This is a genomic window from Lysinibacillus sp. FSL K6-0075 (genome assembly GCF_038592945.1).
GTDB lineage: Bacteria > Bacillota > Bacilli > Bacillales_A > Planococcaceae > Lysinibacillus > Lysinibacillus fusiformis_F.
In genome coordinates this window covers 4,380,347-4,438,017 of record NZ_CP151947.1, presented here as the reverse complement: position 1 = coordinate 4,438,017, position 57,671 = coordinate 4,380,347, and the positions used below count along the sequence as shown (strand labels likewise).

The following is a 57,671-nucleotide window of genomic DNA, read 5'->3' as shown; positions in this document are numbered from 1 at the left end:
TGCGCTAGATATTACTCCGACGCGTGCATTAACATCCAAGAAAATTGCAGCTCTTATTTTACGTAATCCAAAGATTATTGGTTACCTATATGGCGCTGGTTCTGCTCGTGTGGCGAATTTAACAGATTTAAACGCTTTCTTTACACAGCAGGGCTTACCTACTATCGCTGTATATGAATCAAGTTCAAACACGAAATATCGTGAACAAAATGCAGATGGCACATACACAACAAAGAGTTACTTCCCAGACAATAAATTCGTAATGTTTGGTGATGGACCACTTGGTGAATCGTTGTACGGACCAACACCAGAAGAATCACGTCTTATCCGTAGTGGTTCTGATGTTGAAATGACTACCATCGGCAAGGTAATTGGAATGGTATATGAAGAAGGTAAAGATCCTGTTTCAACATGGGTGAAAGCAGCAGCTACAGCTATCCCTTCATTCCCAGAAGCACAAAACGTATTCCAAGCGCAACCAATTGCATAAGGAGGCTACTTGAAATGGCAAACATTAAAGTAAAAGTGAAAAACGGCGCTTTCCCTATACGTTACAAGGGAGAGCGTTATTTAGTTGGTGAAGAATTGACAATTGATGAAAAACATTTAAACGAATCAACAATGGAACGATTAGAAGAACCGAAGAAAGCTGCACAATCAACTAAAGCATCTGAAAGCGAGTGATTCGTATGTATTTAGATGCAGTAATGCGTTTATCTGCACTTGGAGTGGCCTTATCTAGCGCTCCAAGTAGTTCAGACGATATGCTATTAAAATTCGCTATCGATAAAGTTACTAGCCATATTAATAACCAAACCAATTTAACAATGATTCCAACAGGTTTAAATGAAATTGCTATTGATATGGTGGTAGGGGAGTTTTTACTAACTAAAAAAGCAATGGGCTTATTGGATATCGAAACACTTAATTTTGAAGTTGTTGCAAAGCAAGTACAGGATGGTGACACGAATGTAGTATTTGCTGTAGAAGCAAATAGAACACCAGAGGCTCAATTTGAAGCATTTATTTCGTATCTACACCATAGTAATACAGACTTTTTAAAGTATAGGGTACTCACGTGGTAAGCGCTCGTAGAAAGGCTGTAGAGTCGTTGTACAAAGGCTCGTGTACAGTGAAGGTATGGGGAGAAGTTACTGATCCTATTACTCATGTTACAAAACATGAAGAAGTGCCGTTATTCACTGACCAAAAGTGCAAGCTTTCATATGAAAAGCAAACATCAACAACGCCAGCTGGTGGTCCAGTATTGATAGCTCAAACAACTAAACTTTTCATTGCGCCAGAGTTGGATATACCAGCTGGTTCAAAAATCATAGTGACACAGCATGGTAAAACTGCTGAATATACAAGAAGTGGTGTGCCTGCTGTTTATACAGACCATCAAGAAATAATGCTTGAAGCATTCGAGAGGTATGCATAATGAGTGTTAATTATCAACAATTAAAAGCATTTGAGCGAAAGTTAGCCAAGCTTGCAAGAGGTGACTTTGAGAAGTTCTGTGAAGCAGCTGCAAAAGAGTTGGCAGCAAGGTTGTTAAGTAAGGTCATTAAAATAACTCCAGTAGCGAAAGTGGATGGTGGAACTTTACGGCGAGGCTGGACTATAGGACAAGTGAAAAAGAGTGGATCAATCTACGAAATTGAGGTTATCAATCCAGTAGAGTATGCACAATATGTCGAGTTTGGTCATCGTACCCGTAATCACCAAGGATGGGTAAATGGTCGATTCATGATGACTATAAGTGCTGATCAAGTGGAACAACAAGCTCCTGCAATTCTTGAACGAAAATTATTCAATATGTTAAAGGAGGTTTTCGATGGAGATTAATGATATTCAGAATGCAATATCCGTTAAGCTCCATGAAGCTTTCGGAACAGATTATAAAAAATATATCGATGAGGTACCGCAGGGGTTTGTAACTCCTGCTTTTTTCATTCAATTTTTAAACCTAGAGCATATCAGACAAATCGGTAAGCGATGGAAGGTGACTACACTTTTTAATGTGCAGTATTTCCCTGAAAAGAGCTTATCTGAGGCGTCTAATATGACTTTGAAGGTGCAACAAGCATTGAAAGAAATAACGCTGTTAAACGGCTCGCTGATGCTTGGTACAGGAGCGAACAGCGAAGTTGTTGACGGTATTGGACATAACTTTATTCATTTTAATTTCTTTCTACAGGAAGTTGAAGAAAAGATTTTCATGGGCTCATTAGAGCAATACATCAATAAACAAAGGGTGATTCCAAATGGCGACAAATAAGATACAGGAAAAAATTGAATCTGTAAAAAATGAAGATGTAAAAGAGGCTATAACAGCAACATTGCAAACCTTCACAAAAGAACAGCTAGTCAAAAGTAATAAATACGTACATCGGCGTGATGCTTTGAATGCGTTGTTGCAGGACAATAAATTGTACTCATTCACCGAGGTGGAGGGCATTTTAAAACAGTTTGAAGAAGGAGGGAAAGCTTAATGGCATTAGGTGGAGGCTTTTGGTTAACGCAAAATAAAAAGTTACCTGGTACGTATCAAAACTTTATTAGTAAAGCACGTGCGTTCCTAAATTTATCTGATCGAGGTTATGCTGCATTACCAATTGCTCTTGATTGGGGAGTAGACGATGCAGTAATGACAGTGACTAAGGAAGACATGCAGAAAGACTCTTTAAAAATCTTCGGCTACGATTACACTCATCCAAAGCTAAAAGGTATTAGAGATTTATTTAAAGGTGCTCTTACAGTATTCTTCTACAAACTAAACCTTGGTGGCTCAAAGGCAGCAAATGAATTTGCTACTGCTAAATTCAAAGGTATGCGAGGAAATGACATTACTATTGTTATTCAAGCCAATGTAGATGAACCATCAAAATGGGACGTTAAAACACTGATTGCTGGCACTTTAATTGATGAACAAAATGCTGTTTCAACTGCTGCTGAGTTAAAAAATAATGATTTCGTTGATTTTAAAAAGGATGCTACCCTAGCAGCAACAGCAGGGACAAAACTAACAGGCGGAAATAACGGAGCAACTGCATTAACAGCAGGAACACCTCACCAAATGGCATTAGATGAATTAGAGGCTTATGGTTTTAACACATTAGGCTGTTTATCAGAGGATTCCATTATCAAATCGTTATACATGGAGTATACAAAACGCATCCGTGATGAGGTTGGCGGTAAGTTCCAGTTAATCGGCCATAAACTAGGCAACGCAGACCATGAAGGTATTATTGATGTGCAAAACGATGCTATTGGAGAAGATGAGGAAGTTTTTGGTGCCGTTTATTGGGTTACGGGTGTGCAAGCTGGAGTGGCTGTTAATCAATCCAACACTAACCGCACGTATGATGGTGAGCATGTGCTTGATATGTCTGAAACAAAAACACAACCACAATTAACTCTATTGCTAAACGGGGGTAAATACGTTTTCCATCGCGTGGGTGATAACTTTAATGTATTAGAAGACGTAAATACATTTACATCATTCAGAACAGATAAGAATGAGGACTTCTCATATAACCAAACGATTCGAGTTCTAGATCAACTTGCAATCGATACAGCTCATCTATTCAATACTCGCTATCTTGGTAAAGTGCCAAATGATGCAGATGGCCGTATTTCATTGTGGAATGATATTGGTAAACATCGTGGAGAAATGCAGCGCATTCGAGCAATCCAAAATTACGATAAAGAAAAGCTATTGGTAGGTCAAGGTGAATCGAAACGAGCAGTTGTTGTACAAGAGGAAGTAATAAATACACTAACGATGTCACAACTTTACGTGACGACGATGGTAGCGTAAGGAGGAGAAGCAATTGGATAAAAACAAAGTATTAATTCCTTTAAATCTACAATATTTTGCTGATGCTACCATGCATGCTCGTGATGCCATTCATGGGGCGCAAGGTGTAGCTTGGGTAACGATAGATGGGAATCGTTTGAAGTTTGCACAGTTAATCAATCTAGAGGCACGATCCGAAAAAACAAAAACGAAAATACCTATCATGGGTCAAGTAGGGAAGGGGAATAAAGCCACTGGTCTAGAATATAGCGGTAGTGCTACATTCCACTTTAATACGTCTATTTTCCGAAAAATGCTGTTGCACTATCAAGAGACTGGCGAGGATACTTACTTTGACATCCAAGTAACTAATGAAGACGGTTCGTCTCAAGTTGGACGACAAACAACCATTTTAGTTGATTGTAATATTGATGGCGGTATAGTTGCGTTATTAGATGCAGATGCAGAGTATTTAGAGGATTCATTTGATTTCACATTTGAACGTTTCGAAATGCCAGAAGAATTTACAACTTTACCAGAAATGCAATAAAAAAGAGTTCACAATATGTGAGCTCTTTTAATTTTAATAAAAAGGATAAGGTGATTATAAATGACAAACTTAACTGCATTCTTTGCACACAATAAAAAGCAAAATGGAAATATTAAGCGAGCTGTTTCTAAAAGTTTTGTGGATGAACAAGGGAAACCTATTGAATGGGAGTTTGCGCCAGTTTCACCAGAGCGTGATGCTGAATTGAAATCAGATTCTACTAAGCGCTCCATGATCATGCAAGGTAAGCGAAAAGGGCAATATAACACAGACTTTGACCACTTTAAATATCAACGTTTATTAACAGTTGAATCTATTGTATTTCCAAATCTAAACGATAAAGAGTTACAAGATTCTTATAAAGCAATGGGTGCAGATGCACTACTTGGTAAGATGCTGACAATCGGAGAAATTGCAGATGCATCAGCTGCGGCACAAGAAGCCAACGGTTATGAAGCCGATTTGGAGGATATGGTTGAAGAAGTAAAAAACTAATTGAGGACGGTGATGGTGACGCTAATATCATGCATTGGTGGGTCCATAAAATGCGTCGCTTACCGTCAGAATATATGTCTCTATCGCTAGCAGATAAGGCTTGTATTATTGCTTCGCTACAGATCAAGATTGAAGAAGATAAAAAGCAAGAGCGTGAAGCAAAACGAGGTTCCAGAAAAGGAAAGAAGCGATAAGTAAATTTCTTGAACATGTCTAATTGGCATGTATAGAAACAAAATAATAGTTGTGATAATTTTATAGGTGCTGTAACATAAAGGTAATTACATTACTTTTTAAATGTGGAAGCACCACAAGACTACCGAGTGATCGGGGTTTTGTGGTGCTTTTTGTTTCAAAAAAATATAATTGACTAGTTAAGTTAATGTATGTTAAGGTTGATTTGAATAAATATGATTCTCATAGATATTCACTTACATCGAAACTACATACAAATTAGGGAAAACCCCAAATTTTTAGCTTGACTATCTTGATGGTCTGCTTAAATTTGGGGTTTTTTGTTTTTATAAAGGAGGAAATTATTATGAGCAATGATTTAGGGCTAGTGTGGGGTAATATGTTAAAACAATTAGATGTTAATGATTTGCAGTGGTTAAGTGATAGTGGTGCCTTTGATAAAAGGGACAATAAAGTGGTGCAGGATATGAACGAAATGTTATCGGTACATTTAGAAGAGATGAGAATTGGTGTGAATTGATGGAGATATTAATTGAAGAAACCTTCCTCAATATTGAGGAAGGTTATATTTCTTCACTATCGTCTTCCAATTGTTTCTTTTTCTGTTTCTTTAACATACGAAGGGCAAACTCCATGGTTTCTAATAAAGAATCTTTGTCTTCTTCTGACATTGGTTCGCCATTAAAAGTCAGGTTTTCATCACTTTTAAGTTTGGTTTGAAAAAGCTCTAATTGTTTGCTCATATCATGGGTATCTAAATGTGAATTTGCTTCTTGCATTTGATCCATATAGGATATGGGCTCGTTGGTTCTACCTAAAAGGTAGTCGATTGAAACATCAAAAAGTTGAGCGATGCTACTTAACGTGTCAATAGGAGGCATTTTTGTTCCGTTTTCATATGCTGTGTAAGTAGTTCTTGCAACACCTATTTTATTAGCGATAAATAATTGTGTATATTCAGGCTTTGTTTTTTTGATATTTTCGCGACACTTTTTTAAACGTTGTGCAAGTACATTCATTATATGCACATCCTTATATATTATTTTGCTACTTTTTATTGTATATGTTACCTAAAGGAACTTCTATATTTAACTATTTAATGTTCCTGAAAGTGTCATATTTTTAAAAATAGTATTGACATGTTCCTTCTAGGAACTTATTATTGAATTAACCAATGTTCCTAAAAGGAACTTGGTAGGAGGTGAGGTAATGAGAAGTTGGCTCAAAGAAATCAGGATGTCGCAAGGAATAAAACAGGAAGAAATAGCTGTTTCTGCTGAGATTTCGCGCGGGTATTACGCGAATATTGAACGAGGTGAAAAAACACCCTCAGTAGAAGTAGCGAAAAAAATTGCAGCATTTTTAAAATTTGAGTGGAGTAATTTCTTTTTAGACAAGAATTAAAAATAAAGGAGTGAAAAGATTGTTTGCGCAAAATTTAACTAAACTCAGAAAGGAAAGAAAAATCAGCCAATATAAATTAGCTGAATTAATAGGTTTTTCGAGAGGACGAATAGCTAATTATGAACAAGGGTCACGTGAACCTGATTTCGAAACACTAGATATTTTCGCTGATTTCTTTAATGTTTCATCAGATTGGCTATTAGGTCGAACTAACGAAAGAAATTTTCTATTGGAGGATGATCTTTAATGAATATCAATACAGAGAATTGGCTTGATTATGAAGTTCGTTTCGTGGAAATTGAAGGTGAGTGGTGGGGAATAGCTAAAGATATAGCAGACGCTCTTGGTTATAGCCAAACACAAGCTATGACAAAGCATTTGAAAAAGAAGTATCTCACATCATCCAAATTGGATGATATGAACCAAAAGGTGACATTGATTAGCGAACAAGGAATTTACAAAGCAGTAACTCGTTCACAAAGACCTGAAGCAGAAGCTTTTGAAGATTGGCTGTTTGAAGTAGTAAGAACACTTCGCCAAACGTCCGGTTTGGAAGGCTTTCAAATTTTCCGTATGTTGGACAAGGAACACCAAAAAGAAACAATGACTAAGTTACATCAATCTTTGCTTAAACCAACAAAGGTGAACTTTATAAAAGCTAACACAATCGCAAACAAGGCTGTTTCAAGTCGTCATGGACATCCGAAATCATTAAAGAAAAACCAGATGACACCTGAGATGCTGATTGAACGTGAGCCAATCCTAACAGATACAGTTGATCTAATGATAGCAAAAGAAAAATTCCAACTTGATTTGTCAGTCAGCAAGAAAGTGTATGAGAAATATGTACAATAAAAAAATCATGTTTTAAGCTGCAACTTAAAACATGACATAACTTTGAGCGACATCCACTCAAAAAACTAACTAGCTTAATTATACTCTAAAAGAGTAACTTTTAAAAGTGGATGTCCTCGAATTAGGAGGGCAAGGGCATGAATGAAAAAGAAAAAAGGTTACTAATGTTAATAAAAGATTTCTCGGAATGTATTGGGGTATCACCGCCAAAAACAACTGACGTTGGATATTGGTGGCAAGAGGCAGTAGAAAAAATGAGTGACTTTCAGTTATTAGACCTTAAAAACTATGGTCTCTTATCTAAAAGCAATCAGCCTTATCTTAAACGAATGAACCAGTTATTAATTAAACAAATTGAAAAAAGACAACTTTTAAGCACTCTCGTATGAGGGTGTTTTTTCAATGGAAGGAGTGATGTTTATGTAAAATGTATAGTGAAATCCCTTCATATTATGTATATTAATGGTATGGAGGGCATTTATGATTATGAAAACAATATTTCGTCTCATATCTACAATCTTGTGGTTTGTTGTGTTAATTGTTACTTCCGCAGGAGTTGCGATTGTAATACAAAATCAATTTAATATAGCAACAATAATAATCTTCTTGGTAATTATCAATATCCTAATAGGTCTTGCTCTTACATTGTGGAATAAATCAAATAAGTTTAATAATGCTCAACAAATTCAAATAGAGAACGCTGATGAATGTATATTTAATGACGTTGATGTTAATTACTCAATTCAAACTACAAATATGAGTACAAAAGAAGTACCACAAGAAATCTTGAGAGACATGAGAACGCACTACTCAAGTGTTCAATTAGAAAATGACATGAGAATTTTACAGGAATCTATTGATCTTATGAGAAACACAAAAAATATCGAAACGTTCTTAAGTCGTTCAGATTTAGCTCAACGAACATCTCTAACAATAGAGCAAGCAATAATAGCTGGAATCCGCGTTAAAGAAAAATTCCCTTTATCAAAGGATATTTTAAATCTAAAAATAGAATTATTACCTAAATTACTTGATGAATCATATTTGAAAATCCAACATGATGCTTCAAAACTAAAAACAGATAAAGGAAAACTAGGCAGATACCAAAAATATTTAGAACTACTAGAAAAACAAGAATACGAGCTCGATACTAGTGAGAATTATGAAGACATTATTCATGATATTAAACAAGAAATAAACCGACTTTCTCATTCAAACAAATAGATCATAGTAAAAATATGTGTATTTATGTATATTTGTGTAGGAGGTGGGTACTGATGATAGCACTCATAATTATTTTGTTGGTAATTATGTTTTTATTCGCATTAATAAAAGTTGGAATGTCAAAATCAACAGAATGTCATAAATGCAGTAAGAAATTTAAAATGCTTGGGAATAAAGTGAAATGTCCATTCTGTCATACTAAGTATTATAAACAACCTGATGGAACATATATCACAAAAGAGTAGCACTCAATTATGAGTGCTTTTTCTTATGCCTGAAAAGAGGTGTAGTTATGGCTACAATACGTACAGCAATTCAAATTGAAGATCGTTTAAGCCAACCCATTCGAGCTATGCATAATGCTATTTCAATGATGGTTAACCAAATGGAGCATATGAATGTAGCTTCTGGCGATATGTTCGATAGTTCTTCTATTGAGTTGATGCGAAGAAATTTAGCTAATGCAGCTAACTCAATGAATCAGATTGAACAAGAAATTCATGCAGCTAATAATGCGCAAGGTGGGCTAAACAATCGTATACGTGATGGTACAGATGCGATGAATGGTTTACTTAGTAAAGTAGTTGCTTTGATAGGCGCTTATTTGTCCCTACAGGGTTTAGGTAAAGTAATAAAGATTTCTGATGAATTAACCAATACTAAGGCCCGTGTACAATTACTAGTAGAAGAAATGCCAGTAATACCTGATCAATTAGCTAAAGTTGATTTCGGTCTCGGAGATATGAGCGATATAGAACTTGCGCAACAACTTATACACGATGCCGCACAACGATCATTTTCTTCATTTAAGGATACTGCTGACATGGTTTCAAGAATTGGTACTAATGCTCGTGATTCATTCGGTAGCATGGGTGAAGTAGTAGCATTTACAGAGCTTGTACAAAAGCAATTTGGTATTGCTGGAGCAAGTGCTGTTGAAGCAAGTAATGCAACAATACAGTTATCACAAGCATTAGCTAGTGGTGTGCTACGTGGTGATGAATTGAACTCGATCTTCGAACAAGCACCAAATCTAATTCGAACAATTGCTGATTATATGGGGGAACCTATAGGGGCGATTCGTGATTTAGCATCTGACGGAATGATTACATCCGACATTATAAAAAATGCAATGTTTGCAGCCACTGATGAAATCAATAAAAAGTTTGACAGTATGCCAGTAACTTGGTCACAAATGTGGACGTATTTTCAAAATGAAGCCTTGCGTGCATTTGGCCCAGTGTTACAAAAAATAAATGAGGTTGCAAATAGTGAGAGATTTAAAGAATTTGTTTCTAGTGCAACACAGGCTTTATATTTAATAGCTGGAGTTATAGGTATTGTGTTGAATGCAATTGCTTCAACAGGAGCCTTTATTTATGATAATTGGCAATGGGTTGCTCCTATTATCTTTGGAGTAGGAAGTGCATTACTTATTCTTGCAAGTTATATAATTTTAGTTCGAACAGCCATTTTGTTAAAAACAGCAGCTGTTTGGGCTTGGAATGCTGCGCTTGCTGCTAATCCAGTTGTATGGGTAGTAATAGCTATTATTGCTTTAATAGCGATAATTTACTTAGCTGTTGCTGCAATAAATCATTTTACAGGGTCATCTATCAGCGCAACAGGAATTATTGCTGGAGCATTTATGGTCCTTGGGTCCGCAATTTTCAATGTGATAGCTTATTTGTGGAATATGTGGGCTTCCTATGTGGAATTTTTTGTAAATGTTTGGAAAAATCCGATGTATTCAGTTAAAAGGTTGTTTTACAATCTAGCATCAAATGTTCTAGATTCGATTATTTCGATGACAAATGGTTGGGATAGTTTTGCGACTAATTTTGTAAATGTAATGGTCGATGCGGTGAATGGTGCTATCAGAGCTTGGAACTGGCTTGTTGATTTATTGCCATCTGATATTGCTGCAAAAATTGGTATTGGAAAAGGTAGCGAAATCGCTCATACAACGTCTATTACAAGTGATTTAAAAGGTCTCAAAGGCGCATTAGGAGATTGGGTTGGTGAAGCCCCTGCTGATTACTGGGAAGCTCCTAAAATGGAGATGAAATCTTTAGGTGATGCTTGGGACACAGGTTACAATTGGGGTGCCAATTTGTTTAATTCGAAAGAAGAACAAGGTGGCAATACCGATGCGCTTATGAAGTCGATTAACGATGCTCTTGGATTAGGTGACAAGTTGGACAAAGGTAACGAGGCAGGTAAGAAAACAGCCGATAACACGAAAAAAGCAGCTGATGGTATTAAAATGATGAATGAGGATTTAAAATATCTTCGTGATATTGCCGAGCGTGAAGCCATTAACCGATACACAACAGCAGAGATTAAAGTGGATATGAAGAATGAAAATCATATCAACAGTGAGTTAGATATTGATGGCGTTATCGATAAATTCGGAGAACGAGTAGAAGAAGTTGCCGAAATGCTAGCCGAAGGAGGGCCAACAGAAGATGTATAACTTTTTTGTAGATGGTGTACAGTTTCCTGTTGCCCCTGCTGAATTGTCTACGAAGATTAATGGTAGAAACGAAACGATTGTTCTAATGAACGAAGGCGAAGTCAACATAATAAAGAAAACTGGACTAACGGATATTGAGTTTGAGGTATTACTCCCAAACGTCAAATATCCGTTTTCTGTTTATCCGAATGGTTTTCAGCCAGCTACCTACTACCTAGAAAAACTAGAAAAGCTGAAAGTTGATGACAAGCCCTTTCAATTTATCGTAAACCGTATGATGCCTAACGGTAACTTGCTTTTTGACACCAACATGACCGTTTCAATTGAAGAATACGAGATTTTAGAATCTGCCGAAAATGGCTTTGATGTCAATGTACGAATCAAATTAAAACAGTATAAAGCTTATGGCAATAAAAAGATCAATTTGAAAGCTGCTACAAAAGCTAGTAGTTCAACAAGTGCTGCTAAGACTGCTACTAAAGCTGTCGTAGAGCAAAAACGGCCAACAACTGGGAAGGAAACGCCAAAAACTCATACCGTAAAAGATGGAGAAACACTATGGGCCATTGCCAAGAAGTATTTAGGTGATGGCTCGAAGTATACCGAGCTAGCAAAAATCAATAACATCAGTAATCCAAGCGTCATTAAAGCAGGGCAGGTGATCAAACTTGGCTAAATCAAAACTATATATCATGAGTAGAGGGCAACTATACGAATGTGCTGTAGAGGAAGGGATTGAGTGGGAAACACATCGAAAAGGTACACCAGGTAAGTTGACATTCAAAGTAGTTAAGGATGAAGTACTTAACTTCCATGAAGGTGACGCAGTACGCTTTGAATATGACGGTCATAAAATATTTTACGGTTTTGTCTTTACCAAGAAACGAACAAATAACAGGGTTATCACTGTTACCTGCTATGATCAGCTGCGCTACTTTAAAAATAAAGACACTTATGTATATTCCAAAAAAACGGCTGCTCAAGTACTTCAAATGATTGCGAAAGATTTTAGATTAAAGACAGGTACTGTAGATAATACCAAACATGTCATACCGTCTATGGTGGAAGATAATCAAGAACTGTTCACGATCATGGCTAACGCGCTAGCTGAAACGACTCTACACACTAAAAGTTTATATGTGCTCTATGATGATTTTGGAGCATTGAATTTACGTGAAGCTAGGACGCTTAAAACCGATTTACTGATTGATGAAAGCACAGGGGAATCGTTTGAATACACGACATCCATTGACGAAAATACGTACAACAAAATCAAGCTAATACGTGAAGATAAGAAAAAGGGTAAAAGGGAAATCTATATTGCTCAAGATAGCAGCAAAATCAACGAATGGGGCGTATTGCAACTAACTGAAAAATTAGGTGAAAAAGATAATGCTAAAGCAAAAGCTGATGGTATGTTACAGCTTTACAACCGCAAATCCCGTAAGCTACACATAAATAAAGTGTTTGGTGTTCCAACTGTACGAGGTGGCAGTCAAGTGGCTGTCCAGTTGTATGTTGGTGATTTGACTGTAGCTAATTTTATGATGGTTGAATCGGTGAAACATATTTTCAAAGAGAGTGATCACAGAATGGATTTGAAGTTAATAGGCGGTGATTTCATTGCGTAGTATGGAGGATATATTAAAAGAAATCCAGAAGCTAGTTTTGGGTGTTATAAATGCCCAAAAACTCTCTACAGTTGTATATGGCACTGTATTAAGCGTAAGTCCATTAGAGGTTCAAGTGGACCAAAAACTCACTTTAAAAGAGGAACATCTAAAGCTAACTCGTGCTGTGATGGATCATGAAGTAGAAATGACTGTAGACCATGTAACAGAAAATCGTGCTGGTGGTTCTGGTGATGATGCTTTCGCTTCACATAATCATCAATACAAGGGGCGAAAGAAGTTCCTTATTCATAATGGGTTGATGAAGGGTGACAAGGTGACTATGATTCGTGCTCATGGCGGCCAACAGTACTTAATAATTGATAAAGAGGTGGTTTAATGATTCCTCAAAATAATTTGGATGAAGAGTTAACAGCAGATTTCGAAGAAGTTGTTCAGCCTTCCAGGACTTACAAGTTAGATTTAGTACGGAAACGAATTGTGGGGTACGCTGATGGTCGAGAAGCTATTGAACAGGCTATCTATAAAGCGTTAAGTACAGAGCGCTATGATCATTTAATTTATACTTGGAACTATGGTGCTGAAATCGGAAAGCTATTTGGACAACCTATCCCTTTTGTATACAGTGAACTAAAAAGACTAATAACAGAAGCGTTAACACACGATGATCGAATCGACAGTGTTGATGCTTTTTCTTTTAGTCACATAAAGAATAAAGTGCATGTGCAATTTACAGCTCATACAATAGCAGGCGAAATTGAAATAACAAAAGAGGTGGTGGTTGCCTAATGTTTGAACATCAAAGCTTTGAAGCAATTGTTGAACGTATGTTAGAGCGAATCAGCAATGATGTAGACAAGCGTGAGGGAGCTATTATCTACGATACTGGCGCGATGACAGCGAAAGAGCTGCAAGAAATGTATATAGCGTTAGATAGTATTATTTTAGAGACATTTCCTGAAACAGCTTCTCGTCCAAATCTAATACGTCGTGCTGCAGAATATGGCGTCTATCCTTACGAGGCAACCAATGCCATATTAAAAGGTGTTTTCAGCAAAGATATTTCTATTGGGTCTCGTTTTTCTCTTGGTGAATTAGATTATATAGCCATCCAACGAATTGCTCCAGGTATTTATGAAATGCAATGTGAAACAACAGGTGTTATCGGTAATACACAGTTCGGTGCCTTGATTCCAATTGAATATATTGATGGTTTAGAAACTGCTAATCTTACCGAATTACTCATACCAGGTGAAGATGAAGAACCAACAGAAGATTTTCGTATACGTTTTTTCTTGACTCGAAAACAAATACCGTATGGTGGCAACCGGGACGATTATCTGCAAAAAGTTATGAGTATTCATGGAGTTGGTGGGGTGAAGCCTTATAGAGCACCTGCTGGCGGAGGAACAGTAGGAATAACTATCATTGACTCCGATTTTAATCCACCATCCCCTGCGCTGATTGAGGAGGCACAAACGATCATAGACCCTATTGTGAATAGTGGCGAAGGACTGGGATTAGCACCTTACGGACATCGGGTAACAGTAAGTGGAGTTGAGACTGTTGTTATAGACATTTACTTAAAACTAGTCATTTCTAACGTAACACCTGGACAACTCCAAAATGAAGTAGAAGAGATAATTGATGAATACTTTCTTTCGCTCAAGAAAGAATGGCAAAACGCTAATTTTTTAATCATAAGACAGTTACAAATCGAATCTAGATTACTAGATATTGTCGGAATAAGTGATGTGCTGGAATCAACAATTAATGGTCAAGACAGTAATTTCACTTTAACTCTCAATCAAGTGCCAATTTTAGGGGTGGTGACGTTAGATGCTTGATAATCGAGTCGCACGTAATTTACCAGATATATATGATGGCATTAAAGAAACAGATGAGCTTACAGAAACGATAACTGTTGAATTAGATGACTTAGATGTCGCCCAAAAACGAGTGGAAATCGAACAATTTATCATGACAGCCAGTGAAAAATTCATAAGAATGCGTGAGCGTGGTTATGACATACGTGCTGATCCATCAAGTGAATCATTAGACTTTCGCAGGCGACGCTTGATTGTAAGGCAATCTACAAGACTTCCAATTACACAACGTAAAGTGTGGGAAATCCTAGATAATTTAGTTGGTGTAGGTAATTGGGAAGAGTATTTAAACGTTGGAGATTGTAAAGCAACTTTTGTTTTTGAAGCTACTGATACGTCTGTAGACAAAGAAATCGACTACACACTCGATCGGGTAATACCACTGAATATGGAATTAAAAATAGCACGACGTTTGATCACCAATTTATATGTCCCTAGTTTCATGATGAGTGGTTCGGAAATTACCTTGCACCCAATGAATATTGAAGACGTATTACAACAAACGCGTAGCAACAGCCTCGTAGGCGTCAAAACTGCAACAGAAATAACATTAACACCTATGTAACGAAAGGAGAGGTATCGTGGCTCAATATGGAACAATTATAACGACTATCGGTTTGGCTCAAATAGCAAACGCACAGGTTACACAAAGTAAAGTTGGTCTTGAGTACGTTGCGTTAGGAGATGGGAATGGTGCTCACTACGTTCCAACGCAGAATCAAACAGCTTTGGTGAATGAGGTTTGGCGAGGACTTGTATCAAATGTAACGATTGATTCAAATAATGAGAATCGAATTATTATTGATGCAGTAATACCAGTAACAGCAGGCGGATTTACAATACGAGAAATTGGTGTATTTGACGATCAAAACCAACTTATTGCGGTAGGGCAATATCCTGAAAAATATAAGCCGCAATTGTCTGAAGGTATATCAGAAGAAACATTAATACATTTCGTCATCGAGACTAACAATGCAGATGTGGTGAAATTATCAGTTGATCCAACTATAGTTATCGCAAGTCGGAAATATGTTGACGATAAAATAGCAGAAAATCTATCAGACTTTGAATATCAAACACCGATAATCGTAGGCAATCAATTGAGACTTACAAGGAAATCTGGCACTCATCGATTGTTTATCAAAATTGCTAATGATTTGAGTGGACCACTCACAGTATCACTTAATGGCGGAGCATCATCAAAACCTTTAGTCGATATAGAAGGTCAACCTATCAATTTATTAGAAAAAGGATTTGCCGAGGTGGTGGAAGACACCTCTTTTTTTACATTACGTAGTCGGGGTATTTCCAGCACCGACTTGCAAGCGCTAATAAATATTGTAAACGAAGCCGAAGCCAATGAAAGTGACTTGAAAACACAATTTGCACAGACTGTGAATGGTATTAGTGGCGGTGATATTAACCTGCCAGACGATGCTACATGGACAACTATCTTAGCTGAAATATCAAATATAGATGTAGGAAAGAAGTACGCTAAAGTATCATTGATGTCTAGTTCCAGTACATTGATTTTTAATTTTTTAAATGGTGAAACTTTCCCTAGATATTACATTAAGATAACAGCTTTAGATTTTGAACCTACAACTATAGTAGTGTATAGGCAAGACAAAATAGTAACAACAGTGTTTGTTAAAGAGGCAAAAACTGAAAATGGTGGGTATAAACAAATAACAACAAATGGTGAAAATTACACTATCAGATTAACTGGTAATGCACATGTAAGTATGAACGATATTCAATTACCAGTAACAGGTCCATCCGAACAATACACAGTTTATATATATTCCTAATAAAGGGGGTTACTGTATGCCTTTAGATAACACAGCCAAATTAAGTGACATTATATCAGCCCTACAGGGTATTGAGGGTATTAATGCAAAGGCTGATTTAGCTAGTGTAGTTGGATCACCAGCTACGGCAAATGACACAATGGCTGCTATTAATGCAGTCATTCAGGAAGCTAAAAATGATTTAGCCGCAAAGATGCAGGACGGTTCAAGTGGAGCAGAGCCGTTGCAGTCACTAGTTGATAGGTTGTTTGTGGGAAAGAAGTGGGCGAGTGGGTCAAAAATTAAAGGTAGCTCCAATACTATTACAATTAATGGTTTGAGTTTTAAACCAACATTAATAATAGTTGAAGAAACCGATTCGAATAGAAAATTTGTTTATTCTGCTAACACAAAAACACCATATTATAATGATAGGTGGATTAGCCAAAACCAAACGATAGCAATGTCCAGCCCAGTCGTTGTGTCAAATGATGGTTTTTCGTTTAGTGATGCTGCATTAAACCAATCACTCGTATACTATTGGATTGTTTATGAATAAGAAAGGACTGAAATGAATGCAAATAGGACGAAAAATTTATTATGAAATTGCAACTGGTAATATTTTAGTTGACACAGGAGAAAGACAAGGCGGTGTTAGACCAACTACAGTTGATCAAGATGTAATGGCCTATAAAGAACTGTACAGCCGTGTTAGGGATTCATTTAGTGTAATTGAGTTGCCTTTCGGTGCTTATGCTCAAGATTTCGCTGAGTGCGATGGCTATCGCATTAACATTGAAACAAACCAGCTAGAGTTCAGTTATTCAGGCCCGAACAATCCAGAGGAACCTACTGAGCCAGTTTATCAGAAGCCATTAAGTGAGGAAGTACAGGAATTAAAAGTAGCACAAGCAGCAACGGACTCAACTTTACTTGAATTAATGGAATCAATTTTATTAACATAATAGGGGGAATTTATGATGGCAGTTAACAATTTACTTACAAAACAGTATGCAGTTTGTGTATATGTTCATGGGACAAGAAAATTTGAGACAGTAGTTGCTGATTATCATGAACCAGTAAAGCAGTATGCTGCAGATAATTACACGTTGGAACAAATCGATAATGCTCTAGTCAAAGGTTATGTCACAGAAACTGAGTATCAACAAACGATTGCTTATACACAACCAGTAGAAGAACCAACCGAATAAATGACGATTAAAACGCAGCATAAGCTAGCGTTGTTTTTTATGTGTTTTTTCGCTATGAGAGCAATCGAGATGGGCAACGGTACAAGCTACCAAATTTCGATGCGTCTCATGGCTTTTTATTTTAAATAGGGCAAAGGATTGGTGATGTAATGGATCCAGTAACAACGGTAACAGCAGCAAGTCAGGTAGCAAATTCACAAGTGGTATGGTCAATTCTGTGTATTTGTTTAGTAGTTTATGTTTTTTGGAATTCTGCCAAACGTGAACAAAAACTCATGGAAAATTTAGAAGCGTTAACAGCAGCCCAAGGTGAACAAGCTAACGCAATGCGTGAAATAAGTAAAAGTTTAACTTCACTTGAAGGTCGTATGGACCGTATGGAAAAACACATCTTTTAGGAGGAAATATAAATGAAAATCAACTGGAAAGTACGTTTGAAACACAAGCCGTTCCTAGTGGGAGCATTTTCATTGTTGTTGTTATTAATTCAACAAATCGCAGCCTTATTTGGTTTAGACACAACGATTTATAATGAGCAAGTAACAGATATTTTTAATACTGTGCTTGCTTTATTAGTTCTATTTGGTGTCGTGAGCGATCCAACAACACCAGGAATGAATGATAGTGAAAGAGCTATGGGATACGCTCGAAAGGATGATAGTAATGACTAAAAAGTTCGTAGGATCTAGTGGCCATGGTTTAAAAATTAGAGGTGCCAAGCATTTTATCGATGAAGTAGATGAGGCTAGAAAAGTAACTAATGAGGTTCATAGACTCCTTACTACTGAATACACTGGTGCTGGCTCAGTGTTCCATGACAATACCTCGACTACTCAAAATCAAAATCTACAGACAATCGTGAACTATCATAATGGGCAACAACGTGATTTGGATTGGAGCATCCACTTTAATGCAGCAAGCGTCATCGATGGACCAAGAGGGGTTGAGGTTCTTTATTATGATGAAAAAGATTTGTCAGCTAAGGTTAGCGCTGCTATTTCCAAAGCATCAGGACTTAAAAATCGTGGAGCAAAACAACGTACAGAGTTATATTTCCTAAAAAATACGACTAAGCCTGCTATTCTTCTTGAGATTTGTTTTGTAGATAGCAAAGCTGATGTCGAATTGTACCATAGGAACTTTGCTGCCATTTGCGCTGCCATCGCAGAAGTATTTGCAGCTCATTTAGGTTACACAAAAATACAAACTGAACATACACAGAAAGAGGAGCAAATTACAGGAGCGAAGGTCATGTTCAATGATGTGAAGACCGTTAATGCTCTGATTATTGATGGTAAGATGCATGTTCCAGTTAGAGATGTTGCGGACTTGTTAGGATTAAAGCTCATTTATAATAACGAAAGCAAAACAACCAAATTATACGAAGTAAAATAATCACTAAAAAAGCCCAGGTACTCAATTTTGAGCCTGGGCATTTTTTAATAATAAAGAATTCTATTTTAAAGGGAGTCCAAATCCTAAAAATGAAGCAATAGTCAGAATAGAACCCACAGAGCCTAATAAAGTGTTTAATTTTTCTAGTGGTTTCTTAGCTTTCTCTTTATCCCCACTTTTTAAATGAGTTTGAAGAAGGTCAAAATGTGGTTCGGCTATTTCTCTTTTATCTTCTGAAAGTTTTTTAATTTCTTCATTAATCTGCTTTAGTGCAGTTCCTATATCCTCATCTGTTTTAGCAAACCCTTGGTTTAAAGTACCATTATTTTCAAGGTTAAAGTTACCATTGTTATTTCCAAAAGTAAAACCGCTGTATTTACTAGATTCGTTCATATAAGCATCTCCTGTATTTATTATAATGTTTACATTCCCAACCTTCGATACTTCTTCTAATAAACCTTCTCTCTTTAAAATAGGTATTATTTCTTTTAAACTTAAAGGTTTATTATAAGCTTCTAAACTAACATTAGTTCTCTTGTTAAAGGCTTTTTTTTTGAAAAACTCTCTCTATAACCGTCATCTAATTCAATTATTGGTATTGCATCCAAAGGATCAAAGTTATTTTCAGTTCCACAATACAAGCAAGTAACTTCAGGATCGAAAAAATCATTCTGATTAACTGTTAAAATGCTTCTACAACATTCTTCACAAAGAAATTCGTGTTTAATTTTTAGAGCTTCCTGTTCTTCTAATTCTTTCAGTTTATTTATAACTACACCGAGAGGTAATTCGGTCATTTTCGCAATATAACTTGGGTAAAATTTCTTCACTTGACTAACAGCAATAGTTTCAAGTGCTTCATTAAAAATTTTATTTACTTCCCATGGTTTAATATCACGCATAAATTTCACCCTCTCAGTTAGTTAATTAAAACATTTTTTCTCTAATATAATCTAATACGTGTTCAGACGCAAATACGTTGAATTTAAATGTTTTTGATTTTACACCAATTCGAATCGAATAAACTTGCACAACTCCACTTTCAGCATGCTCAAACAATATAGAACCTTTTTGCTTTGCAAGATAAGGCTCTAAATAATCGTATAAAGGTAGCCCTCTAAGTTCTCGAATACTTCCCAAACCTATCGTTTCAAGACCACTTAAAAGTAGTAAAGTGAATGGGGTAGTTTCTAAAATACCAGTAATATCTTCACTATTTAAATTTTCTTCTAGTATGGTTAATTCGCCATTATTATAATATTCGTCAATGGCAGATAGTATGCTCACAATTGATTGGCCTTGAGTTTCTTCAAAACTCTCTACCAAACCTTCTGGTCTCCCTATAGCATCAATTAATTGACCTTGTAATGCGTCAGCTAATAATTCTAAGTCACCATTGTAACTTTCTAAAAAATCAAACTGTTTAAAGTCATATGTTTCATTCAAAATTGCAGCTAATCCAGATATAACCTTTTTTGCTGATGTAGAACTTGCTCTTACTTCAATTATTCCCTTAACTTCATCAATATAAACTGTAGTAATTTCGTGTTTAATGTATTCTCTTCTGTCAGCTAAATAATAGTCAACGCTTACACCCGCTCTATGAATGAATCGAAGAAGATACTTAGAAGGTCCATCAATTTCGGTAGCAGCAATTATAGATGGTTCATTAGGAATTTCTGTACTATTTGGAGTAATCACCTCTTCAAATGGATTAAAAGGCATGTTTTGGATAATATTTTGTTTAAGCCCAACTAAACCTTCCTCATTTGTAGTACGATACCATGCTAAAGAAATTGCCCCCGCAAAGATGTTTTTGTATATCTTTTCAAGTGTACTTCCCTCAATTTGACCAAATGAAGACCATACTCTATTTGTTAATTCATTGACATTTCCCGTTGATTCTAATGTCAGATCATTACATATATCCTTTAAAATGCTTTTACTTAATCTATTCAGGTCTTGAGGAAAAATTAATGACTTCAAAGTATTCATAGTAAACCTCCGGTAATATTTAGTTTCTATGAAATTATATCCCAAAAACTATACAAATAGTATGATAATAAATTGTTCAGTTTAGTAAAACTTATCGAAAAAGGGAAAAAGGAGAATAAATAACACCTTGAAATATACGAACGTTAGTTCTATAATATATACAAACAAATGTTCTTAAAAGGAGTGGCTAAAATGGCAAAAACTAAAACGCCTACTAAAAAGAAAGATCCGAAACACCCAGATCGTGATGAATTTGACTTAGAAGAAATGGCAAACGCGCTAACCGAAGCAATGGAGGAAAAACAGCCCAAAGTTTTTAGCATCTACAAATGCGATGAACCATTAGAAGGTACCATAACAAAAATGGATGCAAATACAAAACTAATCCATATTAAAGATAAGTACATGAATAATCATAAGGTGCATTTTTTAGATATCCTAAAAATTTCAGATATCGAATATTAGTGGAGAGTGATTGTGATGTTAAACGACAGAGGATCTAAAAAATGGACTGCTATGATGCTGCCAGAACATCTTGACCTCATTAAAACATGGAAACAGGAGCAATTTTATGATAAAAAGCGTGATTTAACTGAATGGGAGCTTGAAGAGATAGAGCAAACAATCCAACGAGCATTCAAAATGAATACTTTGGTAAAACTCACTCTATGGGATCATAATAAGTTGCACAATGAAGTTGGAGTTGTTACTGGAACAGATGCATATAAGAAAGAGCTACTTTTAGAAACCAATACATCAATCCAGCGTATTGCATTCAATAAAATTCAAAAAGCTTCATTGGTTGACTCAGATGATTAATAGAGAAGATCGCCAAGTGCTTTACAAATTTATAAAACTAGATATGGCCATCAAATCATTGCAGCGTGATTATGACAGCTTAACAAATCTTAAGATGTCTAAAGTGTATCTAGATATAGTAGACCGACTCCTAAAAGATTTAAGGCATGATTATTACAATAAAAAACGCTTTCTAGCTAAACAAAAAATAGAAGTAGTTAAATGGGTGAAAATAAGTGAGCATTTTAGCGAGGTGACAATACGAACGCCTGGGGAGGATGAAGTGCATCAATATGCCAACCAAGCGCTGAAAACTCATACAGAAGAGTTGATATTTACTTACTTAAAGGAGATAAATGATAATGCCAATTCTAAAAACTAGTTCTGTTCAAATTTTATTTGGAAATGGAGATATAGGAGTTCGTATAGTTGGAAATAAAAAGCTAAAAACAGGGGCCGTTCAATTTACCAGGATTGACCCTGTACCCATTGGCACAGAATTAGAAAAGGGTGAGATGCTAAGTTTAAATGATGCACCTGTTACGCTTGGCTTTAATAAAGTAAAGAGCTTAGATGTAGTAATTAACCAATTAATAAAATTAAGGAATGTTATAACAGGTGGAGAAGAAAGGCTGACAAGAGAAGAATTAAGCAATAAGGAAAGTCACTCATTTGATAGATAATGAGTGACTTTCTTCTATATAATAAGAAAGGTAATGTTAGTTTTTCAAAACTAACAAAAAAATAACAGATAAAACTAACGAAATCGAAATCAGACGAAACATATGTTTCTATTGCTCTATGATCTTTTTCAACGTTAAGACTTGGAAAAGAGTTTCAAAGATGCAAGAAATCCGTTCAAGTATGCCAGGAATGATGTAAGATTTAGCTTAAACTAAAAACACAATCTTTTAAGTAAACATGACCACTTTCCATCATTTTATGGGAAGTGGTTTTGTTGTTGAAAAAAATCATGTCACGAGTAGAAAAAGACCTTTTGACAAGGCAAGGGGGTTGATTTCCGTTCCACCAGCGTCCTTTCTAGGAGGTGTCCGGTGAGCCGCTTTACTCACGAAAGGTCTCATCTGTGACGCTGGCTTCTCAAATTGTTTCATTTCATTTCCTTAAGCAATCTCATCACAGATTGCTGTACTTATGGTTGCTCCACCTTTGTCTAATAAAAATGCCGCGTTTTTTCATTTTACATCTCCTATTTTTAGAAATTCCTAAATTTTCTCTTCTATATAATAATTGGGATTTATAACTAGCTGTTTTTATTTCCAAGGGAAAAATAATTTTAGTCAACTAAAGCGCCATTACTGGATTATTCATCTATTAAATGTATGAATAATCTATAATTAAAAATTTTCCTGTTGTTTTTCAATGGATTATCACTTACAATACAAAATGAAAATGATAATCGTTATCATTAACTAATAGTTTAATAGATAGAGGTGAAATCTTGGATAAACAGGAAGCTAACAGAATAGGAATGGGCAATATTTATTATGTTATTATCTTGCTTTTAATAGCCTCCATTTTAATATCTGCCGTTTTTTCTGTATCAATAGGACAAGTCAGCATTCCTTTCAAGCAATCGATGGATATTTTGCTACATACTATATCCAATGGGAAGCTTGGCACGCTTGATAGTGTGGAAAGTGAATCTTACTTGAATATTATTTTACAGGTCAGAATGCCGCGTGTGGTTTTTGCCTTATTGATTGGTATCGGACTTGCATTATGTGGAGCTGTCATGCAGGCAGTTGTACAAAACCCGCTTGCTGATCCATACATACTGGGTATTTCTTCAGGTGCGTCATTAGGTGCAACTTTTGCTATCCTAGTTGGTTTTGGGAGCAGTGCATTATTAGCACAATTTGGGGTAGCCTTTGGTGCATTTGCTGGGGCAATGCTTACCTCAATGGCAGTGCTTATCCTATCCAGCATTGGCGGCAAAGCAACTTCAGTAAAACTTGTTTTATCAGGGGTTGTCATCGGTGCATTATGTAGTTCATTCTCAAGCCTTATTATCTTCTTTGCCAATAATGCTGAGGGCATTAAAACTGTTACGTTCTGGTCTATGGGGAGTTTAGCCTCAGCTAGCTGGGACAAAACACCGATTTTAACAATTGTAATTGTACTTGGAGCTGCATTATTCCTTTTCCAACATCGCGTGCTAAATACAATGCTACTTGGGGATGAATCAGCTATCACATTAGGGATCAATTTAAGTGCTTATCGTAAATTGTATATGATTCTTACCTCACTAATTACAGGAACGATGGTCGCTTATGCAGGTATGATCGGTTTTGTTGGTTTAATAATTCCACATATCACGAGAGGTATCTTCGGTGCAGACCATAAACGATTAATGTTAGGAACATTGCTCTTAGGAGGACTTTTCATGATTTGGGCAGATATTCTGTCTCGAACATTAATCCAAAATGTAGAATTACCGATTGGAATTATTACTTCTGTCATTGGGTCACCATTATTTATCTATATGATTGTAAAAAAAGGTTACAACTTCGGAGGGTAGAACAATGGAATTAGTAGCAAAGGAAATAGAAGTAAAAATCGGCAAAAAGGAAATCGTAAAAAACATATCCATTCATGTGAATAAGCAACAATTTGTGGGCTTAATCGGACCAAACGGATGCGGAAAGTCAACTTTGTTGAAAAGTATTTATAAAAGCCTCGTGCCACAAAAAGGGATGGTCTTCTTAGATGATTTAGATGTTTTAAAAAGTCCTGAAAAAAAGATTTCTCAGCACTTAGGTGTAGTTGGACAATTCAATGAAATGCACTTTGATTTAACGGTACAACAAATGGTGATGTTAGGCAGAACACCTCATAAAAAAATGCTAGAGTCAGATAACCAAAAGGATTTTGACATCGTAGAAGAGGCATTGACAAGAACGAACTTACAATCTTATAGAGGACGTAGTTTTCTTTCATTATCTGGTGGCGAAAAGCAAAGGGTTATTTTAGCTAGAACGATTGCTCAACAGCCTAAATTTATGATTTTGGATGAACCAACAAATCATTTAGATATTCGCTATCAAATTGAAATACTATCCTGCGTAAGAAGTTTAAACATCGGTGTTTTAGCGGCACTTCATGATCTAGAAATGGCTGCACATTACTGTGATTATCTTTATGCGGTAAAAGATGGTGAAATCTATGCACATGGCACACCGCAAGAAGTTTTAACACCAGAAACAATAGAAGCTTTATATCATATTAAATGTCAAACATTTACTAATCCAGTGACGAATGGATTAGGATTTGCATATGGACTGTAGGAGGAAAACCATGAAGAAAAAATTATTATTAGGAATTGGTTTAGCTGCTTTATTAACATTAACAGCTTGCGGTAACACATCAAAAGATACATCTGAGGCAACAACACAAACGAAAGAGCATTATCCACTGACAGTTGAGAACTTTTCAAAAGCTGAGGGTGGATCAACATGGGAAAAGAAAGATCAAGTATTTGATAAAGCACCTGAAAGAATTATGGCAAATACACGTCCAGCAGCTGAATTATTATTACATCTAGGATTAGGCGATAAAATCGTTGGTGTTGGGGCAAACTTTGGTGCAGTTGATAAATCTGTAGAAGAAGAATATGCTAAGCTAAATATTTTAAGTGATGAATATGTTGGGAAAGAGGTTACATTAGGGACTGATCCTGATTTAGTATTTGGTCGTGGTGGCTTATTTGATAATGCTGAATGGGGAGTAGGAACAGTAGACTCTCTTAATGAAATGGGTGTAAAAACATATGTTTTAGAATCATCTGTAACAGGTGGCACATATGATTCTATTTACAAAGATATCGAAAATATCGGAGAAATTTTTAATGTTCAAGACAAAGCAGACAGCTTTATTAAAGAATTAAAAGGCCGACAACAAGATATTTCTTCAAAATTAGAAAGTATTAAAGAAGAAAAAACATTTGCATATCTGCATACAAATGATCCAAAAGAGCTTTTTGTTTATCCAGCACACGATGAAACATTCTTTAATGATGCATTCAAAATGGTTAAATTAGATAATATTTTCAAAGATGAAACAGGCGATGTAAGTGTTGAAACATTGATTGCTGCAGATCCAGATGTATTGATTCTTCCTAACTGGGACGGTTCTGATTTGACAAAAATACGTGAAGAAATTTATGCGAACCCTAAACTTTCAAGCATGAAGGCTATTAAAAATAAACAAATGTATATTGTAGACTACAATTACATGTTCGGCTATGGCTATAACACAATTGATGGAATGGAAGCCCTAGCGAAAGAAATGTATCCAGACTTATTTAAATAATACAGATAACGCTGTCCTAGTGGGTCGAATAAACGACACGCTAGCGCAGCGTTTTCTATTAATAATGAAAGGAGGAGAAATTATTCGATTTCTCCTCCTTTCATAGTGTTGAAAAACAATCAATAGAATTTTTGTGAAAAGTGAAAATGAATTTCCGTTGAAGGCTACTTGCTTTCCTGTGAGCGAGCGCCGAATCGCTTCCTCCGCTACCGCTCCGTTTAGAGTTTTGCCTGTCTCGCTATCCCACGGGAGTCAAGTAGCCTTCCACTCCAACCCATTAACTTTTTAGCAAAGGCGTTCACTACTCATTTTTTGAGGGGGTAGTAACGAATCACTTCTCCACATTGAAAATAAAAATCCTATCTCCCTAGGAATACAGATATTGGGCTATTTGATTGCTATGTTAGTATGAAAAAAGTAAAGACATTTTGCAGAATGGTTGATTGGAGTGGAGACAGCGTCACTCCTAGGGGATTTAGTGAACTGCACCCAAAATATTGGACTTGAAAATTTAATATAGGGGGTGCAGTTAGTGATTTCTGATGAACAAAAGTTAGCCGCAGTTCTAGCCTACTTTGAAGAAAAAGAAAGTACGTATCAGATTGCCAATAGATTACAGAGGGATCGACAGTACATTCGATTATGGATTGAATTATATCGCTATCATGGCATTGAAGGAATTATTCGTCCTCAAGGGTTCACGAATTACGAAGATTCTTTTAAAATAAAAGTAATTCAACACCTGATAGAGACGGGCGATTCGCTCCTTCAGACTGCTGCGAAGTTTAATATTCCTTCTCGTGAAACCATTCGGAGATGGAAAAAACAGTGGATGTCAACGGCTGGAGAGGTGCTCTATCAAGTAGAAAAGGAGCACCAATCAATGCCAAAAAAACAACCACCTTCGTCCGATTTAAATGAAAAAACAACGGAAGAGTTAAAAGCGGAAATTGAGTATTTACGGATGGAAAATGCCTATTTAAAAAAGTTGAAAGCCTTAGTTCAAGAAAAGGAAGCCTTCAAATCCAAGAAAAAGTGAGAGCTGTGTATGAGCTAAGGCTGGAATTTCCACTTCAAGCTCTATTAAAAGTCGCGAAACTTAAGAAAAGTACGTATTATTATCATCTTCAAAAATGGGTAAAACCAGATAAATATCAGGCGATTAAAGAACGAATCCAGATACTTTTTCATCACCATAAGGGGCGTTATGGCTATCGTCGTATTTGTCTTGCCCTCCGAAATGAAGGGATTTTCATCAACCATAAAACGGTCCAACGATTGATGAAAGAATTGGGCTTAAAAGGGACAGTACGCCCTAAAAAATATCGTTCGTATAAAGGAACGGTGGGCTATGTCGCAGAGAATGTCTTCCAACGTGATTTTGAAGCCACTGTACCCAATCAGAAATGGGTAACCGATGTCACAGAGTTTAAAATAAACGGTCAAAAAATCTATGTATCCGCTGTATTAGATTTATTCAATCGAGAGATCGTTGGATATGAGGTATCAAAATCACCTAATTTTGAGTTAGTTCAACAGTCTTTTAAAAAGGCGTTTATGTATACAAAGTTATCGAAAAAGAGTGGCTTAATCATGCATTCTGATCAAGGATGGTTATATCAAATACCACGTTTTAAAGCGTTATTGGCAACGCACGAAATCAAGCAAAGTATGTCACGGAAAGGAAATTGTTTAGATAATGCCGTGATAGAAAGCTTTTTTGGTATTCTGAAATCAGAATTTCTGTACACGACTACGTTTAAAAACTATGTAGAATTTACAAAAGCATTAGCAGAGTATATTTACTATTACAATCATGGGCGGATTAAAAGAAAACTCAACGGAAAAAGTCCCGTTGAGTATCGAAAAGCTTCGTAAAAAAGTTTATATTTTTGGGGTCAGATCATAGCGTCACAGAGGAGACCCTGGAGCGAACGGAAGTGAGTGAAGCGGCTCATCGGACGCTGGCGGAACGGAAATCAACCCCTCACCTTACTAAAAAGTCTTTTTCTGCTAGTGACATGATCTTTTTTCAACAACATAAAAGGAGGCGAAATTATTCAATTTCTCCTCCTTTGTTATAGCTGTAGAAGCTGCTCTTTATTTAACATGGTGATTATTACATTAGAACATGCATGGTTCCAGCAGATGGACACAGGGTGTTGCTGATCGAGATATAGTAGCTCAGTAAAAAGGTCTTTCCTTGTTCTTTTAATGTCGATTGTATCAAGCAAATGAGGTGATGTAATCGACATTAAGCCTGTTTTAAAAAGGGCTTCTTTTAATGTCCAAAACTCATAAAAAACATGTAGAGGCTGATGAGAGACCAATTGAAGCTCCGTCTCGGAAAGCGCATACGTCATCATATCTTCACTCACAGGTTTTATTTCTTCCACATCAATGCCCACTCGTCCGTTAGTAGCGACTGCCAGCACAACCCAATTACCAGAATGAGAAACATTAAAATCACCTTGCCAATGAGGATGTCCTGCAATATATGGGCGGCCATTTTCATCATAAGCTAGGTGTAGCATGACTTCATCGATATAGGGAAGGAGTGCCCACCTGATAAGGGTGCTACTTAGCAAGGCTCTTTGACGATCCTGCCAATGCTTGTATTGCTTAACTTTTCCTTGAACATCAGAAGGGAGTACTTTGAGAAAAGCATCCCATTCTAATGGCGTTAACTGTGCTCCAAGAGGCAGTGCAAATAGTTGTATATTTTGTTCTATCATCTTATATTGACTTGTTTTGGTTCTGGGAAGTAGCCTGTATCGATGCCGTATTGAATCATTCTGTCAATAAAGGCTGTATTTGGTACTGCACATTCAATCTTTGTATGGGCTAAAAATTCTATCGTCTTTTTGCAATTGAAGATAAATGGGGAGTCACTTGCTCCATCACCTTCAAGTTGAGCAATGGCTAATGATAAATATTCCTGTACATCTTTTGAATGATCGCCATTTAATAGCCAATCTGTATACTCTTGTGTTGATACAATTGTTAAGTCATAACCAATTTCCTTAAGCATATCGATTAATTCTAAATAAGTAAGCGATACAGGGTTACATAAATGGAAGACATGGCCGTTGGATGCTGGCTGATTTGCCAGAGAAACGAGTGCCTGACTAGCATAATTGATTGGTGTAAAATCAACATGCCATTGTGCAGTAGGTGTTTTACCTAAATAAAGCATCGATTTAATCATACGGTAAAAGGCATTGTCATCGATATTATGTTGGAATTTACCTGTTTCAGAATGACAGCTTAAATTCCCTACACGATAAATGGAAACAGGGATTTTATCATGCATAGCATTTCGAACAAGATTCTCTGCTTCTAGCTTACTTTGAGTATAAACATTATCAAGTTTTACATCGTAATTGAAGTTACCCTTTGCTTCATCTTGCCCCCATTGAAGGGCGGCTAACTCCTCTGGAATACCAATTGTTGATACATAATGGAAATGTACACCTGGTTTCTGTTTGGCTATTTCAAGCAAATAGCGAGTTCCATTTACATTGACATTATTAAAATGATCAGCGGCACCGAAATGACGCACATCTGCACCACAATGTATGATGGCATTGATTTCTTTCAGAATGATTTGTTCATCTTCATCCGATAAATGTAGTCGTTGCTTGCCTAAGTCACCTTGGATAACTGTGACACGGTCTTTCAACTGCTGAGCAATCGTATTGCCAAAATAAAATTGCATACTTTCTATTAGCTTGGCTTCAATCGTAGTTTGGGCACTTGGTCGAATAAGGCAATAAATATGCGCATTTGTTGTTGCTAATAGCTCATGTAATACATGACTACCTAAATAACCTGTAGCCCCTGTTAATAATACAGATGTCATTGGCAACGGCTTCACGTTTTGGGAGACTTGTAGCGGACTAGGCTCCATTAAGTCCTTGAAGACAATGTTAGTTGGTCGTTCTTGAACTTCAATAGCTTCCGGTTGATAATGACGAATATAATGATCAAGTTCTGCAATCGTTTGATATTGGAAGAAATCCTGAATCTTTAAGAATGGGATATGTTTTTTCACTTGTACAAGAATCTCGAGAACTTTTAGTGAATGCCCTCCAATATGGAAGAAGTTATCGTGAATGCCTATTGGCTCAATACCGAGTACATATTCCCATGCGTTAGCAAGCATACGTTGTGTATCATTTTCTGGAGCAATATATGTATTGCTGCGTGATAATGTTAATTCCAATGAAGCCAAGTGTTTTCGATCAATTTTCCCTGTAGGGGATAATGGCATTTCTTGCAATTCAATAAATTGCTCAGGCACCATATAATCTGGTAAAAGATTTGCCAAATAGTCTCTTAATAGATTTTCTTCAAGCTGCATACCACTTGTTACCGTATAGTAGGCAAATAAATGGTTATTCCCATCAGCCATTTTCTTCGCAATGACTACGGCTTCCTGAATGCTCGTATGATTGCTTAACACTGTTTCGATTTCTCCAAGTTCAATACGGAAGCCTCTTACTTTAATTTGAGAATCTTTACGTCCAACAAATTCAATGACACCAGTTGGTAATAGTCGAACTAAATCACCTGTTCGATACATTTTTTGATCAGGCTTTAAGAGATGGGGTACAAATACTTCAGCCGTTTTTTCAGGCTGATGTAAATAGCCTGCTGCTAAACCAGCTCCTGCAATACATAATTCCCCGATTACATTAACGGGACAAAGCTGTTCATCCGCACTGACAACATACATTTCATAATTAGCGATAGGTTTGCCGATAGGGATGCTGGATTGCATGTCTGTTATCTGACTTTTTACCTTAAAATAAGAGGACAATACTGTGCATTCAGTTGGTCCATATACGTTAATAATTTCTGAAGAAAGTCCAAATTTCTCTTGCCATTTTTGAACAACGGCAGGCAATAGGGCTTCACCACCAACAGATAAATAATTTAGTGTCGAGAGTTTTTCTCGATAGCTTACTGGTAAATGTGTAGCCAGCTGTGTAAAGAAAGCATTTGGAACAGTGGCAGTCGTTACTTGCTCACGGTCGATCATATCAGCAAATGCTTCAATCGATAGACGTTCTATACTTGTTAGCATATGAAGTCTTGCTCCTGAAAAGAAAGCAGTAAAAGTTTCTGTTACAGAAGGGTCAAAACTATAAGAAATAAACTGAGAATAAACATCTTCTTTAGTTGAATGGTAGATTCTTTGATTATCTGTTATCAAATTTATAACAGCTTCATGCTTAAGCATAACGCCTTTTGGCTTACCTGTTGAACCAGATGTATAAATGATATAGGCTAAGTCAGATGGAAGTAATTCACAGTGAATGTTCGCTTGTGAATAGCCTTGCTCGGTTTGGTTGATTGTTAATACTGTACGTGTTGGGGAATCATTATGTATGAAATCATTCAGTAGTGCTGTATGTTCGTTTTTCGTTATGATAAATGGAGCACCTGTATCGTTTAATAGGTACTGACAACGTTCTTTTGGATAGCTTGGATCAATGGGAACATAAACTCCACCAGCTTTTAGGATACCTAACAGACTAATGACTGTTTCTTTACTACGTTCCATTAAAATGGCTACATAGTTTCCTTTTTGTAGACCATTGGCAACTAACATATGAGCAACTTGATTGGATTGTTCATTTAGCTGACGGTAGGTTAGCTTGCCACCCTCATAGGATAATGCAATTCGTTCAGCAAACTGTTGTGCCGCCTGATAAAATACGTCAGGTATTGTGGTATTTTTATCGTAGTCAGCCATTGTTTGGTTTAACGTTTGATATGCGAGTAAGTCTTCTTCGTTCAACAATTGTGTTCTATTGGATGGTAGCGTTTGTTGCTCCAAAGAATGCATTTTATTCTGTGATGGGTGTACATCAAATTCTCGTTTATTATTCAATCATGACAACTCCTATTTTAGAAAAGGGCCGACACTTATGAAGGAGCGATTATCGTCATTAGGACCACAGCAGTGAATCAATCTGTGAGAGACTAACGGACATACATCTCCTTATAAGGGCAGCCCTTTCATTTTTTATTTCACTACAAAGGTATTAACAACATTCATTAATTCATCAGATAACTCGGATAATACTTGAGCTTCTTCAGAAACTCGTTGAACCGTATTCAATTGAGAGGCAGAAGTTGCTGCTACTGCTCTTGTATTGTCTTTTGAATTGACTGAGAAATCTTCCATATCTTTAACAGCAGACGTTACTTCTTCCATGCCAGCTGCCATTTCTTCAATCGTTGCAGAAAGCTCTTGAATTTGCCCTGTCACATGGTGAATGGAAGTTAAAATCTGGCTAAATGATTTTTCCGAATCATTAATCATGACAATGCCATGATCTACTTCTTCTACAGCGTGAACCATGATATTTACAGATTCGTTTGTATCATGCTGGATATGAGAAATAAGTGTGGAAATCTCTCTTGCGGATGCCTCAGATTGTTCAGCAAGTTTACGTACTTCATCAGCAACCACTGCGAAGCCACTACCAGCTTCTCCAGCACGTGCAGCTTCGATAGCCGCATTCAATGCAAGTAAATTGGTTTGGGAAGCAATACCTGTAATGATCCCTACGATTTCTTCAATTTTATTAGAATGTTCGCCAAGTAATTTAACAGAAGCTGCGGATTGATTAACAGCTTTACTAATAGCATTCATTTGTGTGACAGATTTATTTGTCGATTCATTGCCTCTTTCAGCTTCCTCTGATGCTAAAATGGAGGATTCTGAAATTTGATTGGACGTCATGGCAATACGCTGGATACCAATATTCATTTCTTCAATGGTAATCGTACTTTCTTTTGCCTTTTGTACTTGTAGATCAGCGCCACTTGCAATTTCTTGCATGGAAGAAGCTACATTATTGTATGAATCGGAAGCTTCCTGCATATTGACAGATAAAACATTGGCCGTGTTCGAAACACGTGCAGAAACATTCGTTGTACTTTTAATAACATTTTTTAAGTTTTCAATCATTGAATTAAAGTTTTGTGTGAGCATTCCTACTTCGTCCGTTGAAGTAACTGGTAATGGTTCAAGCTCTAAATTACCTTCTGCAACTTTTTTAGATTGTAAGGAAAGTTGTTGAATTGGTGTTAATTTTTTTCTTAAAAGCGTGTAAACTGCAATGGATGAACCTATTAAGAAAATAACAGTTACTAATAATGTCCATAGGGCTTCAGACATTGCTTTTCCTGTTACCATTGATACGTCATAGTCAATGGCATAAGCGGCCAGCATATCACCATTTTCATCCAAGATTGGTGTAAGGCCTGTTTTATAGCTACCGTATTCATCGCTATAAATATCTGTTGCTGTTGCTTTTTTTGTCTCAAAAATTTCTTTAATTCTTGCTAGGAAATCAGGAGATAACCCCATAGCAATCATATCTTGGTTATACTCAGCCCCTAGATCAAGTATACTAGATGAGAGAACAGGTGCATTAATATTTTCCCCGTTAACTGTAATTAAAAATAGATTGGTAATGCTATCGGAATTATCATTGATCGCATCCATTTCACTTGTTAATCGTAGAGCGTCAGGGTTACTATTTGTAGGATTCTCTAAAATTGATTTCAGTGTGGTAGTATCAATGGTTTTGGCTAGGATCATGCCTTTATCAGAGAGAGATTGATCCATGTCTGTTAAATTACTGTTTCTTACTATATAATAAGAAAGACCTAAAGTAACTAATCCAAATAATAATAAAATACTTACTACTATTGCAGTTAATTTCTTACTAATGGACATTTGCTGCTTCTTGCGTTTTTTCATGCTTTTCCTCCTAATATGATCTAACAAATATTTCAAGCTAAGGACTGTAAATGGATAATTTAGTCAAAGTACTACACATTGAAGATGTTGATGTTATTCGTAGAAGTCCAGATGCGTTTTAAATATTTTTAAATGCAAAATAATCTATTTATCCCCTATCATTTAACTACTATACTGCCAAAAAAATTGATTCACAACCCAGAAAACTTACTATTTAAAGTCATGATTTCTATGAATAAACAAAGAAACCTAGTTTTTTAGTCTATATATTTTTTAGGTTAGGTTAAATTTTTACAAAAAGCTTAACAGTTACTAGTATAAAAAAGAAGTATGCTCAGAACTAACTTAATTTCAATTGATTAAAAATTTGACTGAAATGCTAATTTCCAATTCCTTGTTAGGGCTTTTTACTTATTTTGTCATGTCTTATATGTAAAGGAATTGGATGATTTTTATTATGGGAATAAAATGAAAAAAAGGTTATTTCTTTATTTTCGAATAAAGAAATAACCTTTTTCTAGTTGTTGCTATGGTCGGGGATTACCAAAAATTCCTGGTAAAATATTCGGAAGTCCTGGTATTAGTGGTGGTGGGAAACCAGGATATTGACCACCTGGACGTGGCGGATAAGGTTGCGGCGGATACGGCTGTGGTGGATATGGACGTGGCGGATAAGGTTGCGGTGGGTAGGGCTGTGGTGGGTATGGACGTGGTGGATAAGGTTGCGGTGGATACGGCGGTGGATAAGAACTACCAGGCGGTGTTCCTGTACCTGCAGCAGTGATTTGACTAACATCCACAGTCACTATTTGACCGTTATCTAGCTGGATTTCAGCTGTTCTTCCTCCAGTGCCAAATGTTCGAATCAATGTACCTGAATAAGTACCAGTAGGGAGTGTCACCCATATTTTCATACCTGGCCGAAATTGACTGTTAAAATCATCGGGGGCTAATCTAGGATAAACCAATGAAACACACCTTTCTTCATTTTTTCTAACATATGCCTATTGCGATTTTTGTCATAGGCTATAGGCTATGGATGCTTAAGTTCGAATTTGTTATAAAATATAACAAATTTCATTATAATAAGAGAAAAAGCTAAAAGGATGTTTAGCATATGGCAATTATTAAGATAAAAAAAATAAACATACAAAATTTACGAAATGTACGACAGGGTGAACTTGTACTCGCAGTAAATTTTGAGACATTTCTACAAGCGAATGTTGTTGGCCTATATGGGCAAAATGGCTCTGGAAAGACAACCATTGTAGATGCATTCAGTTTATTGAAGACACTTATATCAGGATGGCTTGCTGAAGTGAAGTTACCTTCACAAGAGAAGCGACTGCTATTGGCAGGAGAGCAAACAGCTAGTATGGATGTTGAATTTTTAGTTGAGAATCAATTCGGTACATTTTTTGTGAATTACTATGTGGAACTACAGGAGGATCAGCATCGACTATATACTACGCTGGAGCGCCTTACCTATCGAGAAAATAAGAAAGGGAAGCGATCAAAGACTTTAGTTGCTGTGACAGAGAAGGATGTGCAAATCCGTCAATCGAAACTGAATGATTTGAGTGAACAGGTACGTATCCAATTACTGGTTATTCAACAGTTAGCAAGAAAACAGTATATGTCATTTCTATTCCACAAAGATGTAAAGCCATTATTACAGGAACGACTTTCTGAGCAAGAAATGCAGCTGCTACAAAATATTGCCGTTGATTTTAGCAGAGATTTACATGTTGTTAGTAATCAAAACATTGCACCATTATTTGAAGAACGGATCATGCCGTTTAGTATTCATTTAGAGAAAACGAGAGGCCTTATTCCTTATGATTTAAATGGACCAGCTTTATTACCAGAGGATGCATTCTATGCATTATGTGAAGTAATTGAGCAAAGTAATCAAGTGCTCTCGGCAATTATTCCTGGTCTGACAATTAAAATTAATATCATCACAAAACAAACGATGGATAATGGAGAGCAGGGAATTCGTTTTGAGTTTTTGTCGCAGCGTGGGGAGCGGGAATTACCGCTACGAACAGAGTCAGAGGGAATCTTAAAGATCATTTCTATTCTTAGTGTATTAATTGCTGTATACAATAATCCGAATGCATGCGTGGTTATTGATGAATTAGATTCAGGTGTATTTGAATATTTGTTGGGTGAGTTGTTAACAGTGATAGATGAGGATGGAAAAGGACAACTTATTTTTACATCCCATAATCTACGTGTGTTAGAGGTGCTAGCTATTAAAAATTTATGGTTTACGACAACAAATGAATATCACCGCTATATGCAGCTAAAAGGTATTAAAGAAGTGAATAATGCTAGAGATGTTTATTTACGTGCTATCCAACTTGGTGGACAGGACGAAGAGATATATAAGGAAACCAAAACATTTAAAATCAAGCGTGCTTTTCGTAAAGCGGGTGTTCAACATGACTAAAAAAGTGCTATTAATCATTGTGGAAGGGCAGACGGAGCAAATTATTTTAGAGGATTATTTAGATGCTCATTTTGCGAACTCGACAATACGCTTTGATGTACAACGTGAGGATATTTTAACAAAGTGGGATGCACACAAACGCATACCGAATATAAAAAACAGTGTTGTACGAGTGATTCAAAGCTATCTGGAAAAATATAAATTTTTAGCCAATGATTTAACTGCTGTTGTTCATATTACAGATGCAGATGGATGCTTTATTGCACCAGAATGCGTCAAGGTAGATGAGAGTATCGAACAAAATCTATTTTATACAGAGGATGCTATTTTAGTGAAATCGGATAAACGTAAAGAGCAAATTGAACAACGCAATGATATGAAGGCAAAGAATGCCCGAATTTTAATCGCTAACGACCACTTTAGCATTAACCGTATGAAAGTACCTTATCAATTGTTTTATTTTTCTACGAATTTAGAGCATGTCTTATGGAATGAGCGCAATGAAATCCCTACAGAAAAACTACAAAAAGCAGATGAATTTATGGACAATCTATCAGGCACGATTGGGGAATATTTAAGCGCCTATCTACCGGTTAGTTCAGCGTTACCTTATAGGGAGAAAATCAAGAAAAGTTGGTCTTTTTTAATGGAGGACTGTCATTCATTGCAGCGAGGCACGAATGTACCGCTATTATTTGAAATGATTAAAACGGATGTACAGTAAAAACAGGTGACGAATTGAGTCACCTGTTTTTATCTAGTGTACGTTAGTGCATTTGCTCATAGCTTCGAATATGAGTTAATATGGCTGGATCTTTAATTTTTGTATCTTCACATAGTAATAAGAGCTTGGACATGATTTCAGCCGTACGTGGATCATCGTCCACCATTGGTAAGAAAATCCGTCCACGATGCTGAGATGGGACAGCAATAATCGGGATCATGGAACCGCCTATTTGATGCACCACACCACTTCCTAAATGTAAGGAGTAACTGGCTAGCTTACCTTCAATGAGGGCATGTTGCTTTTTCACTTCCACATTGTGTAGCTTCAGTAATTTAGCCAATTCTTCTACGATAATACTACGCATTTCAACAGTAGAATGACTTGCCTCAGGGTCTACACCACCAACATGAGCAACACTGACAACGAGATCAATATCTCGCATAACCTCAGAGAATATCGTTGCTGGAATATCATCTAAAACGATATCTTTGCCTGTTAGTCGATCATAGAAGTAAACACCTTCGATTGCAGGTGCTTCAATTTCTGCTGGCGTAAACCAATCTGCCTGTGCATACAAAGATGCCACAATATTTTCCTTATAATATACTTTACGTGGTCCTGTTTCATAGCTGATTTGCCAACCACGTGTTTTCAACAAGGCTACTGTTTGTGAAGGATTTACTTGATGTCCTGCATAACGCAATGACTGTTTCTGTCCTTTTTCATCAGCATTGATGAGATATAACTCACGGAATACTTGCTTAAATGGCTGTTGTATTTTGTGCTCAAACATATAGGATTGCCACTGTCTCCATTGACCACTTTCTAGAAGATGGTAAGGATGAGCAATCTTTATAGAGGACGTAGGAGCAAGGTTCACAATGTCAGCCGATAGAAGCTGTAAACCTTCTGGTGTAAGCATTCCAACGTGCACATCACTGATAAAGACTAACCTTTGTAAAAGTGGAGCTAGAATCGGATGGGCTAATAAATGAATGAGCTCCTCGACCGAAAATACTGTTTCTAATTCCATTGCTTGCTCAAGCGCTGGGCGTGCTCTTTTATATTGTTCTTGTAAGTCTTTTCGGGCTTCCTGCAAGGTTACAATATCAGCATGCTTTTTTAATGCAGCAGGAACGTTCTTTAGACGTTTATCATCCTTTTCAACAATAATAGCTACAGAGGCATCATCTTCTATTTGTAGATGGGCCGTAATTTGCTCAATCTGTTGTGCTTTAAATAAATGTTTCATATCGTTAAAGGCTGATAATTCCATACGCCATGTGAAGCGAGTGGCTTCTCCATCACCTGCATTGCGCGCTAAATTTTCTAATGCAATACTTGCTGCTCGAGCCTCACTTGCGCGGCGTTGAGCACCAAATTGCTTACTTTCTTTTAAAAACTGTTGAATAAATTGATAGCGTGTTAGGGCGTCTTTGTCATCCGATTTCATTAAAGGAATAAGACCAAGTGCGCGCAGTTTATCTTTATTGCGTTTATCTTGAATTTCTTGCATTAACGGTTTTGGACTGAGTTTACCGATGGCTGTATCTGCATAAAGCTGTGCCCGACGATGGTTGGCTCCCTCAGAAGCATATTTTGCAGCATCATAGACAAGCTTGAATTTCTTTGCTCCAAGCGTTTGATAGGCGCTTTGGAACCAAGCTAAATCGAATGCACCATCACGGAAATCCTCAGCCGTTATGCTAGAGAAAAGGGCAATTTGATCTTTGGCAAAGTCAGATAAAGAATCTGTTGTGTGAGCGATAAAATACCAAGCAGATTCTTTTAGCCCATCCCAGCCAATTACTTCACTCACAAGGTCTATCCAATGCTGGTTATACATCATCGCTTCAATTAAACGTTCTTTAGAAATATCTGTTTTCTGCCATGCTTCTTTTAATTGCTGCGCTGTTTCTTCTTTCTTAGGGTAACAGCTAGTTAGCAATCGGGAGAATACATCCTTTTTCGTTTCTGCCTGCCAAATATACCCTCGTGCAAGCTTTTCTCCGTCAAGTGCCTGTAGAATTTGTAAGAAATAATCAATACCCTCGAAATAAGAAATGCTACTAGCAAGCTTGGTTACAGCAGTAGGTGTATCTCCACGTTTTAGCTCTATAGCTAAAATACGATCAATTGCTTGTTCACGAATAGCAAAGAAATCTGTTAAATCTTCAAATGACTGTTGATAGCGTTCTAGTAATTTAGTTGGCTCGTTAAATATTTCTGAAGCGAGCGTATTGGTAAATATGGCTTCAAATAAGTGATCTTGCGTAAATAAGCCAACCTTCATGGCGTCTAAATATTGGAATAAAGATAAATTGTAGACGTTTGGGCTATAGCTTTCATTTTTCATACGCTTTGTTAGCTCTTCATTGATAGCTAGCATTTTGACATATTCACCATAGGTTGAGTAATCAGACCCGCATCGATCCACGAATGTCTCCACAACATCTAAATCGATAATGGTAGATGTGGAACGATAGTAATAATAACCTTTTTCTCGAACATCAAGTTGCCACTGATCCACAGGGATTTGATCGAATAGCTGTAACATAATGCCTATTGCCTGTTCAAAGCGATTAAATTCAGGTGCATGCTTTTCTAATAATGAAAGTGCTTCCTGATGCAGCAATGTCTCACCTGAGATTTTATCGGTATCTTGAGATAGCACTGAGAAAATCTGTTGAATTGTATGGTCATATTTCAAGGAATTAAATTGAGCAACACGTGCTTTCATTTCTTTGTATTGGAAAAAAGGTTTAATTAGCGTTTGGGCTGCTTCGGAAAGATCATGGGCAGCAGGGTATTCTGATAGATTGTGATAAAAGTTAAAATAGGCTAAGTCCTCATTACTAAATAATGATGTCTTCATCCATTGAACAATTTCTTCAGGGATAGGATAAGCATCAAGACTAGCATGTCGTTGATTATCCGATTTAGTTGCTATAACACTATATCTTTGTCCTAATGTAGTGGTAATGGGCGTGTCATTCCATTGGTATGTTTCATACTCTAGTTCAGCGTGTTTATCTAAAACTTGAATAAGTTGGTCTAGCTTAGATAATAATTTTTCAATATCATATTGAAAGAATTTTTCAAAAGGTGTAGGTGTCTGTACATAAAGTGGAGCAAGCTGTTGCCAAGGCTCTTCACCATTCATTTGAATGGCTCCATCAGAAATACAGCCGTATTGAATAGGAGGATGTGGCGTATATAAACCAAAGCCATTGCTCTCGTTATACTCTGGGACATCCCTTGTAATTAATTGTTCTAACAAAACTTGCTCGTTTTTAGTTACTTTAGGTAATAAGGAACATAAAGCTGTAATTTGCTCGCTCGCTAAGCTGTATTCCTTAGAGGCTTCTAATAGTAATTCAAGCCCTCCAAGTCTCTTTAGCTGCTTACTATCTTTTATCAGCCTTTCAGCACTTTGTAATAGATGATTCTGTGGCTGAACTTTTAAGAGTGAAATAGCCTCTTTGCGAAGTGCGCCTGATTTATTAGCTAAAAGATCTTCAATTTTTGCTATTTCTTCTTCGGTTGGTGTTAGAGCATGTATTTTCTTTAACGCAAGAGAACGATTGATGGAACTGCGATCCCGTAAAGAATTAAATAAAAATTCGCGTTGACCTTGTGTGACGGGGTCAAGACAATAAATATTCAGTAGGCCGATTCTACTTGATGGTGAGTAAGAATCTGCATGCTCAATAATTCGTTGGAATAATGCCTCGTCCTGTACATGATGGGCTAAAATAATTTGTGTTGAAATTAAATCTTCTAATGACAAATGGACATAGACAAAGGATAGAGGTTTGCCTGTAATGATAAGCCCATCTTTCGTAATTTCATTCTTTGCCCACTCAAGCTGTTCAAATAATAGGTATTCAATGCCTTGTAGCTGTGTGTTTTCTTGCATGAAGTTTTGAAGGGTTTGAGCCCATTCATTGTCTCTTGCATACTCGCTATTAATATGGTGATTGGCATAGAGGAAATTGCCCCATGCAAAGGCAAACAACTCGATATCTTTTGTTGATAAGATTAAATCCTTCACAAATGGCGCTGTAAAGGAGATTTTCGATAAGTTTTTTAAAAAGGCAAGCGTTGTAAGTTGGATATGTTTTTCACGCTTTAAGAGTGTTGTTACAAGGTCATTTAATTGCGTATAGTCCTTTGTAGCAGTCGCCCATAATGCGACATAGCTATCAATTGTACGCTCACTCTTTAACAGTTGCCCAACAAAGTTGTCCTCTTCGATGGCCTGAATGGCTAACGTAAGAACTTCCTCTGTTATTTTTTGATTTTCGAAGCTATTATAGCCAAGTCCCATCCAAGTATCGACTGCTCGAACTACAGAGGAGAAGCGTGTTAGTTGATGTTCCTGAATAAGTTTCATCATTTTGAGCTGTGCATCAAGATTGCCATGGTCAATGTTTTCTACTATTGCTTGTCGTAGACCTTCTTGCCGTGCAGCTGCTATTAATAGTTTTCCAAGGGCATCATGCATACGGTGATTATTTGATTTGAAAATACCACGAATGAATGGATGACCGAAAAAGCTACTATGATGCTCATCAAATAAAATACTCTCTACTGCCTCTTCAATCGAAGGGTTTTGTATAGATAGTTCTTCAGCGAGCAACTGTTCAAAGACATTAAAGCCCATTACTTTTACATTTTCATTCTTCAAGACATAGGAGCTATAGTTTGGATAGGTACCATGCTCATATTGACGATGATTTGCTAATAACTCCTGCAAAGTAATTTCCTCAAATGTCAGCATTTCTTCTATTAATTGTAAGCATTGAAAAAGGTGGTCTTGCACTGGTTGAGATGAACGAAATGATCGACGTAAAACGCCAGTTTGGAACATTGTAGCATCAAAACGTAATGCTAATTTCTTAATCTTGAGTGCACGCTCTTGTGAGGAAAATAGTGCAAGCACTTCAAATAATGGTCCGCTCAATAGCTCTTCAAGTGATGAATACTGCTGAGTAGCTATAAGCTGTTCAATGTCATAGTCTCTATTGTCCATGTATTTTAATAATGCAGTTGCTAAAGGCTGTAAAGCTATAGGTGCAGAATCCACTATACTTTGAAAATGTGTTTTTTGTTCATGTGAAAGTGTCATAAAAATCCCTCCTTACCAAATTCGTCCTGCAAGCATAGTTAGTTTAATAAATGTAAAAACATCGTCTTCCTGTATGTTTAATGGTGTAGTAAGAGAATCTAAAGACTCTTCATTGTGAAGGACTAAGAACAGCTCGTCCTGAAAGGCTTGAAGCATTGTGGAGATAGCCTGATCAACTGACTGTAAAGCATCCTTTTTCTTTTCTCCAAAATGTACTTTGCCATACTGGGCAGCGTCTTCTAATTGCTGATCCGTTAAATATAGATGAAGTGGTGTATCTACCATTTTTTCATTAAATTGTTGTACCTGCTGTGTTACAAGCTGAACAAGTAAATCTTGTAACGTTGTGACAGGCTCTTCAATAGAAAATGGAATTTTTTCAAGCTTACGAGATTTCTTACCGATCACTTTTTGCTGGTAAAATAAACGCAATCTAACACCTCCTTACAATAATTTCATTATACAAGAGTGAGAACCGGGAAAAGAATAAGGCATATGACGCTAGTTGTGTAAAATATTTTGGGAAAAGTGTAACAAAAAGTAGCCTGTTGCAACTGTTTTGTAGGGTAGAAAGTGGGTGAAGCTTTGCTAAAGATTATGTAAAAAATAGAACATTTGTACGATTTGTGCTATCGAGATAAGTACCATTTTGCGCTTACTTATACAAATAACGGTGAAGAAGCGGAATATATTACTCTGATAACTTTATAGACATACATAGAAAACAAAAATTAGGCTTCACTTAAAAGAAACAATCCTACCATTAAATAGGCTCGCTTTGAAGTGACATTGAAATATATGAATAATAGCAAAGCATTCAGGGGCTTAACAGATATTTAAACCTCATGAACGAACAATCATCATACATCCACTATTGAAATAATTGCTGTAAAGAAGGTGACAAAATAATCAGTCCTAAAATCCATTCAGCGATGGATTTTTGTGGAGGTGTTGAGAGACATCTTTTCATCTCTGATTTCATAAGCTTTATAGGTATGATTTTATCAAGCTAGAAGGAGGCAAAATCATTCAAATACATGTTGTACGGGCTGGCGAGTCTTTATGGGGTATTGCGCAGGCATATGGGGCTACGGTTCAAAGTATTATAGATGCCAATCAAATTCCAGAGCCAAATCGTTTAGTTGTGGGGCAAGCTCTTGTAATCCCAATTGTCGGAAGCTTTTATTATGTACAGCCAGGTGATAGTTTATGGTCAATCGGTCAACGCTTCGGTATTAATTATCTAACACTTGCACAAGTAAATGGCATTAATCCCAATCAACCATTAGCTGTTGGGATGAGATTGTATATTCCACAACCGCCAAAAACAAGAGCAGAAACATTGGCTTATTTAGAGCCGAGAGGAACATCTGTTAGTGAGGCACTCTTGAATCAAGCGAGGGAAGCAGGTCCCTATTTAACATATTTAGCTTTATTTAGTTATGAGGCAAGACGTGATGGTACCTTACAGAGACCACCAAGTCAAGGTGTGACACAAATTGCAAATGATACAGGAGCATCAATTGCGATGGTTATTTCTAATTTAGAGAATTTTAGTTTTAGTGGTGAATTAGCGAGAGATATTTTTCAAAGTACGGCTGTTCAAGATTTATTATTTGATAATATTCTTGCGGAAGCAAAGCAACTTGGTGACGTCAAAGATATCCACTTTGATTTTGAAAATTTGCCAGCAGATCAACGACAAGCCTATAACAACTTTTTAAGAAGAGCTGTAGAAAAATTCCATGCTCAAGGATATACAGTGTCTACGGCATTAGCTCCTAAAACAAGTGATAGTGAACGAGGACCATGGACAGCGGCACATGATTATAGAGCACATGGGGAAATCGTGGACTTTGTTTTACTCATGACCTATGAATGGGGATATTCAGCAGGCCCACCAATGGCCGTCTCACCTCTCCCAGAGGTAGAGGCAGTTGTAAAATATGCGGTGAGTGAGATACCTGCAAGCAAAATCATGTTGGGGCAAAATTTATATGGCTATGATTGGACATTACCTTTTGTTCAAGGGGGACCGTATGCAGAAGCACTTAGTCCACAGCGAGCCATTGAAATTGCTAAACGTTATAATGCAGCGATTCAGTATGATTGGAGAGCCCAAGCACCATTTTTTGAATACTATGATGAGCAAGGTAGGGCGCATATGGTGTGGTTTGAAGATGCTAGATCTATTCAAGCTAAATTTAATCTCATTAAACAATATAACCTTCGTGGCATAGGTTATTGGAAATTAGGACTACCATTCCCTCAGAATTGGGTGTTAATTGGTGCCAATTTTGATGTGGTAAAGAAATGAGAAAATGAAGAAAAGTGGATATATTACCCAATATGTTTCTTCAAAGAGGAAATTATCTGTAAAATTCATATCTAAATATGGATAAATATATTATAATTATGGTAAATAGTATTATAGGAGGGATATTTTGGGTAGATTTAAAAAGTTAGGTATTATTTTAACGACTACGGCATTTTCTGTTGGGGTTCTAGCACCCGTTTCACAAGCTTCTGCAAATGTGAAAGAACCTTCAGAGCGTATTGAAATACAGTTAGCTGCTACAGAGACAAAAGTGACAAAGGGTATGCTAATTAACAAATTACGTGCACTATTCCCTGAAGAGTTCAAATTTGTAGCTGACAATGAGTTTAATTCTGGAGGCGGTCATTTCTTTAGAGATGATAAAACTGTCCGTTATGATTTAAACTTCCATAAAACGGTGAATGGTAAAGATGTTTATGGTGGTTTTACATTTAAAGGCGAAGATTTAGATTTAGAACATTTCTATTATCAACCAGCTAATATCGCTGAAGCAGTATATCCAGCAAAATATTCGGAGATTGAAGCCAAAAAAATTGCAGAAGATTTCCTGAAAAAATTTGCGAATATAGAGAACTATAAACTCCGTGAAGATGGCTTCGGTTATTACAATGATATCAATCGTCCATTATCACAGCCAATTACCTACTCATTTGTTTATTCACCAACTTATAATGGTGTCCTTATTGGCGATCAAAGTATTACCATTGATGTTCTTGCTAATGGCCAAATAACAGGAATGTACCGCAATACAGATTCTATTAGTAAAGCAACCTTTGATAGCTCAAGCCAGAAAAAAAATGAGGAAGAAATTGCTGCACAAGTACGTGATAACCTAGCAGTTGAACTTCGTTATGCTGTTGACTATTCTAACGATCAACGTAATGTGAAGCTTGTCTATATGCCAGCGACAGGGTTTAATGGTGTACATGCTTTAACGGGTCAATGGCAAACAATGAATGGCTTCTCTGCACAAGTTCCAAAGACGAAAAGTGCTCAGAAAATATCTTCACAGCAGTTACCGCCAAGAAAAAGTGGTATGACAGTAGCAGAAGTTGAGGAATTCGCTAAAAATTTCTTAAAGGTTGATGAAGACAAGGCAAAACTCTCTATTGATATGGTTGATGAACGAGAAAATGAAAGTGGCGAGACGGTTTATACAGTAAATTACATGTATATGTACAATAATGGTGGTTCCGGTACCTCTTTCGAAATTAATAAGGCAACAGGCGAAATCGTGCAGTACCATGATTTAAGGAGAGATTTTACAAACACCGACAAAACAAATACTATTTCTAAGGATGCTGCATTGGCAAAGGCGGTTGAATACTTAAAGCAATGGGCTCCATCCTATTTACATGAGTATTCGATGCCAATCGATGATGCTGTACATGATGACTATAGTAAAGATTATTACTTCTCCTTCCCACGTATCGTAAATGGGATTGCGGTTGTTGGAGATGAAATATACGTAGGTATTGGCTCTGATGGGTCATTACGTTCATTGAATGTTAATAAACAAAAGATTAATAATTGGCCATCTATCAGCCAGGTAATCTCAGCTGATAAAGCTAAAGAAGCTTATAGTAAGGCACTTACATTACAGCTACAATATGCAAAACAAGATACTGAAGGTAAACAACATTATGATCTAATCTATGCTCCAACTTACAATGGTAGTTTAGATAATCAGATTGATGCAATTACCGGTGAATGGTTGTATCAGGTAGATGGCTCCAAAGAGAAGCCATCCATTTCACATCCAACTGCAGCTAATGAATTAAATTATCTTTTAAATCAAAATGTATTAGAGGTAAAAGATATAGCAAACTTTAATGCTGATGCTGCTGTAACAAAGGGAGAAGCATTAAAGATTCTACTAAAATCTTTAACATATGGCTATTTTGGTAGCGGCGAAGGAGAAAAGCAATCCTTCAGCAATATCGATAAAAACCATCCATTATATGGAGTGGTTGAACAAGCTGTTAGAATGGGAATTTTACAGCCAGCGAACCAATTCGCTTTGGATGAAACATTAACTCGCCAAGAGCTAGCAGTTTGGGCTGTTAAAGTAATGCAATTGGAGAATGTTGCAAAGTATAAGGATATTTACAAATTAAACTTTGCGGATGCAGCGTCTATTGATCCAGCGTATACAGGCTATATAGCAATAGCAAATGGGATGGGTCTAATTGATACACAGCAAAATAACTTTAATGCTACTAAGAGTGTGTCATATGCCGATTTGGCTGTGTCAACAGTTCGTTTAGCAAAAGCAATTCAAGAAAATAAAGTGGATCGTAACTTCTATTATTAAGTCGTATTCCACGAAAAGGGTATCTCCTCATTGTAGGAGATGCCCTTTTTTTTAGGTTAGTTTGTAGAAGAATAGGGAAGTAATATGTAAGAAAGGAGTGAATCAATTGAAATTGAAATTTATCTTAGCGATTCCTTTAATGACTATTATTCTTTACGGCTGTAATAAGGATGAGGTAAAGGATGTGCCAGCAAATGCACCAGCAGATCAAAATGCTACTCAACAAACTGGTGATACACCAACTGACCAAGTGACCTTCAATTTTATAGAGTTTTCATTAGACGTTGACTACTCTGCAACGGAGTCTTATGAGGTAGAATATGAGGATAAAAAAACAGGCATAGAGGCAAAGTTACAGGATGATCGAAAAAATGAAAAACTACAGGGTGATGAAGCGTATACTAAATTAGAGCCGTTATTTAAGCAGTTGAATTTTGATTCTACAACACCTAATGATGAAGTGATTGATCAAGTAATCAAAGTATTCAATATTGAAGATAACTATCAATCCATTGAAGTGGATGTCGAATTTGTAGACGGCAATGAAAAGGAATTTAAACGAATTAAATAATAGAAAAAAGCCAGCTAGCTGATTGAATCAGTTAGCTGGCTTATGTTGTTGAAAAAAGATGATGTCAACGGAAGAAAAAGTAACTTTGCAAGGTGAGGGGTTGATTTCCGTTCCGCCAGCGTCCTTTCCAGGGGGCGTCCGATGAGCCGCTTCACTCACTAACGTTCGCTCCAGGGTCTCATCTGTGACGCTAAATCCCCTAGGAGTGACGCTGTCTCCACTCCAATCAACCATTCTGCAAAATGTCTTTACTTTTTTCATACTAGCATAGCAATCAAATAGCCCATTATCTGTATTCTTAGAGGGGATAAACTCTTATTTTCAATGTGGAGAAGTGATGCGTGACAATACCTCTTCATAAAGAGTAGAGAACACCTTCACTTTATTTGAAAACCTTTGCTAAAAAGGTAACACTTTTGTGGATTGGAGTGGAGGGCTACTTGACTCCCGTGGGATAGCGAGACAGGCAAAACTCTAAACGGAGCGGTAGCGGAGGAAGCGATTCGGCGCTCGCCCACAGGAAAGCAAGTAGCCTGCAACGGAAATTCATTTTCACCTTCCATAAAAATTCTATGGATTGTTTTGTTTTTCAACACTATGAGCCAGCTAGCTGATTTAATCAGTTAGCTGGCTTTTTATTCATTTACATTCACGTACCCAATGTCGATGTTTAGCAAGGGCATGTACGAAAGATTTTGGATCGCTTGCAACCCCATTTTTATTAGCAATATGCTGTAAAAACGAAACATTTTTCGTATAACCTATTGTTTTGCAGTGCTGATAGGCTTGTTCAATAAACCGTTCTGCTTTTGCTTGTTGATAGGAATCTTGAAAGGCTCCTGTAACATAAACGCCATCATAAAGAACTGAGGAGGTTGTAGCAAATGTTTCGTGAATTTCATAGCCACTTACTATGCCTTGCTTAGTACTTACTAGCTCAACTACTATATTTTCACTTAAAAATGTAGCAATAAGTTCGTTTAAATTTTCACTACTATTTTCTGTAACCACTACAGCTACTTTATTAGATTGGACACTTTCCTTTGCATTGATTACTTGGCTAACAGCTGGAGAAGTTTGGTGAATATGCGGTACTTCCACTTCTATAGGGGGAACTATACCAATTCGTTCAGCAATAGCTGAAGCAAGTGAGTAACTGACATGAGCGAACATGTCTACAACTTGTTTACGAATCGCTTTATTTTTTACCTTGCCAAGTTCAAAGCTAAAGGCATCGATAATATGCTTTTTCTCAATATCTGTCATACTAAGCCAGAATAATCGTGCTTGTGAAAAATGGTCGTTAAAGCTCTCACTACGTGCACGTACTTTATGCCCTTCGACTTTTTCTTCATAATGCTTATAGCCACCATCTGCTTCAGAAACAGGGTGTGGTGTATTATTGGCTAAGGAATTTTTATGGTAGCTAACTTGTCCCACATTAATGGTTTGTCGGCCATAGCCATCTCGTTGGTTATTATGGAATGGACAGATCGGTTTATTAATAGGAAGTTCATGGGAATTTGGTCCTCCCAGTCTTATTAACTGCGTATCTGTGTAGGAGAATAAGCGACCTTGTAATAATGGATCATTTGAAAAATCAATTCCAGGTACAACGTGACCAACATGAAATGCAACTTGTTCCGTTTCTGCAAAGAAGTTATCCGTGTTTTTGTTCAATGTCATTTTCCCAAGAAGGCGTACAGGAACCTCTTCTTCGGGCCATATTTTAGTGGCATCGAGAATATCAAAGCTAAATTTAAATTCATCTTCAACAGGAATAAGTTGAACACCAAGTTCCCACTCTGGGAAATACCCACGTTCAATCGATTCCCATAAATCTCTGCGATGAAAATCAGGGTCTTTTCCAGCGATGATTTGTGCTTCATCCCAAACTAAAGATTTTACCCCAAGTACAGGTTTCCAATGAAATTTAACAAAGTGGGCTTTTCCTTCGGCGTTGACAAAGCGATAAGTATTCACACCAAACCCCTCCATCATTCGATAGCTTCGTGGGATCGATCTATCTGACATATGCCACATGACCATATGAGCAGACTCCTGATTATTTGCAATGAAATCCCAAAATGTATCATGGGCACTTTGTGCTTGGGGAATTTCGTTATTTGGTTCAGGCTTTACGGCGTGTATAAAATCGGGGAATTTAATAGCATCTTGAATAAAAAATACAGGAATATTATTTCCTACTAAATCATAATTACCCTCTTGTGTATAAAACTTGGTAGCAAAGCCGCGTGCGTCACGGACGGTATCTGCAGATCCTTTTGACCCTGCAACGGTAGAGAAGCGAACAAATACAGGGGTTTTAGTTCCTTTCCCATTTAAAAATTGAGCCTTTGTAATATCACTTGCACATTCATATGTTTTAAAAATTCCATGAGCTGCTGAGCCACGTGCGTGTACTACTCGTTCAGGAATTCGTTCATGGTCAAAGTGGGTCATTTTTTCACGAAAATGAAAATCCTCTAGTAAAGTGGGTCCTCGCTCACCTGCTTTTAGTGAATGTTCATCTTCTGATATCTTTAATCCTTGATTGGTCGTGAGAGGTTGATCTTTATCACTTACTCGGAATGCTTCTAGCTGTTGTTGTTTTTGGTTTACATCTTTTATCATTTAGAATCCTCCTTTATAAGTTACAACTACCTTCTACCCAAACAAGAAGATGACAAACATGATGAAACAAAATGATTGCTGTTTAAAATTGTATATGTTATTATTATCTCGAATTAAAGATAATTAAATTCGAAGTAAAAAGAGGGAGTCGTATGAAGGAAAATAATCGTAACTTAAAAGCATTTACGGTCTTGTTCCGAGCATATCAAACGATTCAAGATGCAACTAAAAGAGATTTACTTCAATACGATTTAAATCAAACCGAATTTTCGGTTCTTGAATTTTTGTACCATCGTGGAGAGCAACCTATTCAAATGATTGGTAAAAAAATATTAATTGCAAGCAGTAGTATTACTTATGTGATTGATAAGCTCGAGCAAAAAGGCTATGTATATCGTAAGGCGTGTCCAAGAGATCGACGTGTTACGTACGTATTACTAACGCTTGAGGGACAGGCTTTGATGGAAGAAATTTTTCCTAAGCATGAACAAAAAATAAATGAGATATTTGAAATATTGGAATCTCATGAGCTGGACAACATGATTTTATCACTTAAAAAAGTTGGCAAGAACGCCACTGACCAATAAAAAATTTTTACACATATATCTCGATATCGAGATAAATAGGAGGAGCATTCTATGAATCATTTAAAAGGTGTACACCATGTTACGGCCATCACAAGTAGTGCTGAAGAAAACTATAAATTCTTCACCTATGTATTAGGAATGCGCTTAGTGAAGAAAACAGTTAATCAGGATGATATTCAAACATATCATTTATTCTTTGCAGATGATAAAGGTAGTGCAGGTACAGATATGACGTTCTTTGATTTCCCTAACATCCCAAAAGGTGTACATGGTACAAATGAAATTTCAAAGACTTCTTTCCGTGTACCAACGGATGCTGCTTTAGATTATTGGGTAAAGCGCTTCGATCGTTTAAATGTGAAACATACTGGTATGAAAGAACAGTTTGGTAAGAAAACACTATCTTTCGTAGATTTTGATGATCAGCACTATCAGCTTATTTCTGATGAGCATAATACAGGTGTGGCAGCAGGTACGCCTTGGCAGGATGGACCCATCCCACTTGAAAATGCTATTACAGGTTTAGGGCCAGTATTTGTCCGTGTAGCTAATTTTAAATACTTTAAAGATGTGTTAGAAAAGGTAATGCTCTTTACAGAGATTGCAGAAGAAGGAGACTTTCATTTATTTGAAGTAGGTGAGGGAGGAAATGGCGCCCAGATTATTGTCGAACATAACACGGTGTTACCCGTTGCTCGTCAAGGTTTTGGTACTGTTCACCATGCAGCCTTTCGTGTAGAGGATCGTGCGGTATTAGATGAATGGACTACACGTTTCGAAAGCTTTGGTTTCCACACTTCTGGCTATGTAAATCGTCATTTCTTTGAATCATTGTATGCACGTGTAGCTCCGCAGATTTTATTTGAATTGGCTACAGATGGTCCAGGATTTATGGGCGATGAGCCATATGAAACATTAGGAGAAAAACTATCATTACCACCGTTTTTAGAACCAAAACGTGAACAGATTGAAAGTCTTGTTCGCCCAATTGACACTGTAAGAAGTTCTATTATGTTCGATAAAGAATATGAGTAACATAATTTCATCCAGTTGGGAAAGAAAAGCCTCACTGGATGAATACATAACTGTATTGGGGGATAAAAAAATGGAATTTTCCAAGCTGATAGATAAGCGTCGCTCTGCTAATAATTTTATCAAGGACGTTAAGATGACTGAGGATGACATACGTCCTATTTTGGAGGATGTCAAGCTTGCCCCATCAGCATTTAACTTACAGCATGCCAATTATATCGTTGTGCTGGATGAGGATATGAAAGAAAAGGTGAGAGAGGCGGCATTTGGTCAATATAAAGTGCATTCAGCTTCAGGAGTAATTCTTGTATTAGGTGACAAGGAAGCTTATAAGAATACTGCTGAACTAAGTCAAGGCATGGTGGATTTAGGTATAATTACAGCTGGCGAACTAGAAGATATTGTAGTAGAGAATACAAAATTTTATGAAGACCGCGGTGAAGCATTTATGAAGGATGAAGCCATTCGGAATGCATCTTTGTCTGCTATGTTATTCATGCTAGCTGCTAAAAATCGTGGCTGGGATACTTGTCCAATGATCGGCTTTGATAATCAAAAAATGCGTGAGCTTTTCAATGTACCAGAAACACATGAAATTGCTCTAATGATCACTATTGGGAAAGAAAAAGAAAGCAGTCGTCGATTACGTGGATATCGTAAGCCAGTTGAAGAATTTGCCATTTATTATTAAAATGGTATAAAATACAATAGCTATACAAATACTATGAATAATGTACATTTAGGAGGAAACATCATGAAGGTAGTAGCAATCGTAGGTAGTATCCGTAAAGAATCTTATAATATGCAATTAGCTCAATTTATTCAAAAACGTTATACAGAAAAGTTAGACCTTGAAGTTTTAAGCTTAAAGGACCTACCAATGTATAATCAAGATATCGAAAATGAGGCTCCACAAGCAGTTCTTGATTTTAAAGCAAAAGTAAAAGCTGCAGACGCTGTACTTTGGGTTACACCAGAATATAATGGTACTGTTCCAGGGGTTATGGTCAATGCTATTGATTGGCTATCTCGTGTAGATAAAGTAATGATTGGCAAACCATCTATCATCATGGGTGCATCAATGGGGAACTTAGGTACTGTAAAAGCACAATTACATTTACGTGATATTTTGTTCTCTCCTGGCATTAACTCACCATTACTAAGCGGCAATGACGTTTATATTGGTGCTGTTCACACTAAATTTGATGCAGAAGGCAATTTAACTGATGAAGGTACAGTGAAATTCCTTGACGTAGTCATTGATAACTTCTTAAACTGGGCAAAAAAATACATTTAATTAAAATCTGACCCATAAGTATACAATATACTTATGGGCATTTTTTGTTTGGAAAGATGCTCCTTCTGCATGAAATCTTCACACTTTCACGTTATACTTTTAAGAAATTCTAAATTGGTGGTTACGGATGAGAAAATTATCACTAAAGCTTGGCATCATCTTTTTCATCACATTGTTTTGTATCGAAACATTTATGATGTTTTTTTTGCATGTTTCCTTGACCAATTCTAGAGTGGAAGAGGAATTAGCCAGTTTGCAAGCGAGAGGAAACTCACATCGTACTATATTAGAACAGAACTTCAATAATGAAACACTAGCACATGTCGTTCTTATGGAATCGGAAGCAAGTACAGACGTAGTGGTAACTGACCTTGAAGGAACAATCCTTGCCTCCTCACAACCACATCTAGAAATCAGGGATCTATTTCGTAAGACAGAGGGGAATATACCTTATGAGGGAAGAGTTTTACAAGACAATTGGCAAAAGGTTCAAGCTATTGCTACGATAAGCCCTATTCAAAATCAGCAAGTAACGATTGGCTATGTATTTATGTTTCAAAATACCGATTCCATCCATGCATTAATGAAACGTCTCAATAAGCATTTTCTCATTGTGGGTATTGTATCTGGTCTTGTCAGCATTGCAGTCATTATTGTTCTATCTCGGAAGCTTGCTAAACCACTTATTCAGATGAAAGAGGCTACATTGAAAATGAGTAAGGGTGATTTTACAGTCGCTCTTTCTACGAATGGAAAAGATGAACTTGGAGATTTATCGAATGCGATACAGCTACTATCGAATGATTTAAATCATTTAAGGCAAGAGCGTAAGGAGTTTTTATCGAGTATTGCACATGAGCTTCGCACACCGCTAACCTTTATTAAAGGCTATACAGACATTCTTGCGAAACGGGATTTAACAGAGCAGGATCGTCAAAAGTATTTAACTATTATAATAGAAGAAACCAATAGACTTTCTCGGTTAATCAAAGACTTATTTGATTTAGCAAAAATGGATGAAAACTCATTTGTAATTGAAAAACATTACTTACATTTAGATTCGTTTTTTACAAGCATTGAAGAAAAATTAAGCCCTGCTTTTCAAGATAAAGGTATCTATTTTGTTGTACGTTGTGATAATGGCTTAACACTATGTGCCGATGAAGCAAGACTGGAGCAAATCCTGATTAATCTATTAAATAACGCATTAATCTATTGTGTGCCAGGAGATACGACTACCGTCACTGTAAAAAAACACAATGAAGTTTTAAGCATCATTGTTGAAGATACAGGTAAAGGAATACCAAAGAAGGATTTACCATATATTTTTGATCGGTTTTATCGTGTGGAAAAATCCCGTAGTCGTGCTTTAGGTGGTTCTGGACTAGGGCTTGCTATTGTCAAGGAACTTGTACAAGCGCATGGTGGAGAAATAAAGGTTAGTAGTGAAATAAATAAAGGGACTACTTTTGAATTATCATTTAAAGGAGTAGAAATGAATGAAAACAATTTTATGCATTGATGATGAGCCAAGAATGTTAGAGTTATTAACCCTTTATTTAGAACCACTATTTCTTTGTAGAGCCATGTCTTCCATTCAAGAGGCATTGGATTTTTTAGAAGAAGAGCATGTGGATTTAGTTCTTTTGGATATTATGATGCCAGAGATGGATGGATGGCAGGTTTGTCAGGAAATTAGGAAATTTTGGGATGTCCCGATCATTATGCTTACTGCAAAAGGAGAACATGCTGATATTGTAAAAGGCTTAAACCTTGGTGCTGATGACTACATATTAAAGCCTTTTGATGAGGAAGAGTTATTAGCACGAATACATGCTGTATTAAGAAGATCGAAATCAGAAGAAAAAGTAATTAACTTTGAAGGGCTTTGTTTAGATAGAGAGTCCTTTGAAGTATATTTTCAACATAAGGCAATTCCATTAACACCAAAGGAATTTGCCATGCTTGCCCTATTTTTAGATCATCAAAATAGAGCATTTTCTAGAGAACACCTTATCCATACAGTTTGGGGATATAATGTGACGATTGAAGATCGTACCATTGATTCACATGTGCGTAATTTAAGAGAAAAATTAAGAAAAAGTGGTTTCCCTGCAGATGATTACTTGCAAACTGTTTGGGGCATCGGCTATAAATGGCATAAGTCTGCAAATAGAAAGCCAATGGAGCATAAGAGCTAAAAATAACCTCTACCAGAATTGAAGGTAGAGGTTATTTCTATTATTTTGGGCTAAGCTCTTCTTCTGTTACCCATTTATGATTTTTTACAGCTTCACCACTTGTAGTGGAAGTATAATCAACCATATATACAGTTGTTTGCACAGCCTCATCAATAAGGACAGTCGCACTTTCCATACCTTCCATATGTGCTGCATCCGTTTTTACTTCTGTTCCAGGAGCCAGTGGTGCTTCTTGTGGGTCAATCAATTCTTCATGAATCACCCACTTATGCTTTTCTATACGCTTTCCACCAGATGTGGGCTCATAGGAAATAACATAGGCAGTCGTATTATAGGCACCTACTATTGTTGCTTCGGCTCCTTTCATACCGTCCATATGTCCATCTGTAATAATGGCTGTACTCCCCACAGGAAATTTCGGGTTTTCAGCTTTTTTTAAGGTTGCCGGTATTTCGCCAGAACTTGAATGGTTCATCGCAGAATGATCGATTTCTTCAGAAGTATCCACAGAAGTGGATGCAGGCTTTGTTTGATCCTCTGTACAAGCCGATAAACTAATTAGAGCGACTACTGATAATAGTCCGATTGACCATCTTCTATTGAATGTCATGTGATATCCTCCTCACTATTTGCCCTTACTGTAGCAAATAAATGTGCAGAAATGATGGACATGACCTATGAATAAATTTTCCTCTAGTCTGACACGAAAGAAGTGAAGAGATATGTTATTGAATGGGCATGATTTTCAATGTTTTTTGTAATCTATACGCGAAGATACCAGCAAAAATGGCTAAAATAATATCTTTTGGTAGTGGAGGCATCATCCAAAGCCAAGCTAGCTTATAAGAAAAATTCTCTGGCGCACTCGCCCAAAGCTTGTATGCAAAAAACATCCAATTTGTTCCTATCAAATAATTTATAGCCGTTGCTACTAAAGCAGCTACGATAAAGCTTTTCTTTGTCCCGCTTCGTTCCACGATCCACCCTGCAACAAATGCCGCTAAAATAAATGTAATAATAAACCCAAAGGTAGGACTTAAAATTTGACCAATTCCACCACCAAAGCGAGCAAAGACAGGTGCTCCTGCCAAACCCACACACATATAAATTGTACAGGCGAGCGCACCTTTTCTACTACCAAGAATAAGCCCTGCTAAAATCGCAAAAAAGGTTTGAAGCGTAATGGGTACACCACCAACTACCATAAAGGGTGCAAAGGAAGTGATATTAGCACCCACCATCATTAGCGTTGAAAATAATCCAATATAGGTAATGTCGACAGTTCTTAATTTATGATGACTATGTTGTGTAACAGTTGCCATGATTTCACCTCGTTTTAAAAGTTATTACAGCTAGTGTAAAAAACGAAAGTATCTGTGTCAACCTTATTATTAAAATTAGTTAACTCAAATGCTAGATGCATTTCTATGTAGACTAACTATCTATAAAAATGTATGATAGAATCGTCACAATTTTATAACTTCAAATACTATTGGTGTGATATTTTTGAATGTCACTTAAAAGGGAAGTCGGTGGAAGTCCGATGCTGTCCCGCAACTGTAACGAGGAATCCTATAATATTATTTGCCACTGTGTAAGAATGGGAAGGCAATTATAGGATGTTGAATCGAAGCCAGGAGACCTGCCAGTTAGTAATACCTGTAATGCCCACGAGGATGCAAGCAATTACGGACAATAGCTGGATATTTTCTGACTTTGTTTAATCTAGGGTATTTCTATGTGTATTTTCGCATGGAATACCTTTTTTTATTGCTTCATTCATCAATATTCAGTAGGAGTTTAAAACAGATGAATAAAAAATTTATGTTATTTTCCTTTGTACTTTTCATGGTATTAATTGTTTCAATGACATTTGCTGTAATGGTTGGCTCTGTTTCAGTTACACCATTATATGTATGGAAAGTTATTCTTTCTAAAATTCCTTTTATACAAAATGCTATCGAACAAGATTGGAGTCGCTCACAGGAAATCATCATTTGGCAAATAAGAGCACCTCGTGTTTTGCTAGCTGCTATTGTTGGAGCGGGGTTAGCCATTGCGGGGGCAGCGATTCAGGCGCTTGTACGAAATTCCATTGCTGACCCGTATATTCTAGGAATTTCTTCAGGGGCAGCTGTCGGAGCTACTTCTGTAATTATTTTAGGGGCCTTTTCATTTTTAGGGATTTACGCTCTGTCAGTATCCGCATTTCTTGGGTCATTACTTGCCATTGCACTTGTTTTTTTCTTATCACGTGTTGGTGGACGTGTCTCTATTTTCCGCTTGCTATTGGCAGGTATGGCTGTGTCCTTTATCTTAACGGCTATCTCTAACTTTATTTTAATGATGTCAAAGCAAGAAGGGGCTTTAAAGGCTGTTATGTTTTGGATGCTAGGTAGTTTAGCTGGAGCTAAATGGAATAATATTGTGATTCCAGCTTTCGTATTCTTCGTTGTATTTGGGCTACTGTGGCTACACTATCGCAATTTAAATTTATTATTACTGGGGGAAGAGGCGGCAGTGACATTAGGCGTGAATCTTCAGCAATTTCGTATCCAGCTA

At 36.8% G+C, this 57,671-nt stretch carries 65 protein-coding genes and 1 riboswitch (2 of these 66 running past the window's edge); of the genes, 52 read left to right on the top strand and 13 right to left on the bottom strand.

Going from position 1 to position 57,671, the window contains the following annotated elements; genetic code table 11:
• The 12 genes from MHB65_RS22175 to MHB65_RS22120 form a co-directional block, all read left to right on the top strand.
• On the top strand, window positions 1-490 hold the 3' end of the coding sequence (locus MHB65_RS22175; RefSeq protein ID WP_342441754.1) for a major capsid protein. 566 nt of this gene lie to the left of the window's left edge; 490 of the gene's 1,056 nt are visible here — the last part of the coding sequence; the start codon falls outside the window, past its left edge; its stop codon occupies window positions 488-490.
• Between the two features lie 14 nt (window positions 491-504).
• A complete protein-coding gene (locus MHB65_RS22170) occupies window positions 505-684 on the top strand; it encodes a hypothetical protein (protein WP_342441753.1) in 180 nt (59 codons plus the stop codon).
• A gap of 5 nt (window positions 685-689) precedes the next feature.
• Window positions 690-1,085, top strand: coding sequence for a hypothetical protein (locus MHB65_RS22165; RefSeq protein WP_342441752.1), 396 nt, complete (start codon window positions 690-692; stop codon window positions 1,083-1,085).
• Window positions 1,086-1,132: 47 nt separating this feature from the next.
• On the top strand, window positions 1,133-1,441 hold the full coding sequence (locus MHB65_RS22160; protein WP_342441751.1) for a hypothetical protein: 309 nt from the start codon (window positions 1,133-1,135) through the stop codon (window positions 1,439-1,441).
• Entirely contained in the window at window positions 1,441-1,848 is a 408-nt protein-coding gene (locus tag MHB65_RS22155) for an HK97 gp10 family phage protein (RefSeq protein WP_342441750.1), read from the top strand. The genes MHB65_RS22160 and MHB65_RS22155 overlap by 1 nt, the downstream gene beginning before the upstream one ends.
• The gene (locus MHB65_RS22150) at window positions 1,838-2,281 is read left to right on the top strand and encodes a DUF6838 family protein (protein ID WP_342441749.1); all 444 of its coding nucleotides are present in this window, start codon (window positions 1,838-1,840) and stop codon (window positions 2,279-2,281) included. Before MHB65_RS22155 ends, MHB65_RS22150 begins: the two co-directional genes overlap by 11 nt.
• Entirely contained in the window at window positions 2,268-2,495 is a 228-nt protein-coding gene (locus tag MHB65_RS22145; RefSeq protein ID WP_342441748.1) for a hypothetical protein, read from the top strand. The genes MHB65_RS22150 and MHB65_RS22145 overlap by 14 nt, the downstream gene beginning before the upstream one ends.
• Window positions 2,495-3,823: a phage tail sheath subtilisin-like domain-containing protein gene (locus MHB65_RS22140; protein ID WP_342441747.1), complete on the top strand. Its 1,329-nt coding sequence runs from the start codon at window positions 2,495-2,497 to the stop codon at window positions 3,821-3,823. Before MHB65_RS22145 ends, MHB65_RS22140 begins: the two co-directional genes overlap by 1 nt.
• 13 nt (window positions 3,824-3,836) lie before the next feature.
• Complete coding sequence (locus MHB65_RS22135; protein ID WP_342441746.1) at window positions 3,837-4,352, top strand: phage tail tube protein; 516 nt, start codon at window positions 3,837-3,839, stop codon at window positions 4,350-4,352.
• A 60-nt stretch (window positions 4,353-4,412) separates the two neighbouring features.
• Window positions 4,413-4,847, top strand: a complete 435-nt coding sequence (locus tag MHB65_RS22130) for a hypothetical protein (RefSeq protein ID WP_342441745.1) — start codon at window positions 4,413-4,415, stop codon at window positions 4,845-4,847.
• A gap of 29 nt (window positions 4,848-4,876) precedes the next feature.
• Complete coding sequence (locus tag MHB65_RS22125) at window positions 4,877-5,041, top strand: hypothetical protein (protein ID WP_342441744.1); 165 nt, start codon at window positions 4,877-4,879, stop codon at window positions 5,039-5,041.
• A 347-nt stretch (window positions 5,042-5,388) separates the two neighbouring features.
• Complete coding sequence (locus tag MHB65_RS22120) at window positions 5,389-5,562, top strand: hypothetical protein (protein ID WP_342441743.1); 174 nt, start codon at window positions 5,389-5,391, stop codon at window positions 5,560-5,562.
• Between the two features lie 43 nt (window positions 5,563-5,605).
• Here MHB65_RS22120 and MHB65_RS22115 read toward each other — a convergent pair whose 3' ends face one another.
• Window positions 5,606-6,061 (bottom strand): helix-turn-helix transcriptional regulator, encoded by a 456-nt coding sequence (locus MHB65_RS22115; RefSeq protein ID WP_342441742.1) that lies wholly within the window; start codon window positions 6,059-6,061, stop codon window positions 5,606-5,608.
• A 190-nt stretch (window positions 6,062-6,251) separates the two neighbouring features.
• Here MHB65_RS22115 and MHB65_RS22110 point away from each other — a divergent pair, with 190 nt between their 5' ends.
• The 19 genes from MHB65_RS22110 to MHB65_RS22020 all read left to right on the top strand — a co-directional run bounded on the left by MHB65_RS22110 (window position 6,252) and on the right by MHB65_RS22020 (window position 18,914).
• Complete coding sequence (locus MHB65_RS22110) at window positions 6,252-6,446, top strand: helix-turn-helix transcriptional regulator (protein ID WP_342441741.1); 195 nt, start codon at window positions 6,252-6,254, stop codon at window positions 6,444-6,446.
• A gap of 19 nt (window positions 6,447-6,465) precedes the next feature.
• Window positions 6,466-6,693 carry a helix-turn-helix transcriptional regulator gene (locus tag MHB65_RS22105; RefSeq protein WP_342441740.1) on the top strand — a complete coding sequence of 76 codons (228 nt, stop codon included), beginning with the start codon at window positions 6,466-6,468 and terminating at the stop codon, window positions 6,691-6,693.
• Window positions 6,693-7,301, top strand: a complete 609-nt coding sequence (locus tag MHB65_RS22100) for a BRO family protein (RefSeq protein ID WP_342441739.1) — start codon at window positions 6,693-6,695, stop codon at window positions 7,299-7,301. Before MHB65_RS22105 ends, MHB65_RS22100 begins: the two co-directional genes overlap by 1 nt.
• Before the next feature lie 137 nt (window positions 7,302-7,438).
• Window positions 7,439-7,690, top strand: coding sequence for a hypothetical protein (locus MHB65_RS22095; protein ID WP_342441738.1), 252 nt, complete (start codon window positions 7,439-7,441; stop codon window positions 7,688-7,690).
• A gap of 91 nt (window positions 7,691-7,781) precedes the next feature.
• Complete coding sequence (locus MHB65_RS22090) at window positions 7,782-8,525, top strand: hypothetical protein (RefSeq protein ID WP_342441737.1); 744 nt, start codon at window positions 7,782-7,784, stop codon at window positions 8,523-8,525.
• Window positions 8,526-8,817: 292 nt separating this feature from the next.
• Window positions 8,818-11,001 carry a tape measure protein gene (locus tag MHB65_RS22085; protein ID WP_342441736.1) on the top strand — a complete coding sequence of 728 codons (2,184 nt, stop codon included), beginning with the start codon at window positions 8,818-8,820 and terminating at the stop codon, window positions 10,999-11,001.
• Complete coding sequence (locus MHB65_RS22080) at window positions 10,994-11,677, top strand: LysM peptidoglycan-binding domain-containing protein (RefSeq protein ID WP_342441735.1); 684 nt, start codon at window positions 10,994-10,996, stop codon at window positions 11,675-11,677. Before MHB65_RS22085 ends, MHB65_RS22080 begins: the two co-directional genes overlap by 8 nt.
• Entirely contained in the window at window positions 11,670-12,632 is a 963-nt protein-coding gene (locus MHB65_RS22075) for a hydrolase (RefSeq protein WP_313871768.1), read from the top strand. Before MHB65_RS22080 ends, MHB65_RS22075 begins: the two co-directional genes overlap by 8 nt.
• A 1-nt stretch (window position 12,633) precedes the next feature.
• Window positions 12,634-13,011: a DUF2577 domain-containing protein gene (locus tag MHB65_RS22070; RefSeq protein ID WP_342443778.1), complete on the top strand. Its 378-nt coding sequence runs from the start codon at window positions 12,634-12,636 to the stop codon at window positions 13,009-13,011.
• Entirely contained in the window at window positions 13,011-13,421 is a 411-nt protein-coding gene (locus MHB65_RS22065; protein WP_342441734.1) for a DUF2634 domain-containing protein, read from the top strand. Before MHB65_RS22070 ends, MHB65_RS22065 begins: the two co-directional genes overlap by 1 nt.
• Window positions 13,421-14,479 carry a baseplate J/gp47 family protein gene (locus tag MHB65_RS22060; protein ID WP_342441733.1) on the top strand — a complete coding sequence of 353 codons (1,059 nt, stop codon included), beginning with the start codon at window positions 13,421-13,423 and terminating at the stop codon, window positions 14,477-14,479. The genes MHB65_RS22065 and MHB65_RS22060 overlap by 1 nt, the downstream gene beginning before the upstream one ends.
• The gene (locus MHB65_RS22055) at window positions 14,472-15,083 is read left to right on the top strand and encodes a putative phage tail protein (protein ID WP_342441732.1); all 612 of its coding nucleotides are present in this window, start codon (window positions 14,472-14,474) and stop codon (window positions 15,081-15,083) included. Before MHB65_RS22060 ends, MHB65_RS22055 begins: the two co-directional genes overlap by 8 nt.
• Window positions 15,084-15,099: 16 nt before the next feature.
• The gene (locus MHB65_RS22050; protein ID WP_342441731.1) at window positions 15,100-16,329 is read left to right on the top strand and encodes a phage tail protein; all 1,230 of its coding nucleotides are present in this window, start codon (window positions 15,100-15,102) and stop codon (window positions 16,327-16,329) included.
• 16 nt (window positions 16,330-16,345) lie between these two features.
• Window positions 16,346-16,867 (top strand): hypothetical protein, encoded by a 522-nt coding sequence (locus MHB65_RS22045; RefSeq protein WP_342441730.1) that lies wholly within the window; start codon window positions 16,346-16,348, stop codon window positions 16,865-16,867.
• Window positions 16,868-16,883: 16 nt separating this feature from the next.
• Window positions 16,884-17,273: a hypothetical protein gene (locus MHB65_RS22040; RefSeq protein ID WP_342441729.1), complete on the top strand. Its 390-nt coding sequence runs from the start codon at window positions 16,884-16,886 to the stop codon at window positions 17,271-17,273.
• 12 nt (window positions 17,274-17,285) lie between these two features.
• Window positions 17,286-17,519 carry a hypothetical protein gene (locus tag MHB65_RS22035; protein WP_342441728.1) on the top strand — a complete coding sequence of 78 codons (234 nt, stop codon included), beginning with the start codon at window positions 17,286-17,288 and terminating at the stop codon, window positions 17,517-17,519.
• Window positions 17,520-17,668: 149 nt separating this feature from the next.
• Window positions 17,669-17,917, top strand: a complete 249-nt coding sequence (locus MHB65_RS22030; protein WP_342441224.1) for a BhlA/UviB family holin-like peptide — start codon at window positions 17,669-17,671, stop codon at window positions 17,915-17,917.
• A gap of 12 nt (window positions 17,918-17,929) precedes the next feature.
• On the top strand, window positions 17,930-18,190 hold the full coding sequence (locus tag MHB65_RS22025; RefSeq protein WP_342441727.1) for a phage holin: 261 nt from the start codon (window positions 17,930-17,932) through the stop codon (window positions 18,188-18,190).
• Window positions 18,183-18,914: an N-acetylmuramoyl-L-alanine amidase gene (locus tag MHB65_RS22020; RefSeq protein ID WP_342441222.1), complete on the top strand. Its 732-nt coding sequence runs from the start codon at window positions 18,183-18,185 to the stop codon at window positions 18,912-18,914. The genes MHB65_RS22025 and MHB65_RS22020 overlap by 8 nt, the downstream gene beginning before the upstream one ends.
• A gap of 60 nt (window positions 18,915-18,974) precedes the next feature.
• Here the strand turns inward: MHB65_RS22020 and MHB65_RS22015 are convergent, their stop codons facing one another.
• The 3 genes from MHB65_RS22015 to MHB65_RS22005 form a co-directional block, all read right to left on the bottom strand.
• Window positions 18,975-19,307, bottom strand: a complete 333-nt coding sequence (locus MHB65_RS22015) for a hypothetical protein (RefSeq protein ID WP_342441221.1) — start codon at window positions 19,305-19,307, stop codon at window positions 18,975-18,977.
• Window positions 19,308-19,429: 122 nt separating this feature from the next.
• On the bottom strand, window positions 19,430-19,816 hold the full coding sequence (locus MHB65_RS22010) for a hypothetical protein (protein ID WP_342441220.1): 387 nt from the start codon (window positions 19,814-19,816) through the stop codon (window positions 19,430-19,432).
• Window positions 19,817-19,841: 25 nt separating this feature from the next.
• The gene (locus tag MHB65_RS22005; protein WP_342441219.1) at window positions 19,842-20,909 is read right to left on the bottom strand and encodes a hypothetical protein; all 1,068 of its coding nucleotides are present in this window, start codon (window positions 20,907-20,909) and stop codon (window positions 19,842-19,844) included.
• A 192-nt stretch (window positions 20,910-21,101) separates the two neighbouring features.
• Between MHB65_RS22005 and MHB65_RS22000 the strand changes: the two genes are divergently transcribed.
• From MHB65_RS22000 to MHB65_RS21960, 9 genes are all read left to right on the top strand, one after another.
• The gene (locus MHB65_RS22000) at window positions 21,102-21,374 is read left to right on the top strand and encodes a YolD-like family protein (protein ID WP_342441218.1); all 273 of its coding nucleotides are present in this window, start codon (window positions 21,102-21,104) and stop codon (window positions 21,372-21,374) included.
• 15 nt (window positions 21,375-21,389) lie between these two features.
• Window positions 21,390-21,728, top strand: a complete 339-nt coding sequence (locus MHB65_RS21995; RefSeq protein ID WP_342441726.1) for a YolD-like family protein — start codon at window positions 21,390-21,392, stop codon at window positions 21,726-21,728.
• Window positions 21,721-22,089, top strand: a complete 369-nt coding sequence (locus MHB65_RS21990) for an aconitate hydratase (protein ID WP_342441725.1) — start codon at window positions 21,721-21,723, stop codon at window positions 22,087-22,089. Before MHB65_RS21995 ends, MHB65_RS21990 begins: the two co-directional genes overlap by 8 nt.
• Window positions 22,070-22,390 carry a hypothetical protein gene (locus MHB65_RS21985; protein ID WP_342441724.1) on the top strand — a complete coding sequence of 107 codons (321 nt, stop codon included), beginning with the start codon at window positions 22,070-22,072 and terminating at the stop codon, window positions 22,388-22,390. Before MHB65_RS21990 ends, MHB65_RS21985 begins: the two co-directional genes overlap by 20 nt.
• 779 nt (window positions 22,391-23,169) lie before the next feature.
• Window positions 23,170-24,249: an iron ABC transporter permease gene (locus tag MHB65_RS21980; RefSeq protein WP_342441723.1), complete on the top strand. Its 1,080-nt coding sequence runs from the start codon at window positions 23,170-23,172 to the stop codon at window positions 24,247-24,249.
• Window positions 24,250-24,253: 4 nt separating this feature from the next.
• Window positions 24,254-25,015 carry an ABC transporter ATP-binding protein gene (locus MHB65_RS21975; protein WP_036075994.1) on the top strand — a complete coding sequence of 254 codons (762 nt, stop codon included), beginning with the start codon at window positions 24,254-24,256 and terminating at the stop codon, window positions 25,013-25,015.
• A 10-nt stretch (window positions 25,016-25,025) separates the two neighbouring features.
• The gene (locus MHB65_RS21970) at window positions 25,026-26,039 is read left to right on the top strand and encodes an ABC transporter substrate-binding protein (protein ID WP_342441722.1); all 1,014 of its coding nucleotides are present in this window, start codon (window positions 25,026-25,028) and stop codon (window positions 26,037-26,039) included.
• Between the two features lie 532 nt (window positions 26,040-26,571).
• Window positions 26,572-27,078, top strand: a complete 507-nt coding sequence (locus MHB65_RS21965) for a helix-turn-helix domain-containing protein (RefSeq protein WP_342441721.1) — start codon at window positions 26,572-26,574, stop codon at window positions 27,076-27,078.
• A complete protein-coding gene (locus MHB65_RS21960; RefSeq protein ID WP_342441720.1) occupies window positions 27,075-27,917 on the top strand; it encodes an IS3 family transposase in 843 nt (280 codons plus the stop codon). Before MHB65_RS21965 ends, MHB65_RS21960 begins: the two co-directional genes overlap by 4 nt.
• Window positions 27,918-28,117: 200 nt before the next feature.
• On the opposite strand, the gene MHB65_RS21955 is transcribed toward MHB65_RS21960, so the two are convergent.
• From MHB65_RS21955 to MHB65_RS21940, 4 genes are all read right to left on the bottom strand, one after another.
• A complete protein-coding gene (locus MHB65_RS21955) occupies window positions 28,118-28,774 on the bottom strand; it encodes a 4'-phosphopantetheinyl transferase superfamily protein (protein WP_342441719.1) in 657 nt (218 codons plus the stop codon).
• Window positions 28,771-31,938: an amino acid adenylation domain-containing protein gene (locus MHB65_RS21950; RefSeq protein ID WP_342441718.1), complete on the bottom strand. Its 3,168-nt coding sequence runs from the start codon at window positions 31,936-31,938 to the stop codon at window positions 28,771-28,773. Before MHB65_RS21950 ends, MHB65_RS21955 begins: the two co-directional genes overlap by 4 nt.
• Window positions 31,939-32,073: 135 nt before the next feature.
• The gene (locus MHB65_RS21945; RefSeq protein WP_342441717.1) at window positions 32,074-33,822 is read right to left on the bottom strand and encodes a methyl-accepting chemotaxis protein; all 1,749 of its coding nucleotides are present in this window, start codon (window positions 33,820-33,822) and stop codon (window positions 32,074-32,076) included.
• Between the two features lie 527 nt (window positions 33,823-34,349).
• On the bottom strand, window positions 34,350-34,790 hold the full coding sequence (locus tag MHB65_RS21940; protein WP_342441716.1) for a hypothetical protein: 441 nt from the start codon (window positions 34,788-34,790) through the stop codon (window positions 34,350-34,352).
• A gap of 149 nt (window positions 34,791-34,939) precedes the next feature.
• On the opposite strand from MHB65_RS21940, the gene MHB65_RS21935 reads away from it, so the two are divergent.
• Entirely contained in the window at window positions 34,940-36,277 is a 1,338-nt protein-coding gene (locus MHB65_RS21935; protein ID WP_342441715.1) for an ATP-binding protein, read from the top strand.
• Window positions 36,270-37,001 carry a hypothetical protein gene (locus MHB65_RS21930; RefSeq protein WP_342441714.1) on the top strand — a complete coding sequence of 244 codons (732 nt, stop codon included), beginning with the start codon at window positions 36,270-36,272 and terminating at the stop codon, window positions 36,999-37,001. Before MHB65_RS21935 ends, MHB65_RS21930 begins: the two co-directional genes overlap by 8 nt.
• Before the next feature lie 43 nt (window positions 37,002-37,044).
• Here the strand turns inward: MHB65_RS21930 and MHB65_RS21925 are convergent, their stop codons facing one another.
• Window positions 37,045-42,135: a DUF4132 domain-containing protein gene (locus MHB65_RS21925; protein WP_342441713.1), complete on the bottom strand. Its 5,091-nt coding sequence runs from the start codon at window positions 42,133-42,135 to the stop codon at window positions 37,045-37,047.
• A 12-nt stretch (window positions 42,136-42,147) separates the two neighbouring features.
• Window positions 42,148-42,567: a hypothetical protein gene (locus MHB65_RS21920; protein ID WP_342441712.1), complete on the bottom strand. Its 420-nt coding sequence runs from the start codon at window positions 42,565-42,567 to the stop codon at window positions 42,148-42,150.
• A gap of 595 nt (window positions 42,568-43,162) precedes the next feature.
• On the opposite strand from MHB65_RS21920, the gene MHB65_RS21915 reads away from it, so the two are divergent.
• From MHB65_RS21915 to MHB65_RS21905, 3 genes are all read left to right on the top strand, one after another.
• Window positions 43,163-44,452, top strand: coding sequence for a glycoside hydrolase family 18 protein (locus MHB65_RS21915; protein ID WP_205447132.1), 1,290 nt, complete (start codon window positions 43,163-43,165; stop codon window positions 44,450-44,452).
• 127 nt (window positions 44,453-44,579) lie between these two features.
• Window positions 44,580-46,787, top strand: a complete 2,208-nt coding sequence (locus MHB65_RS21910; protein ID WP_342441711.1) for a YcdB/YcdC domain-containing protein — start codon at window positions 44,580-44,582, stop codon at window positions 46,785-46,787.
• Between the two features lie 106 nt (window positions 46,788-46,893).
• Window positions 46,894-47,358 carry a YusW family protein gene (locus MHB65_RS21905; RefSeq protein WP_342441710.1) on the top strand — a complete coding sequence of 155 codons (465 nt, stop codon included), beginning with the start codon at window positions 46,894-46,896 and terminating at the stop codon, window positions 47,356-47,358.
• Window positions 47,359-47,997: 639 nt separating this feature from the next.
• On the opposite strand, the gene MHB65_RS21900 is transcribed toward MHB65_RS21905, so the two are convergent.
• Entirely contained in the window at window positions 47,998-49,992 is a 1,995-nt protein-coding gene (locus tag MHB65_RS21900; protein ID WP_342441709.1) for a catalase, read from the bottom strand.
• A 152-nt stretch (window positions 49,993-50,144) separates the two neighbouring features.
• On the opposite strand from MHB65_RS21900, the gene MHB65_RS21895 reads away from it, so the two are divergent.
• The 6 genes from MHB65_RS21895 to MHB65_RS21870 all read left to right on the top strand — a co-directional run bounded on the left by MHB65_RS21895 (window position 50,145) and on the right by MHB65_RS21870 (window position 55,109).
• Window positions 50,145-50,579 carry a MarR family transcriptional regulator gene (locus tag MHB65_RS21895; RefSeq protein ID WP_342441708.1) on the top strand — a complete coding sequence of 145 codons (435 nt, stop codon included), beginning with the start codon at window positions 50,145-50,147 and terminating at the stop codon, window positions 50,577-50,579.
• Window positions 50,580-50,630: 51 nt separating this feature from the next.
• On the top strand, window positions 50,631-51,614 hold the full coding sequence (locus tag MHB65_RS21890) for a ring-cleaving dioxygenase (protein WP_342441707.1): 984 nt from the start codon (window positions 50,631-50,633) through the stop codon (window positions 51,612-51,614).
• 70 nt (window positions 51,615-51,684) lie between these two features.
• On the top strand, window positions 51,685-52,302 hold the full coding sequence (locus tag MHB65_RS21885) for a nitroreductase family protein (protein WP_205445823.1): 618 nt from the start codon (window positions 51,685-51,687) through the stop codon (window positions 52,300-52,302).
• A 63-nt stretch (window positions 52,303-52,365) separates the two neighbouring features.
• Window positions 52,366-52,908 (top strand): NADPH-dependent FMN reductase, encoded by a 543-nt coding sequence (locus MHB65_RS21880; RefSeq protein ID WP_205445821.1) that lies wholly within the window; start codon window positions 52,366-52,368, stop codon window positions 52,906-52,908.
• Window positions 52,909-53,035: 127 nt separating this feature from the next.
• Window positions 53,036-54,430, top strand: a complete 1,395-nt coding sequence (locus MHB65_RS21875) for an ATP-binding protein (protein ID WP_342441706.1) — start codon at window positions 53,036-53,038, stop codon at window positions 54,428-54,430.
• A complete protein-coding gene (locus MHB65_RS21870; RefSeq protein ID WP_342441705.1) occupies window positions 54,408-55,109 on the top strand; it encodes a response regulator transcription factor in 702 nt (233 codons plus the stop codon). The genes MHB65_RS21875 and MHB65_RS21870 overlap by 23 nt, the downstream gene beginning before the upstream one ends.
• 40 nt (window positions 55,110-55,149) lie before the next feature.
• Here MHB65_RS21870 and MHB65_RS21865 read toward each other — a convergent pair whose 3' ends face one another.
• Window positions 55,150-55,719: a YdhK family protein gene (locus MHB65_RS21865; RefSeq protein WP_342441704.1), complete on the bottom strand. Its 570-nt coding sequence runs from the start codon at window positions 55,717-55,719 to the stop codon at window positions 55,150-55,152.
• Window positions 55,720-55,834: 115 nt separating this feature from the next.
• Window positions 55,835-56,431 carry a biotin transporter BioY gene (locus MHB65_RS21860; protein ID WP_342441703.1) on the bottom strand — a complete coding sequence of 199 codons (597 nt, stop codon included), beginning with the start codon at window positions 56,429-56,431 and terminating at the stop codon, window positions 55,835-55,837.
• A gap of 154 nt (window positions 56,432-56,585) precedes the next feature.
• A riboswitch (cobalamin riboswitch) is annotated at window positions 56,586-56,774 on the top strand.
• A 144-nt stretch (window positions 56,775-56,918) separates the two neighbouring features.
• Here MHB65_RS21860 and MHB65_RS21855 point away from each other — a divergent pair.
• A protein-coding gene (locus MHB65_RS21855) for an iron chelate uptake ABC transporter family permease subunit (RefSeq protein WP_016993711.1) crosses the window boundary here: on the top strand, window positions 56,919-57,671 show its 5' portion. 294 nt of this gene lie beyond the right edge of the window; only the first 753 of its 1,047 coding nucleotides appear in the window; the start codon lies at window positions 56,919-56,921; the stop codon falls past the right edge of the window.

Coding starts and splice junctions, on each gene's coding strand:
- MHB65_RS22045 (WP_342441730.1), top strand. CDS start 16,346: ATGCCTTTAGATAACACAGCCAAATTAAGTGACATTATATCAGCCCTA.
- MHB65_RS22150 (WP_342441749.1), top strand. CDS start 1,838: ATGGAGATTAATGATATTCAGAATGCAATATCCGTTAAGCTCCATGAA.
- MHB65_RS22005 (WP_342441219.1), bottom strand. CDS start 20,909: ATGAATACTTTGAAGTCATTAATTTTTCCTCAAGACCTGAATAGATTA.
- MHB65_RS22060 (WP_342441733.1), top strand. CDS start 13,421: ATGTTTGAACATCAAAGCTTTGAAGCAATTGTTGAACGTATGTTAGAG.
- MHB65_RS22025 (WP_342441727.1), top strand. CDS start 17,930: ATGAAAATCAACTGGAAAGTACGTTTGAAACACAAGCCGTTCCTAGTG.
- MHB65_RS22115 (WP_342441742.1), bottom strand. CDS start 6,061: ATGAATGTACTTGCACAACGTTTAAAAAAGTGTCGCGAAAATATCAAA.
- MHB65_RS22030 (WP_342441224.1), top strand. CDS start 17,669: ATGGATCCAGTAACAACGGTAACAGCAGCAAGTCAGGTAGCAAATTCA.
- MHB65_RS22085 (WP_342441736.1), top strand. CDS start 8,818: ATGGCTACAATACGTACAGCAATTCAAATTGAAGATCGTTTAAGCCAA.
- MHB65_RS22015 (WP_342441221.1), bottom strand. CDS start 19,307: ATGAACGAATCTAGTAAATACAGCGGTTTTACTTTTGGAAATAACAAT.
- MHB65_RS22090 (WP_342441737.1), top strand. CDS start 7,782: ATGATTATGAAAACAATATTTCGTCTCATATCTACAATCTTGTGGTTT.
- MHB65_RS22080 (WP_342441735.1), top strand. CDS start 10,994: ATGTATAACTTTTTTGTAGATGGTGTACAGTTTCCTGTTGCCCCTGCT.
- MHB65_RS21900 (WP_342441709.1), bottom strand. CDS start 49,992: ATGATAAAAGATGTAAACCAAAAACAACAACAGCTAGAAGCATTCCGA.
- MHB65_RS21890 (WP_342441707.1), top strand. CDS start 50,631: ATGAATCATTTAAAAGGTGTACACCATGTTACGGCCATCACAAGTAGT.
- MHB65_RS21945 (WP_342441717.1), bottom strand. CDS start 33,822: ATGAAAAAACGCAAGAAGCAGCAAATGTCCATTAGTAAGAAATTAACT.
- MHB65_RS22000 (WP_342441218.1), top strand. CDS start 21,102: ATGGCAAAAACTAAAACGCCTACTAAAAAGAAAGATCCGAAACACCCA.
- MHB65_RS22110 (WP_342441741.1), top strand. CDS start 6,252: ATGAGAAGTTGGCTCAAAGAAATCAGGATGTCGCAAGGAATAAAACAG.
- MHB65_RS21990 (WP_342441725.1), top strand. CDS start 21,721: ATGATTAATAGAGAAGATCGCCAAGTGCTTTACAAATTTATAAAACTA.
- MHB65_RS22140 (WP_342441747.1), top strand. CDS start 2,495: ATGGCATTAGGTGGAGGCTTTTGGTTAACGCAAAATAAAAAGTTACCT.
- MHB65_RS21860 (WP_342441703.1), bottom strand. CDS start 56,431: ATGGCAACTGTTACACAACATAGTCATCATAAATTAAGAACTGTCGAC.
- MHB65_RS21880 (WP_205445821.1), top strand. CDS start 52,366: ATGAAGGTAGTAGCAATCGTAGGTAGTATCCGTAAAGAATCTTATAAT.
- MHB65_RS21975 (WP_036075994.1), top strand. CDS start 24,254: ATGGAATTAGTAGCAAAGGAAATAGAAGTAAAAATCGGCAAAAAGGAA.
- MHB65_RS21925 (WP_342441713.1), bottom strand. CDS start 42,135: ATGACACTTTCACATGAACAAAAAACACATTTTCAAAGTATAGTGGAT.
- MHB65_RS22120 (WP_342441743.1), top strand. CDS start 5,389: ATGAGCAATGATTTAGGGCTAGTGTGGGGTAATATGTTAAAACAATTA.
- MHB65_RS21930 (WP_342441714.1), top strand. CDS start 36,270: ATGACTAAAAAAGTGCTATTAATCATTGTGGAAGGGCAGACGGAGCAA.
- MHB65_RS21955 (WP_342441719.1), bottom strand. CDS start 28,774: ATGATAGAACAAAATATACAACTATTTGCACTGCCTCTTGGAGCACAG.
- MHB65_RS22070 (WP_342443778.1), top strand. CDS start 12,634: ATGGAGGATATATTAAAAGAAATCCAGAAGCTAGTTTTGGGTGTTATA.
- MHB65_RS21995 (WP_342441726.1), top strand. CDS start 21,390: ATGTTAAACGACAGAGGATCTAAAAAATGGACTGCTATGATGCTGCCA.
- MHB65_RS22130 (WP_342441745.1), top strand. CDS start 4,413: ATGACAAACTTAACTGCATTCTTTGCACACAATAAAAAGCAAAATGGA.
- MHB65_RS22010 (WP_342441220.1), bottom strand. CDS start 19,816: ATGCGTGATATTAAACCATGGGAAGTAAATAAAATTTTTAATGAAGCA.
- MHB65_RS22020 (WP_342441222.1), top strand. CDS start 18,183: ATGACTAAAAAGTTCGTAGGATCTAGTGGCCATGGTTTAAAAATTAGA.
- MHB65_RS21875 (WP_342441706.1), top strand. CDS start 53,036: ATGAGAAAATTATCACTAAAGCTTGGCATCATCTTTTTCATCACATTG.
- MHB65_RS22155 (WP_342441750.1), top strand. CDS start 1,441: ATGAGTGTTAATTATCAACAATTAAAAGCATTTGAGCGAAAGTTAGCC.
- MHB65_RS22065 (WP_342441734.1), top strand. CDS start 13,011: ATGATTCCTCAAAATAATTTGGATGAAGAGTTAACAGCAGATTTCGAA.
- MHB65_RS21970 (WP_342441722.1), top strand. CDS start 25,026: ATGAAGAAAAAATTATTATTAGGAATTGGTTTAGCTGCTTTATTAACA.
- MHB65_RS21935 (WP_342441715.1), top strand. CDS start 34,940: ATGGCAATTATTAAGATAAAAAAAATAAACATACAAAATTTACGAAAT.
- MHB65_RS22100 (WP_342441739.1), top strand. CDS start 6,693: ATGAATATCAATACAGAGAATTGGCTTGATTATGAAGTTCGTTTCGTG.
- MHB65_RS22040 (WP_342441729.1), top strand. CDS start 16,884: ATGCAAATAGGACGAAAAATTTATTATGAAATTGCAACTGGTAATATT.
- MHB65_RS22170 (WP_342441753.1), top strand. CDS start 505: ATGGCAAACATTAAAGTAAAAGTGAAAAACGGCGCTTTCCCTATACGT.
- MHB65_RS22095 (WP_342441738.1), top strand. CDS start 7,439: ATGAATGAAAAAGAAAAAAGGTTACTAATGTTAATAAAAGATTTCTCG.
- MHB65_RS22125 (WP_342441744.1), top strand. CDS start 4,877: ATGCATTGGTGGGTCCATAAAATGCGTCGCTTACCGTCAGAATATATG.
- MHB65_RS21865 (WP_342441704.1), bottom strand. CDS start 55,719: ATGACATTCAATAGAAGATGGTCAATCGGACTATTATCAGTAGTCGCT.
- MHB65_RS21885 (WP_205445823.1), top strand. CDS start 51,685: ATGGAATTTTCCAAGCTGATAGATAAGCGTCGCTCTGCTAATAATTTT.
- MHB65_RS22055 (WP_342441732.1), top strand. CDS start 14,472: ATGCTTGATAATCGAGTCGCACGTAATTTACCAGATATATATGATGGC.
- MHB65_RS22145 (WP_342441748.1), top strand. CDS start 2,268: ATGGCGACAAATAAGATACAGGAAAAAATTGAATCTGTAAAAAATGAA.
- MHB65_RS21895 (WP_342441708.1), top strand. CDS start 50,145: ATGAAGGAAAATAATCGTAACTTAAAAGCATTTACGGTCTTGTTCCGA.
- MHB65_RS21870 (WP_342441705.1), top strand. CDS start 54,408: ATGAAAACAATTTTATGCATTGATGATGAGCCAAGAATGTTAGAGTTA.
- MHB65_RS22165 (WP_342441752.1), top strand. CDS start 690: ATGTATTTAGATGCAGTAATGCGTTTATCTGCACTTGGAGTGGCCTTA.
- MHB65_RS21985 (WP_342441724.1), top strand. CDS start 22,070: ATGCCAATTCTAAAAACTAGTTCTGTTCAAATTTTATTTGGAAATGGA.
- MHB65_RS22035 (WP_342441728.1), top strand. CDS start 17,286: ATGATGGCAGTTAACAATTTACTTACAAAACAGTATGCAGTTTGTGTA.